This window comes from Lysinibacillus sp. DFXJR4 (assembly GCF_057196045.1).
Genome location: NZ_JBXUNW010000002.1, coordinates 280,898 through 338,568, shown reverse-complemented (window position 1 = coordinate 338,568; position 57,671 = coordinate 280,898). Strand labels below are relative to the sequence as shown.

At 36.2% G+C, this 57,671-nt stretch carries 56 protein-coding genes (2 of these 56 running past the window's edge); 6 read left to right on the top strand and 50 right to left on the bottom strand.

From position 1 onward, the window contains the following. From AC2CGN_RS09715 to ccpN, 7 genes are all read right to left on the bottom strand, one after another. Positions 1-648 carry the 5' portion of a tRNA (adenine(22)-N(1))-methyltransferase gene (locus AC2CGN_RS09715; RefSeq protein ID WP_286927332.1) on the bottom strand. 45 nt of this gene lie to the left of the window's left edge, so the window shows 648 of its 693 coding nt (coding positions 1-648); its start codon is at positions 646-648; its stop codon lies beyond the left edge, outside the window. Between the two features lie 165 nt (positions 649-813). Further along, on the bottom strand, positions 814-1,164 hold the full coding sequence (locus AC2CGN_RS09710; RefSeq protein ID WP_429982453.1) for a c-type cytochrome: 351 nt from the start codon (positions 1,162-1,164) through the stop codon (positions 814-816). A 469-nt stretch (positions 1,165-1,633) separates the two neighbouring features. Further along, on the bottom strand, positions 1,634-2,197 hold the full coding sequence (locus tag AC2CGN_RS09705) for a hypothetical protein (protein WP_484513573.1): 564 nt from the start codon (positions 2,195-2,197) through the stop codon (positions 1,634-1,636). Between the two features lie 318 nt (positions 2,198-2,515). After that, on the bottom strand, positions 2,516-3,643 hold the full coding sequence (gene rpoD, locus AC2CGN_RS09700; RefSeq protein WP_283868738.1) for an RNA polymerase sigma factor RpoD: 1,128 nt from the start codon (positions 3,641-3,643) through the stop codon (positions 2,516-2,518). Positions 3,644-3,675: 32 nt separating this feature from the next. Further along, positions 3,676-5,505: a DNA primase gene (dnaG, locus tag AC2CGN_RS09695; protein WP_286927335.1), complete on the bottom strand. Its 1,830-nt coding sequence runs from the start codon at positions 5,503-5,505 to the stop codon at positions 3,676-3,678. 209 nt (positions 5,506-5,714) lie between these two features. Then, the gene (locus AC2CGN_RS09690) at positions 5,715-6,527 is read right to left on the bottom strand and encodes a pyruvate, water dikinase regulatory protein (RefSeq protein WP_429987695.1); all 813 of its coding nucleotides are present in this window, start codon (positions 6,525-6,527) and stop codon (positions 5,715-5,717) included. A gap of 18 nt (positions 6,528-6,545) precedes the next feature. Further along, positions 6,546-7,178 carry a transcriptional regulator CcpN gene (ccpN, locus tag AC2CGN_RS09685; protein WP_054770938.1) on the bottom strand — a complete coding sequence of 211 codons (633 nt, stop codon included), beginning with the start codon at positions 7,176-7,178 and terminating at the stop codon, positions 6,546-6,548. A gap of 430 nt (positions 7,179-7,608) precedes the next feature. On the opposite strand from ccpN, the gene AC2CGN_RS09680 reads away from it, so the two are divergent. Further along, positions 7,609-8,994, top strand: a complete 1,386-nt coding sequence (locus tag AC2CGN_RS09680; protein WP_429982456.1) for a glycine--tRNA ligase — start codon at positions 7,609-7,611, stop codon at positions 8,992-8,994. Positions 8,995-9,077: 83 nt separating this feature from the next. Here the strand turns inward: AC2CGN_RS09680 and AC2CGN_RS09675 are convergent, their stop codons facing one another. After that, a complete protein-coding gene (locus AC2CGN_RS09675; RefSeq protein ID WP_429982457.1) occupies positions 9,078-10,808 on the bottom strand; it encodes an HD-GYP domain-containing protein in 1,731 nt (576 codons plus the stop codon). Between the two features lie 783 nt (positions 10,809-11,591). On the opposite strand from AC2CGN_RS09675, the gene AC2CGN_RS09670 reads away from it, so the two are divergent. Further along, entirely contained in the window at positions 11,592-13,004 is a 1,413-nt protein-coding gene (locus AC2CGN_RS09670; RefSeq protein WP_429989904.1) for an S-layer homology domain-containing protein, read from the top strand. Positions 13,005-13,029: 25 nt separating this feature from the next. Here the strand turns inward: AC2CGN_RS09670 and recO are convergent, their stop codons facing one another. The 13 genes from recO to rpsU form a co-directional block, all read right to left on the bottom strand. Continuing rightward, positions 13,030-13,824: a DNA repair protein RecO gene (gene recO, locus AC2CGN_RS09665; RefSeq protein ID WP_429989903.1), complete on the bottom strand. Its 795-nt coding sequence runs from the start codon at positions 13,822-13,824 to the stop codon at positions 13,030-13,032. 118 nt (positions 13,825-13,942) lie between these two features. Continuing rightward, positions 13,943-14,860: a GTPase Era gene (era, locus tag AC2CGN_RS09660; RefSeq protein WP_286927340.1), complete on the bottom strand. Its 918-nt coding sequence runs from the start codon at positions 14,858-14,860 to the stop codon at positions 13,943-13,945. Further along, the gene (locus AC2CGN_RS09655) at positions 14,847-15,260 is read right to left on the bottom strand and encodes a cytidine deaminase (protein WP_286927341.1); all 414 of its coding nucleotides are present in this window, start codon (positions 15,258-15,260) and stop codon (positions 14,847-14,849) included. The genes era and AC2CGN_RS09655 overlap by 14 nt, the downstream gene beginning before the upstream one ends. A gap of 75 nt (positions 15,261-15,335) precedes the next feature. Beyond that, positions 15,336-15,686 (bottom strand): diacylglycerol kinase family protein, encoded by a 351-nt coding sequence (locus AC2CGN_RS09650; protein ID WP_286927342.1) that lies wholly within the window; start codon positions 15,684-15,686, stop codon positions 15,336-15,338. After that, a complete protein-coding gene (gene ybeY, locus AC2CGN_RS09645; RefSeq protein ID WP_054771148.1) occupies positions 15,687-16,160 on the bottom strand; it encodes an rRNA maturation RNase YbeY in 474 nt (157 codons plus the stop codon). 8 nt (positions 16,161-16,168) lie between these two features. Next, the gene (locus AC2CGN_RS09640) at positions 16,169-18,289 is read right to left on the bottom strand and encodes an HD family phosphohydrolase (protein WP_313372980.1); all 2,121 of its coding nucleotides are present in this window, start codon (positions 18,287-18,289) and stop codon (positions 16,169-16,171) included. A gap of 299 nt (positions 18,290-18,588) precedes the next feature. Then, positions 18,589-19,545, bottom strand: coding sequence for a PhoH family protein (locus AC2CGN_RS09635; RefSeq protein WP_283868748.1), 957 nt, complete (start codon positions 19,543-19,545; stop codon positions 18,589-18,591). A gap of 2 nt (positions 19,546-19,547) precedes the next feature. Then, positions 19,548-20,660, bottom strand: coding sequence for a sporulation protein YqfD (locus AC2CGN_RS09630; protein ID WP_429982461.1), 1,113 nt, complete (start codon positions 20,658-20,660; stop codon positions 19,548-19,550). Next, positions 20,650-20,910: a hypothetical protein gene (locus AC2CGN_RS09625; protein ID WP_283868750.1), complete on the bottom strand. Its 261-nt coding sequence runs from the start codon at positions 20,908-20,910 to the stop codon at positions 20,650-20,652. Before AC2CGN_RS09625 ends, AC2CGN_RS09630 begins: the two co-directional genes overlap by 11 nt. A gap of 55 nt (positions 20,911-20,965) precedes the next feature. Further along, on the bottom strand, positions 20,966-21,457 hold the full coding sequence (locus tag AC2CGN_RS09620) for a hypothetical protein (protein ID WP_429982462.1): 492 nt from the start codon (positions 21,455-21,457) through the stop codon (positions 20,966-20,968). A gap of 27 nt (positions 21,458-21,484) precedes the next feature. Then, positions 21,485-22,489, bottom strand: a complete 1,005-nt coding sequence (gene floA, locus AC2CGN_RS09615) for a flotillin-like protein FloA (RefSeq protein WP_286927346.1) — start codon at positions 22,487-22,489, stop codon at positions 21,485-21,487. Between the two features lie 3 nt (positions 22,490-22,492). Continuing rightward, on the bottom strand, positions 22,493-23,821 hold the full coding sequence (locus AC2CGN_RS09610; RefSeq protein WP_484513564.1) for an NfeD family protein: 1,329 nt from the start codon (positions 23,819-23,821) through the stop codon (positions 22,493-22,495). Positions 23,822-24,135: 314 nt separating this feature from the next. Continuing rightward, a complete protein-coding gene (gene rpsU, locus AC2CGN_RS09605) occupies positions 24,136-24,309 on the bottom strand; it encodes a 30S ribosomal protein S21 (protein WP_004227078.1) in 174 nt (57 codons plus the stop codon). 220 nt (positions 24,310-24,529) lie between these two features. Between rpsU and AC2CGN_RS09600 the strand changes: the two genes are divergently transcribed. Both AC2CGN_RS09600 and AC2CGN_RS09595 read left to right on the top strand, forming a co-directional pair. Then, the gene (locus tag AC2CGN_RS09600; RefSeq protein ID WP_286927353.1) at positions 24,530-25,867 is read left to right on the top strand and encodes a TrkH family potassium uptake protein; all 1,338 of its coding nucleotides are present in this window, start codon (positions 24,530-24,532) and stop codon (positions 25,865-25,867) included. Between the two features lie 25 nt (positions 25,868-25,892). After that, complete coding sequence (locus AC2CGN_RS09595; protein WP_286927356.1) at positions 25,893-26,549, top strand: potassium channel family protein; 657 nt, start codon at positions 25,893-25,895, stop codon at positions 26,547-26,549. A 57-nt stretch (positions 26,550-26,606) separates the two neighbouring features. Here the strand turns inward: AC2CGN_RS09595 and AC2CGN_RS09590 are convergent, their stop codons facing one another. From AC2CGN_RS09590 to mtaB, 8 genes are all read right to left on the bottom strand, one after another. Further along, complete coding sequence (locus AC2CGN_RS09590) at positions 26,607-27,176, bottom strand: manganese catalase family protein (protein WP_286927358.1); 570 nt, start codon at positions 27,174-27,176, stop codon at positions 26,607-26,609. 26 nt (positions 27,177-27,202) lie between these two features. Next, on the bottom strand, positions 27,203-27,466 hold the full coding sequence (locus AC2CGN_RS09585) for a spore coat protein CotJB (RefSeq protein ID WP_283868756.1): 264 nt from the start codon (positions 27,464-27,466) through the stop codon (positions 27,203-27,205). Continuing rightward, positions 27,459-27,686, bottom strand: coding sequence for a spore coat associated protein CotJA (locus tag AC2CGN_RS09580; RefSeq protein WP_283868757.1), 228 nt, complete (start codon positions 27,684-27,686; stop codon positions 27,459-27,461). Before AC2CGN_RS09580 ends, AC2CGN_RS09585 begins: the two co-directional genes overlap by 8 nt. A 175-nt stretch (positions 27,687-27,861) precedes the next feature. Beyond that, entirely contained in the window at positions 27,862-29,046 is a 1,185-nt protein-coding gene (locus AC2CGN_RS09575; RefSeq protein WP_429985701.1) for an MFS transporter, read from the bottom strand. Between the two features lie 90 nt (positions 29,047-29,136). Continuing rightward, positions 29,137-29,685, bottom strand: a complete 549-nt coding sequence (locus tag AC2CGN_RS09570; protein WP_484513560.1) for a MarR family winged helix-turn-helix transcriptional regulator — start codon at positions 29,683-29,685, stop codon at positions 29,137-29,139. 299 nt (positions 29,686-29,984) lie between these two features. Further along, positions 29,985-31,490 carry an adenosylmethionine decarboxylase gene (speD, locus tag AC2CGN_RS09565; RefSeq protein ID WP_484513558.1) on the bottom strand — a complete coding sequence of 502 codons (1,506 nt, stop codon included), beginning with the start codon at positions 31,488-31,490 and terminating at the stop codon, positions 29,985-29,987. A gap of 368 nt (positions 31,491-31,858) precedes the next feature. Beyond that, positions 31,859-32,530, bottom strand: a complete 672-nt coding sequence (deoC, locus tag AC2CGN_RS09560) for a deoxyribose-phosphate aldolase (RefSeq protein ID WP_286927363.1) — start codon at positions 32,528-32,530, stop codon at positions 31,859-31,861. 1,100 nt (positions 32,531-33,630) lie between these two features. Next, a complete protein-coding gene (mtaB, locus tag AC2CGN_RS09555) occupies positions 33,631-34,980 on the bottom strand; it encodes a tRNA (N(6)-L-threonylcarbamoyladenosine(37)-C(2))-methylthiotransferase MtaB (RefSeq protein ID WP_484513556.1) in 1,350 nt (449 codons plus the stop codon). Between the two features lie 301 nt (positions 34,981-35,281). Here mtaB and AC2CGN_RS09550 point away from each other — a divergent pair, with 301 nt between their 5' ends. Beyond that, on the top strand, positions 35,282-35,824 hold the full coding sequence (locus tag AC2CGN_RS09550; protein WP_484513554.1) for a hypothetical protein: 543 nt from the start codon (positions 35,282-35,284) through the stop codon (positions 35,822-35,824). Positions 35,825-36,357: 533 nt separating this feature from the next. Here AC2CGN_RS09550 and AC2CGN_RS09545 read toward each other — a convergent pair. Together AC2CGN_RS09545 and AC2CGN_RS09540 are read right to left on the bottom strand one after the other, a co-directional pair. Beyond that, positions 36,358-37,293, bottom strand: coding sequence for a hypothetical protein (locus AC2CGN_RS09545; RefSeq protein ID WP_484513552.1), 936 nt, complete (start codon positions 37,291-37,293; stop codon positions 36,358-36,360). A gap of 81 nt (positions 37,294-37,374) precedes the next feature. Then, complete coding sequence (locus AC2CGN_RS09540) at positions 37,375-37,929, bottom strand: hypothetical protein (protein WP_484513550.1); 555 nt, start codon at positions 37,927-37,929, stop codon at positions 37,375-37,377. Between the two features lie 276 nt (positions 37,930-38,205). Here AC2CGN_RS09540 and AC2CGN_RS09535 point away from each other — a divergent pair, with 276 nt between their 5' ends. Next, entirely contained in the window at positions 38,206-38,580 is a 375-nt protein-coding gene (locus tag AC2CGN_RS09535) for a VOC family protein (protein ID WP_484513548.1), read from the top strand. Between the two features lie 47 nt (positions 38,581-38,627). Here AC2CGN_RS09535 and AC2CGN_RS09530 read toward each other — a convergent pair whose 3' ends face one another. The 19 genes from AC2CGN_RS09530 to AC2CGN_RS09440 form a co-directional block, all read right to left on the bottom strand. Next, on the bottom strand, positions 38,628-39,290 hold the full coding sequence (locus AC2CGN_RS09530) for a M15 family metallopeptidase (protein ID WP_484513546.1): 663 nt from the start codon (positions 39,288-39,290) through the stop codon (positions 38,628-38,630). Further along, the gene (locus AC2CGN_RS09525) at positions 39,287-39,547 is read right to left on the bottom strand and encodes a phage holin (protein ID WP_484513544.1); all 261 of its coding nucleotides are present in this window, start codon (positions 39,545-39,547) and stop codon (positions 39,287-39,289) included. The genes AC2CGN_RS09530 and AC2CGN_RS09525 overlap by 4 nt, the downstream gene beginning before the upstream one ends. Before the next feature lie 14 nt (positions 39,548-39,561). Further along, a complete protein-coding gene (locus AC2CGN_RS09520; RefSeq protein ID WP_286927371.1) occupies positions 39,562-39,807 on the bottom strand; it encodes a hemolysin XhlA family protein in 246 nt (81 codons plus the stop codon). A 150-nt stretch (positions 39,808-39,957) separates the two neighbouring features. Further along, the gene (locus tag AC2CGN_RS09515; RefSeq protein WP_484513541.1) at positions 39,958-41,145 is read right to left on the bottom strand and encodes a hypothetical protein; all 1,188 of its coding nucleotides are present in this window, start codon (positions 41,143-41,145) and stop codon (positions 39,958-39,960) included. 4 nt (positions 41,146-41,149) lie between these two features. Next, complete coding sequence (locus tag AC2CGN_RS09510; protein ID WP_484513540.1) at positions 41,150-43,591, bottom strand: hypothetical protein; 2,442 nt, start codon at positions 43,589-43,591, stop codon at positions 41,150-41,152. Beyond that, complete coding sequence (locus AC2CGN_RS09505; protein WP_484513538.1) at positions 43,584-45,884, bottom strand: phage tail spike protein; 2,301 nt, start codon at positions 45,882-45,884, stop codon at positions 43,584-43,586. Before AC2CGN_RS09505 ends, AC2CGN_RS09510 begins: the two co-directional genes overlap by 8 nt. Further along, a complete protein-coding gene (locus AC2CGN_RS09500) occupies positions 45,881-46,375 on the bottom strand; it encodes a distal tail protein Dit (protein ID WP_484513536.1) in 495 nt (164 codons plus the stop codon). The genes AC2CGN_RS09505 and AC2CGN_RS09500 overlap by 4 nt, the downstream gene beginning before the upstream one ends. Further along, a complete protein-coding gene (locus AC2CGN_RS09495; protein ID WP_484513534.1) occupies positions 46,278-50,738 on the bottom strand; it encodes a tape measure protein in 4,461 nt (1,486 codons plus the stop codon). Before AC2CGN_RS09495 ends, AC2CGN_RS09500 begins: the two co-directional genes overlap by 98 nt. A 174-nt stretch (positions 50,739-50,912) precedes the next feature. Continuing rightward, positions 50,913-51,431, bottom strand: coding sequence for a hypothetical protein (locus tag AC2CGN_RS09490; protein WP_484513532.1), 519 nt, complete (start codon positions 51,429-51,431; stop codon positions 50,913-50,915). Positions 51,432-51,490: 59 nt separating this feature from the next. Continuing rightward, positions 51,491-52,099 (bottom strand): phage tail protein, encoded by a 609-nt coding sequence (locus AC2CGN_RS09485; RefSeq protein WP_484513530.1) that lies wholly within the window; start codon positions 52,097-52,099, stop codon positions 51,491-51,493. Next, positions 52,099-52,500 (bottom strand): hypothetical protein, encoded by a 402-nt coding sequence (locus AC2CGN_RS09480; protein ID WP_484513528.1) that lies wholly within the window; start codon positions 52,498-52,500, stop codon positions 52,099-52,101. Before AC2CGN_RS09480 ends, AC2CGN_RS09485 begins: the two co-directional genes overlap by 1 nt. Before the next feature lie 5 nt (positions 52,501-52,505). Further along, positions 52,506-52,889, bottom strand: coding sequence for a hypothetical protein (locus AC2CGN_RS09475; protein ID WP_484513527.1), 384 nt, complete (start codon positions 52,887-52,889; stop codon positions 52,506-52,508). 11 nt (positions 52,890-52,900) lie between these two features. Next, the gene (locus AC2CGN_RS09470) at positions 52,901-53,257 is read right to left on the bottom strand and encodes a phage head closure protein (protein ID WP_484513525.1); all 357 of its coding nucleotides are present in this window, start codon (positions 53,255-53,257) and stop codon (positions 52,901-52,903) included. After that, positions 53,232-53,534, bottom strand: coding sequence for a phage head-tail connector protein (locus AC2CGN_RS09465; protein WP_484513523.1), 303 nt, complete (start codon positions 53,532-53,534; stop codon positions 53,232-53,234). Before AC2CGN_RS09465 ends, AC2CGN_RS09470 begins: the two co-directional genes overlap by 26 nt. A 2-nt stretch (positions 53,535-53,536) precedes the next feature. Then, positions 53,537-53,857: a hypothetical protein gene (locus AC2CGN_RS09460; RefSeq protein WP_484513521.1), complete on the bottom strand. Its 321-nt coding sequence runs from the start codon at positions 53,855-53,857 to the stop codon at positions 53,537-53,539. A gap of 16 nt (positions 53,858-53,873) precedes the next feature. Next, positions 53,874-55,052, bottom strand: coding sequence for a phage major capsid protein (locus AC2CGN_RS09455; RefSeq protein ID WP_484513519.1), 1,179 nt, complete (start codon positions 55,050-55,052; stop codon positions 53,874-53,876). Between the two features lie 40 nt (positions 55,053-55,092). After that, positions 55,093-55,839 (bottom strand): head maturation protease, ClpP-related, encoded by a 747-nt coding sequence (locus AC2CGN_RS09450; RefSeq protein WP_484513517.1) that lies wholly within the window; start codon positions 55,837-55,839, stop codon positions 55,093-55,095. Between the two features lie 4 nt (positions 55,840-55,843). Beyond that, positions 55,844-56,989: a phage portal protein gene (locus tag AC2CGN_RS09445; protein ID WP_484513515.1), complete on the bottom strand. Its 1,146-nt coding sequence runs from the start codon at positions 56,987-56,989 to the stop codon at positions 55,844-55,846. Positions 56,990-57,000: 11 nt separating this feature from the next. Then, positions 57,001-57,671, bottom strand: the 3' end of a protein-coding gene (locus tag AC2CGN_RS09440; RefSeq protein WP_484513514.1) for a terminase TerL endonuclease subunit. The gene runs 976 nt beyond the window's last position; the window shows 671 of its 1,647 coding nt (coding positions 977-1,647); its start codon lies off the right edge, out of view; its stop codon occupies positions 57,001-57,003.

Sequence of the window (57,671 nt, the reverse complement as noted above, 5' to 3'; positions counted from 1 at the left end):
ACGCTTTTCGTCGATTTCAGGCGTTTGATCTGCCCCTTCAATAGACTGTAATACACGCTGCCAATTTTCCTTTTCACGTGTCCATTTTTTTATAAAAGTTGCTGATTTTCGCTGCATTAATTTTGGACCAACTAAAATTTCCAGCTCCGTTAGCTCCATTTGACTTCTTTGCAAAACAAGTATTTCATAAATTTTATCATCTTCCTCTAAAATCTCTTCATCAAGAATTGCCCAATTATGTGCTAAAGCCCATTCCCGAATGACCTTTGCATGAATATTTGGTTGTAAAATAAGACGAGTAATTCCCTGCAGCTTTTCTGGATGTTTTTCCAAAATAGATACAATGAGAGGACCACCCATTCCTGCAATTGTGACAGTGTCAACATGATCTTCTTTTTCTACTGCCGCTAAGCCATTAGCAAGTCGTACTTTAACTTTTTCTGATAATCCTTCTTTTTGTACCTGTCCAACTGCTGATTCAAAGGGTCCTTTTACAACTTCTCCTGCTACGACATAAGAGGCTATTCCCTTATGAATTAAGTAGCATGGTAAATAGGCATGGTCACTGCCAATATCAGCAACAACCGCACCTGTTGGAACAAATTTCGCTACTGTTTCTAATCGTTTTGATAACTTTTGTGCATTCATGTTTTCCCGCCTACCTTAAATAGAGTCCTTTAATAGTATGTATGAAATCATGCAAAAAAACAAATGGAGTTGTCTCTATTATGAGCAACTCCATTGTTTATTAAAAGAAAATAAATATAGCTGTACCAATTACGTTAAACGCTTTCAGTACAGCTACTTTTCAAATTATTTTAGAGTTGAAATGTACTCAGCGATTGCTTTTGCTTCCGCTTCGTTTTTCATTCCAGGTGTCATTGGTGTACCTTCAATACCGTTCGTTAATACGTCTACGATACGTGCCTCATCTAAGCCATGTAGGTTTGGACCCACAGCACCAGTTAAGTCAGCTGCGTGACAGCCAATACAAGATTGTACTAATGCAGAACCATCATCAGTAGCCTCTGTAGCTTCGCCACCGCCTTCTTTTTCAGCAGCAATTTCTTTTTTGTTCTCTGCGCCTGTTAAAGACATGAAGAAAATAAGACCAATACCAAATGCCAAAATTAAGATGTAAGGAACGACTGGATTGTTTTTCATATGTTTCCCCTCCTCATTGTAAATCTACTTCTATTATAATATAGAATCAGTCAACATCTAATATTGTACTGCATTAACTAAGAAACGAAAAGCCCTATTCGCTAAGTTTTCCTTTGTTTGTAACAAATTCGACATTTCTGTATCTATTGGATAAAATATGTCTTGCTATCGCCAATTTTTGGTCTATTTAAAACCATTTAACAATGTTAATTTTGCTCTCCATTCTCGTAGTTAGCTTTCCACTATGTGCTCTTACCTATACTAAAAAAATATATTTTTCTTCAACGAACATTTCTTTATTTGTCCTAAAATTCATCAAAATGAATAAGCCATACTATTATCTTAATATATTTTAAATTCTCCTATTTTAAAAAAGTCATACTACTTTTTTAGAAATATCAACTACATCACTTATAAATCTACATAAAAAAAGAATCTATCGCTAAAAGCGTATAGATTCTTAAATAGTTTATAATAAATTTATGATATAATAACCAATCAATGCTAATAGTCCTAAAACTCCAGAGATTGTATAATACAGTAGCTTCATTTTAATGCCAGACCAAAGCCAAACTCCACAATTTGCTGCAATTAAGCAAAATAAAGCTATATTATTCCCATTGAAATATGTAGTGTAAATTCGAATAGACATACTAAATAATAAAATAGCTGCTAACAAGTGAAAAATGGGTGTTAATAAATTATTTTTTTGTGCCATTCGAAATGCCGTAATGAATAAGATAAGTGCAGCTATTCCTACAATAACCGATAAAACGAACGTTAAAGAGGAGATTGTAAAATAGATCGATAGAAGAGCAATTATGGCAATACATATACCCACTATTAAAAGATACATTTTTCTTTTTTCTGAGGGTAACACTGCTTGCTTATGATGTACAGGATCTAACTCCTCTACATCCGCTCCCTCTGCATAAAGAGCTGCTAAAAAGTCACAGTAATGCTCTGGTAATAGCTTATTCTGCTTCCAAAACAAAATCTCATTTAAGATTATTTTTTTCCGTGGATTTGTCATAGTATTTACTCCAAACATTGCTTAATAATGGTTGTTATTACAATTTTATCTCACAATTCTTGAAAACACATCTGTAGAAAGTAACAAAAATAGTTGATTTAACTCATGCTAATTATGTATTTTTAAACGCGCTCGATTTATCAATTTATTATTACTTTCATACAAGATTAAACCCCCCAGCGTAAAAGCTCCCCTTCCAAATCCATAACCTTCAGATAATTTGAAAAAACTCAAAAGTATTATGTACCTGCCGCTTCGCAAAATATAAAGAAGCTAGCCAAATAGTTATCACTAATCAGCTAGCTCCTTTTTTCAAGTTTATTCTAAGAAATCTTTTAAACGTTTACTGCGAGAAGGGTGGCGTAATTTTCTAAGCGCCTTTGCTTCAATTTGGCGAATACGTTCACGTGTTACACCAAATACTTTCCCTACTTCCTCTAATGTACGTGTGCGGCCATCATCTAAACCGAAACGTAAACGAAGTACATTTTCTTCACGATCAGTTAATGTATCCAACACATCCTCTAATTGCTCTTTTAATAATTCATATGCTGCATGGTCAGATGGAGATTGAGCTTCAGAATCCTCAATAAAGTCGCCTAAATGTGAATCATCTTCTTCTCCAATTGGTGTCTCAAGAGATACTGGTTCTTGTGCAATTTTTAAAATTTCACGTACTTTTTCAGGTGTTAAATCCATTTCTTCTCCAATTTCTTCTGGAGAGGGTTCACGACCTAAATCCTGTAATAATTGGCGTTGTACACGAATTAATTTATTAATTGTTTCTACCATATGCACTGGTATACGAATTGTACGTGCTTGGTCAGCAATTGCACGAGTGATTGCTTGACGAATCCACCATGTAGCATATGTGGAGAATTTAAAGCCTTTACGGTAGTCGAATTTCTCAACTGCCTTAATAAGACCCATATTCCCCTCCTGAATTAAGTCCAGAAATAGCATACCTCGGCCTACATAACGCTTTGCAATCGAAACAACAAGACGTAAGTTTGCTTCCGCCAGTCGTTTACGAGCTTCCTCGTCTCCTTGCTCAATACGTTCCGCTAATGCAATTTCTTGCTCTGCGGACAGTAAATCAACACGGCCAATTTCTTTTAAATACATTCGAACAGGGTCATTTATTTTTACACCTGGTGGTACGCTCAAATCATTTAAATCAAAAGTCTCTTCATTTGCTTCTTCTTTCATTAAGCTTTCTTCTTCAAATTCTTCTTTTCCAATAATTTGAATGTCTTTATGCTTTTCAAGATCTTCAGCAAAATGAAAAACCTCTTCATTTTCTAGTTCATACTGCGCTAACTTCTCTGAAATTTCTTTCATTGAAATTTCACCGTCTGTTTTTGCTTTTTCCTGTAGTAATTTTTTGGCTTCATCTAATGTGATTTCTACTTCTATCTCTTTTGAACGTTCTGACTTGTCCGCCATAAACCTTCCTCCTTCTAAACAACCGAATCGGGTTAAATCGCCGATAACGATTTTCTTAAATGAATAATCTGTTGGGCGATTTCAAGTGCACGTGCATACTCATGCATCTTCTCCGCTTCCTTTGACTCATGCATCTTTTGTTGAATTTCTTGCTCAATTCTATATTTTTGCAACTGGCGTATAGAGTCTGTAACCTCTGCGTCAGCTTGGTCTGGATCTCTCTCTACTAAAGCTGCTTCCATGACAATTTTGCGTAATTCAGCGTCATCTAGTATCTCAACAAACCGCTGATAATCGGGATGACCGTATTCCTCATAAAAGCCTACTAAGCGAACAAAAACAGCCATATAGGCATCTCGGACAAATGGCTCCTTTTGCTCACTGCGTAATAACCTGTCCACTACATCTATATTATGAAGCATATGAGCGAGTAATAAACGTTCGGCACGTTCGGCTGCGTCCATAGGCTTTTGCTGCTGCGTGACTGGCATTGAAGGTAGAACGGGCATTTCTACTTTTGCAGAACGTACCTGACTAGCCTCTAACTTTCGGAATTGCGCATATATCGCTTCTTCCGAGATATTTGTTTCAGTAGATAGCTGCCGTATATACAAATCTCGTTCAACTGGAGAGGATCTACCAATCAGTTGTTCAAGGACTTCTTGAATATATTGAAGCGTATCATTTTCAAATTGAAAGTTCTTATTTCGTCTAGCATGCATCATCATAAAAGCAATATACGCATGTGGGTTTTCCAAAATTTGTTCCTTAAATGCTTGTCCACCTAAACTACGAATGTATTCATCAGGATCTAGCTTATCTGGTAACACCGCAATATTTACTTTCATTCGTTCTGCCTGTAGTAACTGTGCCGCTCTTTTTGCTGCGTCAAAACCAGCATTATCACCGTCATAGCAAATCGTAATCTGCTCTACTAAGCGCTTTAGCTTTGTGATATGCTGATTCGTTAGCGAGGTACCCATTGTAGCTACGGCATTCGCTACACCAACAGAAGTTGCTGCTAAAACATCCATAAATCCTTCCATCAATACTACTTGACGATTTTTTCTGATTGAGGTTCGTGCTTTATCTAGGTTATATAGCACCTCGCTCTTTTGAAAAATTGGTGATTCTGGACTATTTAAATATTTTGCCTCCTCACCAGTCGATGAAAGTATTCGTCCTGAGAAGGCAATAATTTTACCGTTCTCATCTCGAATGGGAAACATAATACGTCCTCTAAATCGATCAAAATAGCGTTCCTCCCCTTCTCGCTTGATGACTAAACCACTTTCTGCGATTTCTTGTAAGTTATAACCTTTCCTTTCAAGCAATATCGTTAATGCATCAAAGCTTGGGAGAGACCATCCAATGCTATTAGATTCGATAAGTTCCCTTGTAAATCCTCTTTCTAGCAAATAATTTAAAGGTTCTTCACCATCTTCTGTGTTCAATAGTAAATGATGGAAAAAATCAGCTGCAAAAGCGTGTGCTTCTTTCATCCTTTCTTCCGCTTTAGATATCTTTTTTGTTACGTCAGGTAAGGTTGGTCCAACATCTAAATGTATGCCGGCACGTTCACCAAGTTTCACGACTGCGTCAGGGAACGAAATCCCTTCCATATCCATGATAAAGGTAATAGCATTACCACCTGCACCACAACCAAAGCAATGAAAAATTTGTTTGTCTGATGACACAGAAAAAGACGGTGTTTGTTCTCCATGAAAAGGACAGAGACCAAACCAATTGCGCCCACGTTTTGTAAGCTGCATGTATTCGCTTATGACATCAACAATATCCGATTGTGTACGAATCTGTTCAATCACTTCTTCTGGAATCTTCCCTGCCAAATTCATCACCATCTTTAATTTACGTTCTAAAACACAATTCGCTATCCGTTTTAAAAATCCTTTAATTCTCGACAAAAAAATAGGATTTTTCTCTTTTTAAATATTTTTACCACAATTTTATTATTATAAAACAAAAATTAGTTTTTATCTATACTATTTTCTAAAAGCGACTCAAAAAAACCGCCCCATACTACCGAGGTGGTTTTATCTAAGATCCATGCTTATTTACAGGTCGAGATATGTTCAATAATAACATTCGCTGTTTCTTCTACAGCCTTGTTCGTTACATCAATTACCTTACAGCCAATTTTCCCGACAATTTTTTCAAAATGCTGGATTTCTTCTAATATACGATTATGCTGTGCATAGATAGCATCATCATTCAAGCCAAGAGTCATTAATCTTTCTTTTCTAATCGAGTTTAATTTTTCAGGAGAAATAATTAAACCGAAACATCTTTTGGCATCAATTTGGAATAGTTCTTCAGGTGGTTCCACTTCTGGTACTAATGGAACATTCGCCACCTTATAGCGTTTATGTGCTAAATATTGTGATAAGGGTGTTTTAGAGGTACGTGAAACACCTACAAGTACAATATCCGCCTGTAATAATCCTCGTGGATCTCTGCCATCATCATATTTTACTGCAAATTCAATAGCCTCGATTTTTTTAAAATAATCATCATCCAACTGGTGAACTATCCCTGGTGCCTCTAACGGGAATTCTTCCATAAAGGTAGCCATTGTTTTTAATGCAGGTCCTAAAATATCAACAGCATGTATTTTTTCCTGCTCACACAGCTGCTGCATCAGTAAACGCATTTCCTGTCGAACTAGCGTGTAGACAATAAATGCCTGTTGCTTTGCTGCAAGACAAACAATTTTTTGGATAAGCTCCTCTGATTGAATATATGGAAAACGTCTAATAACTGTGTTCTCCAAACCAGGCCGAAACTGGCTAATAACTGCTTTCGCTACTTGATCACCAGTTTCACCGACTGAATCAGATACAACAAAAACGCGTAATCTTTTCATGCTGCACTCCTTCAAAATTTAGACATTCTGTGCGAGTGATAAGAAAGCACGTGTAATCGTCGTTTTTGTAAGACGGCCTACAATTGTTAAGCCACCTTCCTGTGGTTCTACTACAGGTAGCGAATCAACTTCTCGCTCAATTAACTTATTTGCCGCCACAACTAAAGAATCTGATCGCTGACAGTACGAAATATTAGGCATGCGCGTCATAATAATATGTACAGGAATTTTGTTTAGATCCTGCGTGCCAATACTTGTACGTAGTAAATCCTTACGCGATAGTACACCTGTCAGAAACTCATTCTTATCCACGACAAAGAGTGTACCAACATCCTCCGAAAACATAAAGCAAATCGCATCATAAACAGTCATTGTTTCCGGTACAACTACGGGTCCTGAATGAAAATCTTTCACTTTTAAATTGTTAATACTATCCGTTAATGTAACGGATGCTTTTTTTCCTGAATAGAAATAACCAACTCTTGGTCGTGCATCTAAAAAGCCCGCCATTGTGAGAATAGCCAAATCTGGTCTTAAAGTCGCTCTTGTCAGATTGAGACGCTCTGCAATATGTTCGCCTGTAATTGGCCCATTTTCTTTCACAATTTGTAAAATGTCTTCCTGACGCTTATTGAGTTCGATTGGACTCACCGCCTCAAATCTAATAGTGTTATACTTATGCTCAATTATTATATACTATTTTAATAATTATTGCGAATTAAAGAACTACATGCTACAATATTGACACATACGCTTGCTCTATATGTATTTTCGAGCATTATTGCGTTATATACAGGCGATGATGGGAAAAAAGTATCTGTTCCATTTAATAGCGAGTAGAAGATGGTGAAAGTCTACACAGCGACAGAGAAAAGGCACTCCCTGAGCTAACTTTTTAAAAAGAGGTTTTAAACAGTTTGTTTAAAACAATCAGGGTGGAACCGCGGGTATTAGCACTCGTCCCTGGGCATCTATTGTGCCCGGAGACGGGTGCTATTTTCATTTAGGCTTAGTCTAAATGAAAGAGACTTTGGCGTTTTACCGCAAAAGACAAAGTGAAAAATTTGAAGGAGGCTATATTATGGCTAACAAATCAATGGAAACAATCGTATCATTAGCAAAGCACCGGGGTTTTGTGTTCCCGGGGTCTGAAATCTACGGAGGCTTAGCTAACACTTGGGATTATGGTCCATTAGGTGTAGAACTAAAAAATAATATTAAAAAAGCATGGTGGCAAAAATTTGTTCAAGAATCTGAGCACAATGTCGGACTAGACGCTGCCATCTTAATGAATCCTAAAGCTTGGGTGGCTTCTGGTCATGTTGGTAACTTTAATGATCCTATGATAGATTGTAAAGCGTGTAAGGCACGTCATCGAGCAGATAAAATCATCGAGGACGCTGCGTTAGCAAAGGGCGATGAAATCATTGTTGATGGTATGACATTTGATCAAATGAAAGAAACAATGATTAAGTATGATGTGGTATGTCCTGATTGTGGAAAGGCTGATTTCACAGATATTCGTCAATTCAATTTAATGTTTAAAACATTCCAAGGTGTTACAGAGTCTTCTACAAACGAAATTTATTTACGCCCTGAAACGGCACAAGGTATTTTCGTGAACTTTAAAAATGTTCAACGCTCTATGCGTAAGCGCACTCCGTTTGGTATTGCACAAATCGGTAAATCATTCCGTAACGAAATTACTCCAGGTAACTTTACTTTCCGTACTCGTGAATTTGAGCAAATGGAGCTTGAGTTTTTCTGTAAGCCTGGCGAAGACCTTGAGTGGCACGCATACTGGAAAGAATTTTGTAAAAACTGGTTATTGAATTTAGGAATGAAAGAAGAGTCTATGCGCCTTCGCGATCATGAGGAAGATGAATTATCACACTATTCGAATGCTACTACAGATATTGAATTTAAATTCCCATTTGGTTGGGGTGAGCTTTGGGGTGTAGCTGATCGTACAGATTACGATTTAAAACAGCATATGGAGCACTCTGGTGAGGATTTTACTTACATTGATCCAGCCACAAACGAACGCTATGTTCCATACTGTATTGAACCTTCTTTAGGTGCTGACCGTGTGACATTAGCATTCCTATGTGATGCATATGACGAGGAGGAGCTTGAAGGTGACGATAAGCGTACCGTTTTACGCTTCCACCCTGCTCTTGCACCATTTAAAGCAGCTGTCCTTCCACTTTCTAAGAAGTTATCTGACGAGGCTACAAATATATGGGCAGAACTTCGTAAGGCATTCCCAGTTGACTTTGATGAATCCCAATCAATCGGTAAACGTTACCGTCGTCAGGACGAGATTGGTACACCATTCTGTATCACATATGACTTTGACTCACAAGAAGATGGTCAAGTAACAGTACGTCATCGCGATTCTATGTCTCAAGTTCGTATGCCAATTGCTGATGTGAAAGCATACATTGAAAAACAACTACAATTCTAATATCAATTTTTCCTTGGCGTAATAACGTCCGGATTTTGATAAAAGCCTTATAAAAGGGAGCTGAAATTTCAGCTCCCTTTTGGCTATGCCTTTAATTTAAAAAACAAGCGCTCCTGCATCTTCTCCTCAAAGGAGAACCGTTTCATGCTCATTCCCACCAAACTTACTAATAATTCCTCAATATCCGAAAGAGAATAATAAAGGAATGTACCCTCTCGCATAGGACGAACTCGTTTTTCTACCGTGAGTTCATCTTCAATAAAATAAGCTACATTTACATCACAATGTTCCATTAATTGCGTAATTCGCTGATCGTCCCCTGGATTTATGAAAAATGGAACGATTTTATCAATATACAAAATACTCTGTACAAGTTTTATGAAAAAGTTTTCACGAAGCGAGGTTTCTACAACTAAAATAGTTGTTTGCTCATGATGATAATCCATGTATAAAACATTTAATTGTTCTTCCAATAATTTTTTAAGAATACTAATAGAATTTTTATATTTTGTCATATCCGTCTGAATTTCTCTAGTCAATAAACGTAGAATTCGAAAGGCAGGTAAGAAGATTTTTAAGACTATCTCTTTTGGATGTAAGTGATCAATTAGTTTTTTGAAGTGTATTCTTAAGTTAGTCTCGTCACAGCGGATTAATTGCTCAACAAATAAATTAAATATTTCCTCAAAGCTATCTGCACGATAATCAATCATTTTCACAATTTTCACACTATAATTTAAAGGTAGATTCATAGATGTTTGTTCATCCAATAATTTAACTTTCGGCAATGTGGGGAATAAATCATAGACGAGCTCAACTTGAGCACTTCGATTATCTGATAATAAGACTACTGAGTTAACAGGATAGATCCCTAAACATTCCACGAATTTATGCATGAACTTTTCGTTATATAATTGCCGATCGCGATATAAAACGGCTAATGCATCCGTTGCTGCATACCCTGTATGATAAACACGTTTTGATGTCATTGCTGAATATACGTCAATGATTTGCAATAATTGAACCCCTTCACTCATTTCATCTGCGCATAGTTTATTTGGATAGCCTTTACCAGCAAAGCGCTCATGGTGATCTCGTGCCAGATAGGCAATCTCTTCTTCTCCATTTTCAACAAGTAATTCATACCCTTTAGTTGTGTGTGTTTTAACAACCTCAAATTCATCTTCTGATAACTTTCTTTTCAGATTTAGAATTTCTTGAGGAATAAAGACTTTGCCAATATCATGGAACAAATACCCCCGTGCTAATGTTTCGATATCTGCTAACCCTAGATATCGTGCAAAGATAGTGCCTAAAACAAATACATCAAATGAATGGACAAAGGAATACTCATCCCATTCTCTTAATCGCATAAGTAAATCGTAGCGATGTTTCTCTTCTAAAATTTTTTCAAAAACACCCCGTACATAAGCAGTGTCCTGCATGCTTTTTAAAATTTGACCATAGCGTAATTCATGGACAACATTCTCCAATGTCGTCATAAATAGCGTACTTACTTTTTCTTTATACTCATCTACTTCATTTTCTTTAGCCATTAGTGGGGCAAAGACATCCTCATACTCCCTTGTTCGCTGAACACTTAGATCATGGACAATCCGAACTGAATTTGATGGTAAATAGACAGCTAATTCATCTACTTTTCTAAGTTTAAGTAAAGCAATAATCCGATCCGTTAAAACTAACTCTTTTTTAGCTAATAATTGATACTCAGAAAAAATATCCTCAGCCAAAATATCATTTGCTTCAACTTCATCAATACTTAATGTTACTTTTCTTAGCATATTTTTTGCCACATACGCAATGTTCTAGCATTATGTGACTCCCTCCTTCTTCCATAGGACTGCGTTGTTCTAAAAAACATCTTTGCTGATAGAGGCATGTTTTACATTTTATATGCATGTCAGATCTATATGAATTGGACTAGTTTTATATGGATATTAAATGTATAAATTATACCGAAATAGTTTTAATGTCATAACCTATATTTATTACAATATCATAGGTTAAAATGCCTTTTCAACTAGTATATGGGTCTTGAATGATTAGTTAATACTATGACTATATTAAAAACGATTCAAAAAATAAATCTTTAAACCTAATACCTCCATCTAATATCTGCTATTAATGACATAATTATAAGGCTAAAAGAACTATAAAAATCGAATTGTAAATATATTTATATAAAGTTTAAATAAAAATATCTCAAAAATTTTATTTCTTAAAAAAACTAAATTTTTGTTTTTTTATGCTATTTAAGTTAGCATATTACTCAATTTATCCTACTATTTTCTGTCAAATATTTCATATGACAAAATAATTACAAATTATCCTCTTTTATAAGTGATTGAGTATTCACTTAAAGGATAACATTTCCTCTATTCTCACTACATACATTTTGATATAAATAAAGTATTATAGTTAATCTTAATTGTTAATGAACAAGAATTTAACATTGCACGATCATTCCAGCTTAAAAATATTCACTCGTCCGGAAGTTTGAATTTATAATGGAAGGATTTTCAAAAAATAAGATAATACTATAAAAATTTTATTTTCACTATTTTGGAGGAAATCACTTGAAGACCCATCGTTTCTATCAAATTGCAATGGCCTCAGCATTAGCCACAAGTGCCATTGTCATTACACCCTCAGTAAATGCTGCGACTATTTTCCCTGACATCAATGCTTCAACAGAAGAAGGCCAAGCCATCATCAATTTAGCACAGCGTGGCATTATTTCAGGTTACCCAGACGGCACTTTCAAACCTGCCAACCCAATCACACGTACTCAAGCCGCAAAAATTTTAGCTGGTATGCTAATGCTAGACACCGTCCATGTAAAAAATCCTCATTTTAAGGATATCAAACCTGGTGATGAGAATTATGGTGCCATTGCAGCTTTAGCTAATGCAGGCATCATTAGTGGCTCGAATGGTTATTTTCACCCAGCGCATAATATTACACGCGGGCAAATGTCAAAAATGATTGTAAAGGGCTTCAATCTACCCATCACTGATGACATTGACATTCCATTTTCCGATGTAAAGACAGGCAGTGAATATGAACCGTTTATCAAAACGCTTTTTGCCAATAGCATCACAAAAGGTACAACGCCTACTACCTTTAGTCCACAAAGCCATGTGAAACGCTCCCAATTAGCATCGTTTGTAGTTCGTGCAGAACATGTACAAGGGAACGCAACTGTTTTTGCTAGTCAATACAGTCAGGACTATATCTTTGCTTCTTACGGCGGTATTGAGCCTGCAGAGGATATTTTTACATGGGATGAAGAAGAGGACATGACGGAATCCATCACTATAAAACCGTTAAAAGAGGGAACAGGAAAATTAGTCATAACAGGCTTTAATGAAAAAACAGAGGAATTTATAGATATTTTTTACATTGTGCATGTGAACAATGTAAATGGAAAACTACAAACAACTTTACAAGAAGTAGAGGAAGAAGATTATGTAGAGAGCTTACCACTTAACTTAATGGAAAGCGATTTGAATTTTATCCCTACTGAAGTTAGTATTCAAACTACAGATGGACAAGCTTTATCACCAGCAGCCTATGAATTCAAAACAAACAACCAATCGGCCTCCCTTTCCATCTTTAAAAATGGGCAATATTTATTAACATTTTCCAACGGCACTCAACAACAAGTGATGGCAGCTGAAGTTACTACGTATGATTTTGTACGAAGTATCGATTTATATCAAATGGCAGATGAATTAGTTTTTTCAAGCGAACAACTATCGTTTGAGCCAAAAAATGTTGCTTTAGAAAAGTTAGATTTAGAGTCTGCAGCAGTAAAAGCGACCGTAGAGGATAATCAAGTAAAGGTTACACCATTAGCTGAAGGCACCGCTATTTTACATATTACAGGTAAAAACGGTGAAACAGTCTACCTCTATATAGAATTTACCAAAATTGCTGATAAATGGGCAACCTATTATGAGTTCAATCATGATGAAGAAGAAATTTAATATATAAAAATGCCACAAGATCCAATTATGGGTCTTCTGGCATTTTTTCTGCATCCACATTAGTTCTCAATTGCAATTCTGGCGTTCTTTCAAGCTGCTCGATAAATTTTTTAGTCTTAAAGCGAATACCTGTTTGTTCCTCATAAATGGTAGTAATAATTTTTTTGATAAAATATTTTGTTTCCTTTTTTAAGTCTAGCTTCCCAATCTGATCAATAGATACAGTGTAGAACATACGAATGAGCTTCAATTGTGTTGGTGTTAGACGAATAATGTAAGGATCATGCTGATAACATCGATGACATAAAAAGCCCCCCTGTGCAAAGGAAAAAGCAAATTCTCCATCTACTGCCCCACAAGTAGAGCAAGCATGTAAGATAGGCTGTACACCTGTATACGGTAACATTTTCCATTCAACGAACAATGTAATAGCTTCAGGATCATAGCCTTCCTCAATTGCTTGCAATGCTTGTAAAAGGACATCAAATGCATATGGTTCAGCCTTTCCTTCTTCCACTACTCGCTCAACAAGCTCCATGATATAACTTGCATAGGCTGTTGCCATGATATCTTCACGTATATGTCGCATTGAATTGAGATGCTCACCTTGTTGCAATGTTCCCATACCTGTATGATGCTGAACCATAAACATACCGTATGTAAACGGCTGTGTCACAGATGCCAGTCTACTCGAAGGCTTTTTGGCACCTCTTGCCATTGTTGCCACCTTACCTGCTTCTCTTGTTAGTAAAGTTACAATTTTATTGGATTCTCCGTAAGCACGTACCTTTAAAACAATTCCTTCCCATTTATGTAGCACCAGCCTTCCTCCTTTCAACAAATTTCCCATGAAAATAGAGCTCTCCAAAAACTTTTTTGGACAGCTCCATTCAAACGATCAATGGGTTATATTGTTATTTCGCTAACAAGCATAACCTTTAATATTCATCATCACGGAAACCAAAATCACGTAAATGCGTGGATTTGTTTCGCCAATCCTTTTGTACCTTTACCCAAAGCTCTAAATACACTTTCGAACCAAGAAGCATCTCAATATCTTTTCGTGCACGTATGCCTACTTCTTTTAATAGTGCCCCTCGTTTACCGATCACAATGCCTTTTTGAGAATCTCTTTCCACGATAATTGTAGCTGCAACATGAATTTTATCTTCATTTTCCTCATCTCGGCGAATTTTATCAATAACGACTGCAATAGAATGTGGCACTTCTTCGCGTGTTAAATGTAATACTTTTTCACGAATTAACTCTGAAATAATAAATCGTTCAGGATGGTCTGTTACTTGGTCTGCTGGATAGTACTGTGGACCTTCTGGTAAATATTTCGTTAATGTTGCCAGCAGATTTTCTACATTATTTCCTTGTAATGCTGAAATTGGTACAATCTCTGCAAAGTTATAGCGTTCTTTGTAGCTCTCAATGATTCCTATTAATTCATCAGGATGGACTTGATCAATTTTATTGATGACTAGAAAGACAGGTGTTGGATTCCCTGCTAACATTTCAAGGATGAATTCATCACCTTTTCCTAGTTTCTGCTCTGCATTGACCATGAACATAATAACATCCACTTCTCGCAATGTATTTTTAGAAACTTTAAGCATGAAATCACCAAGTTTATGCTTTGGTTTGTGGATTCCCGGTGTATCAATAAAAATCATTTGGCTATCATTAGTTGTTAGTACACCTTGTACTTTATTTCGTGTTGTTTGTGGCTTATCACTCATAATCGCAATTTTTTGACCAATAACACGGTTTAAGAATGTTGATTTCCCAACATTTGGTCGACCGATAATGGAGATAAAGCCTGACTTATAGCCAGTATTAGTTTCCAGCATTCTCTAAATCCTCCGTTGTAAATGCAAATGGTAGTAATTCGCCAACTGACGTTACCGTTACATCACCTTTTAAGTTTGTTAAATAGACAGGCATGGAAGGCTCGCAAAACTCTATCATCACTTGACGACACGCTCCACACGGCGCACATGGACCGTCTGTATCAGCAACAATAGCAATTGCCTGAAAGTCATAAATTCCTTCTGACACGGCCTTGAAAAATGCTGTTCGTTCAGCACAATTAGTCATACTATAGCCAGCATTTTCAATATTACAACCATGGATAACCTCGCCGTTTTTTGTTAAAAGGGCTGCACCTACTTTAAATTTTGAATAAGGGACATATGCCTTTTCGCGCGCCTTTTTTGATTCTTCTAGTAATGCATGCATATCAATTGTCATCAAAGTTCTCCTTTTGCTAAATAAATCATAATACTTCAGCTTGCTAATCCTGTATGGTCGAAAAAATGAGTAAAGCTAAAACCATTTCGGCATAAAGATGAGTAATCCGATTATAGCACTGAATATCGCAAATACAAGTACTGCGCCCGCCGCAAGATCTTTCGCTTGCTTTGCTAGTGGATGAATATTCGGTGATGCCAAATCCACAACACGTTCAATTGCAGTGTTCACCATTTCAAGCGCAAACATAAGTGCTATTAGCAAAAGTACAATATACCATTCCATACGTGATAGCCCCGTAAAATAGCCAGCAATCAATACAGCACCTGCACTAAGCAAATGTGACTTAAAGTTTTGCTCTACACAAGCCGTCTTTATCCCCGTAAACGCATAGCTAAAAGAGCGTACATATTTGCGAACATTCATTTAATCCCGTCCTAAGCCAAAAGATTGTAAAATCTCGTCCTGCTTACCAAACATAATCTTTTCATCTTCAGGCACCATGTGATCGTATCCTAATAAATGTAAAAATCCATGGACCGCTAAAAATCCTAATTCCCTTTCAAATGAATGACCATATTCCTGTGCTTGTTCTTTTGTACGATCCGTTGAAATAATGATATCTCCCAAAATACGAGGCATTCCTTCAAAGGTAACTTCTATTTCACCTTCGCCTAATTCCTCTAGAGCAAATGAAATTACATCTGTTGGTTGATCCTTATCACGGTATTCTCGATTTATTTCTTGAATCGCTTCATTTGTAACAAAGGTCACCGACACCTCTGTTTCGGGCTCAATATTTTCTATCTTTGCAGCCTGCTGTAACAGCTGCTCAACAAGCTCCATATGCTCTTTTGCCACTTCATTTGTTTCATCTGTAAAATCAATTGTTAAAATCATAGATCCTCCTACTTATCTGCCTTTGGATATTCAATACGCGAGTGGAAAATTCCATTCAGCGTTTCACAAAGTACTCGCTCTATACATTTTAACTCTTTTATTGAAATATCGCATTCATCAAACTGATGATCCTGTACGCGGTCATCAATAATAGCTCGTACAAGCTTATGAATTTTTTCTGCATTAGGTTCCTTCATTGAGCGCACTGCCGCTTCAACACTATCCGCTACACTAATCACAGCAGCTTCCTTTGTTTGAGGTTTTGGACCAGGATAGCGGAACTTTGCTTCATCAAAATCTTTTCCTTCTTCCTTTGCTTTGTATAAGAAGAATTTTAACAAACTTGTTCCGTGGTGCTGCAAGGCAATATCAATGATTTCCTGAGGCATTTTATAGCGTTTTAACATTTCAGCACCATCAGTGGTATGTGCAATAATAATTTCTGCACTCGTCTCTGGTGGCAACGAATCATGTGGATTATTCCCTGACATCTGATTTTCAATAAAAAATGCTGGACGCTTTGTTTTCCCAATATCATGATAATAACACCCAACTCGTGCTAATAAACCGTCTGCCCCAATTTCCTCACATGCTGCTTCTGCTAAATTTGCAACCATTACACTATGATGATATGTTCCTGGTGCTTCCATTAATAACTTTTTCAACAACGGATGGTTAGGATTAGAAAGCTCAATTAAACGCAATGATGATAATAGACCAAATGCTGATTCAAAGAATGGTAAAAGACCCATTGTCAGAGCTCCTGAAAGTAAGGCTGATAACATGGCTGCGATAAAATAAAATAGCAACTCAGACAAACCATAGGATGATTGTGTCATCAGTAAATAGAAAGCAATAAATGCTATATTGACTAAACCAATGACACCTACAGCATGTAAAATATGCGAACGTTTTTCCACACTACGCATAAAGAAGATGCTCGCAAAGCCTCCAAAAATAATATATAGTGTAATTTCCATCTGCATAACAGATGAATACCCTTCTTGAAAAATCACTCCTGCTGATGCAGCCGTCATGACTGTAATCAAAACTGCGGCACGCTCATTCGCTAATAATCTGACCAGCATTGTCGCCAAGGCTGTTGGAAATAGAAATGCAACAGTAACGTCAAAGCCTCCTGAGACTAGGCTAATAAATTTCATCAACACGACAGAGAGGGTATACACAATACCTGTTACCAATAAGGCATTCCTTTTTTTATGCTCGTCTGCCTCCCAGCGTTCAAACAGAATAAACATAAACATCATTTGCAGGAAGATTAAAATCATAAGACCCGCAATCGGTTTTAGGGATGCCTTATTACTCACCATACCTAAAAGCTCTAATTGACGAAACGCCTCGTTATCTATGATTTGACCTTCCTGTACAATAATTTGGCCTTGAAGAATTCGAGTTGGCTCAATCGATTCTTTTGCCTGCTCCTTACGAATTTTCGTTTGTTCCTCATTAATTGTTTCATTTTCGATAATACTTGTACGCCCAATTAAAACGACAGTATTGTAAATTCTATCTGGATAGCCTCGCTGTCCACGAATTTTCGTTTCAAAATCATTTTGTGCTGCGTATACATTTTCTGCACGAATGGATTTCTGTAAATATTCTTGGACTAGCTTAGAAAGTTGAGTACTTGTTCTTGTTAAATCTGCCTCACTTTGTATGAGCAACCCTTCTAGCTGTGAATCCGTAAAGATGATAGGCATTTGATCTGAATCAATGGATTCAAATTTTTTGCGAAGCTGTGCCACTTGGTCCACATTCGGAACCGGTTCTTTGCTTTTCTCAACATCTTTCTTCACTTCAAGTACATAGTCAAATAAAGATGTAACAATGGCAGCACGTTGCTTTGCGACATCCTCTGAAAATTGATAGACTGGCGCAACTGCATTGGCTGCTTTCTCTCGTTCTTGCTGTGTTTTATAAGTGTCTTCAATCGTTTTTGTTGATCGTACTGTTTCAGGCGCTAATTGTAGTGGCTTGAAATCATATGTAACACCTTTAACATTGCCATACATAAAGGCAAATTGCAGGGACCCTGTTAAGATGAGAACGACAATTAAAAAATAGCGAAAACCAATTAGTTCAGTAAGTTTTCGAAGTTGTTTCTCCATTCGGCACCTCCTCTATCTACTTACTATCATACCAATTCAAAAAACATTTTTCTCGAAAAATGTATAAGAAAGCAAAAAACAGCTATACAATTTAGTATAGCTGTCACATTATTTCCCATTTTACAACCAAATTCGCGCTAAAACCATAAATTCGTGTCTATTTTTTTAAGCATGAGCATTTCTAATACTACATGACACACGTAGAATTTGGGGCATCATCTGTCGTTTCATTTGCCTGCCGTTACGTTTCTCTTCACTTTCGATGCTTCTTTAGAATGGTCGCTTAAAAAGAGACCATTCTAGAGCTGCTGATCTTCGTAAGCTTGGATGATTTTTGCAACGACTGGATGACGTACTACATCACCTTGCTCTAGTATTTGGAAATGAATTGGTTTAACATATTTTAATGTACGTTCTGCTACAATCAATCCAGATTCTGTATTTTTAGGTAGGTCAATTTGCGTTTTATCGCCAGTAATGACCATTTTCGAGCCAAAGCCCAAACGCGTTAAAAACATTTTCATTTGCGGGTGTGTCGTATTTTGAGCTTCGTCTAAAATGACAAAGGCATCATCTAATGTTCGCCCACGCATATAAGCTAATGGTGCAATTTCGATTGTGCCTCGTTCAATTAGACGCTGTGTTTGCTCTGCTCCATAGATATCATTTAAAGCGTCATAGAGTGGTCGTAAATATGGATCCACCTTTTCCTTCAAATCTCCTGGAAGAAAGCCTAAGGACTCTCCTGCTTCTACTGCAGGACGTGTTAAAATAATACGTTTTACGTGTCCATTTTTTAGTGCTTGTGTTGCCATGACTACCGCTAAATACGTTTTCCCAGTACCGGCAGGACCAATACCGAAAACAACGTCTTTATGACGGATTGCTTGTATGTATTCTCGTTGACCAATTGTTTTTGCGCGAATCGGTTTTCCCTTTGTTGTACGTGCTATTTCTTCATCATAAAGTTCTGCAAAATATTCGATTGTTCCTTTTTGTGTCATTTCAATAGCTGTTGCAACATCACGTTGATCAATATTAATTCCCTTGCGGATGACTTTTAAAAGTGCATGTAAAAGAAATGTCGCTTGTTCCTTTGCATCCTCTTCACCAGCTAGCTGAATTTGCTCTCCACGTGTAATAATATGAACTTGAAGGGCTTCTTCGATTAATTTCATATTGGCATCGGAAATTCCAAGTAGCATTACCGCTTCATTAGGATTATCCACTTGTAAAACAGTTAAATGTTCTGACATAATCATTCTCCTTGTTGGCCTTGTATTGGATTTGCAATGTTTTCATTGACTAAAAATAGAACTTTCCCTTCAACTGTACCATTCCCCCACTTTACCTGTAAAAGGTTTTCTTTTTTAATGACCGTTTTCGCAGGTAATGAACGGATAACCTTTTCATGTAATAATGGTAAAAGTAATGAATCAACTTTGGATTTATCAAGCTCCACCTGCATTTTTTTAGTATTCTGCTCTTCCACAATTGAAACATATGGATCAAGCCAGTTCGGTAAATCCTTCTTTTGCACATAGTCAATTTTTTCTTGATGGATGCCCTTCACTAATACACGCCATTGCTTCTGTTGCAGTGTTTCTAATGTTATTTTTGTTGGAATTTTAAAAGAACACTCCAGCCAATAATCAGCATAGACTTCACCTTTTGCACCCACAAACACTTGATCAGTACCACTTTCAATTACACCACTTACAAGAACGTCACCTTCGTAGGCAGTATCATTCACTGAAATTTTCCGTTCACCATTTTGAATATTAAAATGTGTAATAACACCACTTTTCGTTGCAACTAAATGTGAGGCAAGCTTTTCATTCGTTATTTTTGTTTGTTTAGGTGATTCCTGAGGTCGTAAAATAACACGTCCTCCATGCTTTTCAATGTGCACCCATGATAGATCTCGATGCGTTTCTAGTAGCTTCTGACGAATAACAGCATCAGATGGTAAAATTTTTTTTGACATAGGCGTTTCTAATTGAAAGGTTTCTTGAAAGGTGTTGCCAATACGTTGCTCTAATTCTGGTGACGCTGCTTCAATGTCAACACGCCAAATAACTTGTGCACATAGCAATGGAATGGCAATCATCATTGCCAAACCAAGTAAGGTCCAAAGCTGTGCCCGAAAAACTTGAAGCTCATCCGCATAATAGACAGCCATCTTCAGTCGGAAATGCCTACGTACACGACGAATCTTTGGCAAATAATGCATCGTCGTTTCAAAGGTAACCTCTTGCTCGCGAAAAACAACACGCTTTAATGGCACATGCTGTACGTGCAATGCTTGAATAAAAGGATGAACATTTTCATGGCGCTTTATACGTATGATAATTGGTCGGTTATTCCACATTATCCCTCACACCCATATCCTTTGTCATTTTCACATGAAGTTCTTGTAAATCCTCTACAGAAAGATGAAGCATTTCTTCCTTAAGAGCATGAATGTCCAATGATTTTCCTCGCACCATTATATGAAAGTCAGCATAAATAAAGGAGCATGATGAAGCGTCTGCATGAAGAAAACGATATGGGCCAATAATTTTTAATGTTTCATATTGGGATAATTCAAGCAGCGGCGTCAACTGAAATAATTTTTTCATAAAAAAATGCCTCCTTCTTCGGCAATATATGCTTCGAAAAAGGAGGACATGCTAGTTATTTTCTTTTTGCTTTGGGAGGACCTAAAACCTCTGCCATGACAACCGCTTGCATCAAAGAATTTTTTGAATTCGGTAATTGAAAAGCAGATTGCGAGTGAGCCCCTGCTTTATTATTTTTCCCAGCTTCTAAGCGACCATTACTTTGTCGATTTGAGGAACGACTCACTGACTCACTTGGCACGATTGGTGGTGCCACGTAGCTAGGCACTTCCTCCTTGCCTTTTTCTTCGACAATGTTCTTCGTCCGTTCTGCCTTAGGCTCATTGTTCTTCCACTCGCCTAAAAACTCGCGTGCAAAATCCTCAAAGTTTTGTGGTTTAACAACAGGTCGTTGGGAAGGAACCTCTTCAGCTTTTGCCAAAGTGGTTGGATCAACATGGGAATCCTTATTAAAAGGTGGCATTTGCTTGTGTTCTTTTTTTGTTTTTGATTTACCGAAAATAGAGCTGACTATGGCAATTATCGCAAATATAATTAATTGTTCCATATATTAGTACCGCTCCTTTCCGTTTTTTTAGACGTTAGGTTCATTTGTTTCTGGTTTATCTGAGCTCACTTTAGAAATTGAGTCTCGCATAGCTGTATCTGCTTGAATATTACGATAGTTCATGTAATCCATTATACCAAGATTTCCTGAACGAAGTGCCTCTGCCATCGCTTGTGGTACCTCAGCCTCTGCTTCTACTACTTTGGCTTTCATCTCTTGAACACGGGCAATCATTTCCTGCTCATTTGCGACCGCCATAGCACGACGTTCCTCAGCCTTCGCTTGAGCAATATTTTTATCTGCCTGAGCTTGTTCAATTTGTAATTCTGCACCGATATTTTTACCGATATCAACATCCGCAATATCAATCGATAAGATTTCAAATGCTGTACCAGAATCTAAGCCCTTAGAAAGAACTGTTTGAGAAATCATATCTGGATTTTCCAGAACTGTTGTATGACTAGAAGCACTACCGATTGTTGAAACGATCCCCTCACCTACACGGGCAATAACTGTTTCTTCACCAGCACCACCTACTAAACGTTCGATGTTTGCACGTACAGTAATACGTGCCTTCGCTTTTACTTCAATCCCGTTCATCGCAACACCTGCGATAAATGGTGTTTCAATTACTTTAGGGTTTACAGACATTTGCACAGCTTCTAAAACGTCACGTCCTGCTAAATCAATAGCTGCACAGCGTTCAAATGTTAACTCGATATTTGCACGATGGGCTGCGATTAACGCATTGACAACTCTGTCAACATTACCACCTGCTAAGTAGTGACTCTCAAGTTGATTAATTGTTACAGGTAAACCTGCTTTATGCGCCTTAATTAAAGGATTCACAATTCGTGATGGAATTACTCGACGTAAACGCATTCCGATTAAAGTGAAAATACTAACACGGACACCTGCCGCAAGTGCAGAAATCCACAGTGCTACTGGTACAAAGGTAAAGAATACCGCAACCACAATAAATAATAAGACTAGCCCGACAATTGGACCTATTAAGGCTAAATCAAATCCCATTTATTATTCCTCCATCTCTTTTTCTGATGGTCTCACAACAATACGTGAGCCCTCTACTTTAATAATTTCTACATGTTTCCCAGCATCAACATAGCCACCTTCTGATACCACATCAATGCGCTCATTTCCAAATAGTATCGTACCTGCAGGACGTAGGGGGGTAATCGTTTTTCCTACTTTTCCAAGCAACTCCGTGCGGTTAATATTAGACACATAGCCCTCTTCCGTCGTCGTCGCATCCATCAACACTAATTTGTTTAAGACATGCAATTTTTTACCGAAAAATTTCATCAGGATCACCATTCCTATTATAGCAACAACAAGCGCAATGAAAATCGCTATAATCATTTGCATTATGCTTGCACCTGCCAGTATGAGACTTAGTAATATTAGCACGCCACCTAAAATACCAACAATACCACCGGGGACAAAAAACTCTGCAATGACAAGCGCTAAGCCTAAAACGAATAACAGTAAAGATTCATAACCAGCTAAGCCTGCCACCATATGCCCAAAGAAAAATAATCCAAGTGCTGACAATCCCATTATACCCGGAACGCCGAAACCTGGCGAATATAGCTCCATCACAAGTCCTAAGCTAGCAATTGACAATAAAATTGGTACAATAATTGGATTTGTTATAAATCGAGCAAGCTTTTCAGAAAAAGTAGGTTCGATCGATACGATTTCACTACCCTTTAACTTTGTTTTTTCTAATAGCTCCTGGAAATTCGAAGCCGTTCCTTCAGAATATTTAACTTTTTCTGCTTCTGAAGCTGATAACGTTAATAAATTTCCCTTCCCTGCTCGAAATTCTGATAAATCCTCAGATACATCTGCCATTGCTCGCGCATATAATGGGTCTCGATTTTTCGCCTCTGCAGCTGCTTCCATTTGAGCAACCCATGCACTATGAGCCTTTAAATCCGCGGCCTTTCCTGCTGAGTCAATCACCGCAGCCGCACCGATTGTTCCATTTGGGACCATGTAGATTTCATCTGCATGTAAGGCTAAAAAGGCACCTGCTGAATGGGCATCTTTGTTAATAAACGCAATTTTTTTTATAGGCGTCGCATCCATTAACATAGCGATATCCCCTGCTGCATTCACGAAACCACCTGGCGTATGAATGTCTAAAATAATTGCCTCAGCATGGTTTTCCTCCGCCTCTTTAAAAGCTCGTTCTAAAAATGCGTGAAGTCCTCGTTCTACTTCATTATGAATCGGTATGTGATAGACCTTACTACTTGCAAAAGCAGATGTTAGTGGAAACGCTAACAAAAAAGTCATCCAAATAACCATAAGATAGCTGAGGATTCTCCATCTTCGCATCTTTTTCCCTCCCTTCTTACATGCTTCTCTCTTGTATATACGACTGACCTTGTAAAAAGTTTCACATGTTTTTAATATACAGCGAATAAATCCTTTGTATGGCATAATCTTTAGTATTTCATCATCATTATATGTGTAAAAAGCCGAATAAATCTGAAAGATTACATTCGGCCTTTTATATGTACGCAAATTTGAGCACAATGTAAAATACCTGAAATTAATCAAAAAAGATTAACTTCAGGTATATTTTTGTCTGCTCAGTGAATCATACAATTGCGTGTTATGAACGTAGGGATTTTTAATGGGAAATTAAATTACCACTTACGTTTACGTGCAGCTTCTGATTTCTTTTTACGTTTTACGCTAGGTTTTTCGTAGAACTCGCGCTTTCTAACTTCTTGAATTGTACCACTTTTTGATACAGTACGTTTGAAGCGGCGAAGAGCATCTTCAAGCGATTCGTTTTTGCGAACGACAGTTTTTGACATCTCTCTTTCCCTCCCTCCGAACACACGTCAATACACAAATAGGCAAATAACCAACAGTTGTGTACTAAAGAATTATACCGTATTGTCTAATAATGGTCAATAGAAAGTGTACGAATAATTTAGGCGAATTTTTGGTTCAATTCCCTTAAGAATTTTACAGTTATTTTTGGACAACATTATAAATAGATAAATACCATACAGTTGAGGAGAACATTATGAAATGAAATTCCTTAAAAATAAATTAAATCCTCCAAAAATTCTCGTGATTGGCTTTGCCATTATTATTTTGTTTGGATCTTTTTTGTTGACACTACCCATAGCAACGAAAGATGGCATAGGACTGGCGCTGATTGACGCTTTATTTACAGCCACATCCGCTACCTGTGTAACAGGATTGATAGTTGTAGATACCGGTGACACCTTTTCACTGTTCGGTCAATTAGTTATTTTATTTCTAATTCAAATTGGCGGACTGGGCTTTATGACCTTTGCCACTTTATTATTTTTGCTAGTGGGAAAAAAAATATCTTTAAAAGAAAGGCTTTTATTAAAAGAGGCTTTTAATAATCTAACAATGGCTGGGCTAGTAAAATTCGTGAGGAGAATTCTGCTATTTACAGCATGTATTGAAATAATAGGTGGTATTATTTTATCCATTCGCTTTTCATTTGATATGCCAGTAGGTAAAGCTGTTTACTTTGGTTTTTTTCATGCCATATCAAATTTCAATAACGCTGGCTTTGATATTATGGGAGACTTTCAGAGCTTAACAGGCTATGTAGATGACCCTTTCGTTGTATTAACAATATGTGCTCTTATTACAATTGGAGGTTTAGGGTTTATAGTGCTGAACGAACTGTTTGAATACCGAAATACCAAACGCCTTTCTGTTCATTCAAAAATTGTATTATCAACAACATTTATTTTAACAATAGGTTCAACAATTCTTATTTTTTTATTTGAATACGGAAATAGTAAAACCCTTGGACCATTGTCAGATTGGGGGAAAATTCTAGGTTCAATCTATCAGGCTGTGACGCCCAGAACTGCTGGCTCAAATACTCTCCCTATCGGTGATTTAACGCACTCAACGCTCTTTTTAATGATTTGGCTCATGTTTATTGGAGGAGGCTCTGGTTCCACTGCTGGAGGAATCAAAATCACAACGTTCGCGGTTTTAACGGCTACGATGTGGTCTCAATTAAAAGGGAAAACAGATGTTGTGTTATTCAGTCGCAGAATGGTGCATGAAACAATTCTAAAAGCTTTAACGGTCACCATGTGTGGCATGCTTATTGTTGTGTCTGTGACTATTATTTTGAGCATCATCGAACATCGGCATCCATTTATGATGTATTTTTTTGAGGCTACTTCTGCATTTGGCACAACTGGACTTTCGATGGGGCTTACGCCTGAGCTATCCGTTGGAGGGCGTATACTGATCATATTGACAATGTTTGCAGGTAGATTAGGTCCATTAACGATTGCTTTTGCCATTACTAGACGTCGCCAACAGGAGTCTTACCACCATCCTAAGGGAAATATTATGATTGGATAGCAATAATAAAGGAGCATCGCGTAAAATGACTATCAAACAATATGCTGTTATTGGTCTAGGCAGATTTGGGGTAAGCGTAGCCCGCCGATTAAACGAAGCTGGACACGAAGTCTTAGGGATCGATATTAACGAGGAACGAGTTGAAGATGCAGAGTCCTATGTAACACATGCTGTCATTGCGGATACAACCGAAGTAAAGGCGCTTACCTCAATAGGAATCACAAATTTTGATTGTGTGATTGTCGCAATAGGTATTGATATGCAGTCTAGCATTCTAACCGTCTCTTTATTAAAGGAGCTTGGAATAAAAAAGATAATAGCAAAAGCACTTGGTAAAAGACACGGTCAAGTATTAGATAAGGTTGGGGCAGATTGGATTATTTATCCTGAGAGAGATATGGGTGAACGAGTAGCCAATCAACTCCTCTCCCCAAATATGCTGAATTATATTGAGCTATCAAAAGAGTACAGTATTGAGGAAATGATGATTCCATCGAAAATGGCAGGGCAAAATCTTCGAGATTTAGATATCCGTGCCAAATATAATGTCAGTGTCATCGCCATTGTTCGAGATGGCAATATAACCATTTCACCCTCACCTGAGCAAATAATTGAAGATAAAGACATCCTAGTAATGATTGGTCATCGAAAGGATCTAACTTTATTTTCAAATATAGAATAATGAGCAATAGGCTGTGACAAAAGGAACCTATCTTTTGAAACAGCCACTAAGTATTTATTAAAAGACTTTTTTTCGATCCTTATCGTCCTTAAGAATTTCTACAGCTTCTCTAAAGCGTTGAGAATGAACAATTTCCCGTTCCCGTAAAAATTTCAGACTATCATTTAAATCCGTGTCATCCGATAAATCAATAATCCACTGGTATGTGGCACGAGCTTTTTCTTCAGCCGCAATATCCTCATAAAGGTCAGCAATTGGGTCGCCTTTCGCCTGGATATAGGTTGCCGTAAACGGTGCCCCAGCGGCATTCTGATAAAATAGGGCTTTGTCATGATTCACATAATGGTCGCCTAATCCAGCTTCCTTTAGCATCTCTGGTGTCGCATCTTTTGTTAGCTTGTAAATCATCGTGGCAATCATTTCTAAATGTGAAAATTCCTCTGTCGCTATATCCGTTAATAACCCTACCACTTTATCTGGAATTGTGTAGCGCTGGTTCATATAACGAAGGGCAGCTGCTAATTCACCATCTGCACCTCCATACTGCTCAATTAAAAATTTTGCCAGCATGGGGTTACATGTACTCACTCTGACAGGATATTGGAGTTTCTTTTCATAATACCACAAAAATAAATTCCTCCTAATCACTCATGTTAGACTTGCCATGGCCACGGTGTATCAATCCAATTAAACGGATAATTAGAATAGCTTCTTCCAAAATTCATAAGGGGACCAAACTTCTTTTCAAAATCTCTTTTTAGCTTCATACTGATTTCAGTTTTTTCATTAAATTGTTGAATGGCATCATAATCATGAGGATGGGTATCTAAATAAAGATTTAACTCCACAATGACAAAATCAATGGCTTGAATTTCTTCAAGTAATGTATAAAATTCGGGCGGCATCTCTTTATTCATTTTTTACCCCTCCTTTTTCAGGATTTGGATAGGGACTGAATAATTGCGGCCATAATGTTCCAGCCATAAGAGCTTCTCTTGGCGATTGAAATTGAGGTAATCCAGGTGGTTGAAATCCCATATACAATTGTGGGGGTGTGGCAAAGCTTTTCACTCTAATAGGCGGACATGGATCAAATGGGCTAATATAAGGCTTCCAATACTTATATTGCGTAAACATTGCTTCCTCCCTTCTGTATTCAATTACATCAGTGGAGTATATGAGGTAGAAAAAATTTTTATTCTGAATAAAAGTCGAAGGGAAATTAGTCGTTCAATGCAAATGGGCAAGAAAACTCCTCATTGGACAAACGGACTTATTAATCCATGTAGCCAAAGTGGAGCTAACGTACATGCTATTTTCTTTCGATTCTAATCATCATAGCAGAAATTAATCCAATGCAAAGTGTTGTAGCAAGAAGGATAAATGCAAATGTAAAGCTACCAGTTTTCATAAAATAAACAGATATCATAGGCGCAATACTTGTTCCAGCAAATAAAATGACAGTATACATAGATACTGCAATCCCTCCCATGTTCCAACCTAATTGACCCACAAGAGACACTAATGAAGGTACCGCAAGTGCAATTCCACTAACAAATAGAATACTAATTAAGGATAAACCAACGATGTTAGAGATAAAGCCCATCATTAATAAGGAGATAATAGAAAGAGTCAATGCTCCTTTTAGTACTGACAGGACATTCAAACGCTTTGATAATTTCCCCGCAATAGGGGACAGGATCATTCCAAATACACCAATAGATCGAATATAAATCAACTTTTGACTACTCATTCCAAAAGATTTACTTGTAAGGTACTCCCCCAAAATAATATACATACTTACAAAGGACAATAATAGAACGAAAGCAATCAAATAACTAAATATCAAATTTCCATTGGTAAAAATAATACCTATCCTTTTCATTGGCTCCCATATATTCTTTGCTTTATTAACAGCTCCACCTTTTGGTAATAACCAAAACACTAGCAAGGCAGTAGCAAGATAAACTAATGACAGAACATAAAAAGTGACATGCCAAGAAGTATGTTCACTCACATACCCACTAAATACCTGACCCACAATACCGGCTAAGAGAAAACCTGTGCTTATAAAACCTACTGCTCCCACTTTTTTATCGTTTGGAAATACTTCAAGCGTATAAGCAAGTGCCACTGGTGAAAATGTAGCCGCTGCAAGTCCCTGTAATCCTCTTAGTAATAAAATGACAGAATAATCATTAGTCAAACCTAATAGCAACGTTATACAGCTTAATGAAAAAAGACCCGTAACAATTACATTTTTTCGTCCATATTTTTCTGATATTGCTCCATAGAAAAAGCATCCTATAGCAAATCCAAGTGAAAAAACACTTGAACTGAGGCCTGCCTTAGACAACGAAATATCAAAATATTCACTGAATAGACTGAGAAGCGGTATTGTCAAATACAAACTAGACATAACTACCATCCCTGTCCAAGATAAAATAAAGGTCATCAGAGAATAATTTGCTTGGTTTTCTATACTTGCTTTATTCATAAAATAAATCCCCTTTTTAATTTGAATAGCTTATAGTTAGACAATCTAATTATATGTTTAAAAATTAAACTGTATCAACCTAGCTACAGTTTAACGTTCCACCTTTAGTTTTCTCTGCATAGATTTTAATAGTTTATTCACCAACTTTTCAAATACCTTTCGTTCTTCGGGCTCCAAATCGACCATACTAGAAGCACACGAAGACCAATAAGTTGGCAAAATGTTAGCCACGAAAGCACGGCCTTCATCTGTTAAACTCACATAAATTTTTCTGCGATCTTCTTTGCTATGATTGCGTATAACAAGATTTCTCTTTTCTAACCAATCAATCATTGAAGTTGCTGATGCCCTCGTAATCCCCAAACGTTCAGCTATTGCAGATGGAGTCGCTCTTCTCACATCATGCAGTGTCAACAATAATAGTAGATCTAATTTACTTTCCGTAATTCCAAAAGGAGCCAGTTCAATATCCATTGCATCTAAAACGTAGTCACTTAACCATAACAACATTAATCCTAATTTTGCTTGTTCTTGATCTAAATTACTTGAAGAAGATGCTTGAATCAGCTCAATATATGGATCTAAACCTAATACTGGCAAATCATCTTCATGCGTAAACATTTTTTTAGATTTTGTCATTTCATCACCTTTTAATTAGATTATCTAACTATTTAACATTCTAACTATAGTCAAAGATAAATGCAAGTAGTTTTCTTGAACCCCTATGCCAAATAAATGGAATGATTATTTAAAAAAGAAAGGGCTAGTTCATAACGAACAGCCCTGTAATCCTTGCTATAAAAATTTTTTTCATTAGGCTTAATTAATATTATTTATTCCCTTAACAAATGTTAGCACTTTTTAACAATGGAGCTATTTAAGGAGCTGTCAGAAACGCCCCCTGTTTCATTTTAAGGATGACTTCTAGGACAGCCCATCTATTTGCCCCGATACTGGTAGTACTGCGTGACATTTCCAGCATTAAATTGCTCAGTAATATATTGAACAGCCTCTTGTAGAGATAATTTACTGCTACAAGTAAAAACATCTATTGCCGCATATCCGTATTCTGGCCAAGTATGAATCGTTAAATGTGATTCTTGAATAATAACTACACCACTAACCCCATAAGGTGAAAAATGATGGAAATGTTCAGTCACAATCGTTGCTTTTGCTATTAGGGCGGCTTGACACATAATCTTTTTAATTTGTTGAATGTCATTCAGTAATGCACCGTCACACTCATGCAATTCTAATAAAATATGATGGCCTAATGCATGTTGGGATTGTTTTTTCTTTACTGTTCTCTTAATTTGTGAAAACTTTTTATTTTTGCAACTCGGACAACCACTGGATTGAAGCTGATTAATTGTAACATATTGATTGCCAGTACCAACTGTAAGTGCATGTTGACAATGCATACACTGATAAACAACAGATTTCGGCTCAATGTCACCTGTATAAATTGGTCTTGTAAATTTACGGTGATTAGGGATATTGGGATTCATTTGCTCTGTTGTTTGTAATACAAATAATTGACTTGTAGCCCCTAATATCTGCGCACCTTCATAGGTATTAATATCATATTGAATACTGTTAATCACAAAGCCCATGGCATGTAAGCCTTGCTGCAATTGCCACTGCTTCCGGTAACTACGTTTCGCGTAGGAAAAAAACACATGCCGCATTGCTTCTGGTTTTAGAGCATTAATTGCACGTGATAAAAAAAGCTGGGCGCCAATTAAAGTATATGGTGTATCTGTGTATACACAATCAAACTGATGGGCATATCGATTTGGCAAGGGCTCCTGAACATTATAATAATCTGTTCTAATCGGAAGCTCATAATCTTTAGCTATTTTGCTAATTATGCTCAAAACCCGCCTATCAATATCTAACACAACAATTTTAGTTGTAGAATGTGGAGCAATTTTCTTAAGTAAAAACGCTAGAGCAATACTGATGAAATCGTCATCACCTAAACACAAAATACGCTTATTGAATAGCATCGAATAATCTAATGCAAGCAATGCCCGTTTTAATGCTGTCTCAACTGTACATTTGGCTTGATCAATTGCCACATCAGCTGTAGGTCTAGCATCATAAATATAGCTTAATTCACTTGTATTTTGTGTAATCCATTCTATTCGAAATGCATCATCTGTCGTTAATTGAAGGTAGAGATCCGTATCGGCACCTGAAAGTTGAAAATATTGCGAAATGGCTAGCTGGCCCTTTTTCGTTAAGCTGTGTTTCCCCCAGCCCTTTTTAGCAAATTCATTTTTCATTGCTGAAACGATAGGTATCGGTAAGTCTGTCATATAAGCTAAAGATTTAGTTGTACAATTATTATGGAAATATAAAGCAAGCAAAGCTTTCTCTAATGTGTGATAGTGTTCTTCAAGCTGCATGTCAGCTGTAATTTGTTGTAATTGTTTTTGCATTGTAGATTCGTCCTCTCAATTTTAATAAGAAATAAAGATTAAAATTGTCTAAATCAACGAATAGAAAAACGCGACTAAAATTAGTCGCGTTAAATGTTTATACAAAGCTAACTAATTCTAATCTTGCTTTTTTTGCACAACAAATAACACCCAAGATGGGCGATTTATTCGACAAAATTAAGCTATTACGTTGATTCAGATTAGAATTCTACAATTAACAAAAAGTTCACCCTTTAATGAAATAGTACTTCTATTATAGAATAAGGAAAAAAAATTCTCAACCCTATTGGAAGGGCAAAATAAATGCAAGCAGGGCTAGTTTAAAGAACAGCCCCGTATCCCTGACTATATAAGGATTTTCATTAGTATTAATAATTAGAATCTGAAATTAAGCCATTCATAATTGCTACACCCGAGCTTGCTCCAATACGAGTAGCCCCTGCCTCAATCATCTTTTTCATATCCTCTAAGCTTCTTACACCACCAGAAGCTTTTACACCTAGCTCTGGACCTACTGTTTTACGCATTAAAGCAATATCCTCTGCTGTTGCGCCACCAGTAGAAAAACCTGTTGACGTTTTCACATAATCTGCACCTGCTGCTACTGATAATTCACATGCCTTCACTTTCTCTTCCTCTGTTAGTAAGCATGCTTCAATAATAACCTTCACAAGTGCACTACCCTTTGCCGCTTCCACCACTGCTGCAATATCAGCTTGTACTACATCATATTTTTTATCCTTTAACGCACCGATATTAATGACCATATCCACTTCTTTTGCACCATTCGCAATTGCATCTTTTACCTCAAATGCTTTGACCGCTGATGTACTAGCACCCAGCGGGAAACCAATAACTGTACATACTAAAACGTCAGATCCTTGTAATAATTCACTGCTGTACTTAACCCATGTCGGATTTACACATACTGAAGCAAAGCTAAATTGTTTTGCCTCAGCACAAAGTTTTTCAATTTGTTCTTGCGTAGCCTCAGCCTTTAATAAAGTATGATCAATCATACGTGCAAAATTTTGTCCCATTTTAAAACTCTCCTTCGCATTCCAAGTTGTACGTACCTCTTGGAATCATATCATTTTTTAACGATAACGTCTAATTTCTTTTATTTAATCAATGGTTAGACTTGCTTACATTCATTCTAAATAGAGATTCTTACTTTAACTCTGCTTCTTTTGATCAATTGGCTCTGCTTTATTCCATTTTTGATCAGCCTGTTCCGATTTTCGCTCTGCTTAATTCCTTTTTTGATCTGCCTGCTCTCATTTCCGCTCTGCTTAATTCCTTTTTTGATCAGTTTGCTCTCATTTTCGCTCTGCTTCATTTCTTTTTGATCAGCTTGCTCCCATTTCTGCTCTGCTTCATACTTTTTTGATCAGCTTGTTTCGATTTTCGCTACGCTTCATTTCTTTTTGATCAGCTTGCTCTCATTTCCGCTCTGCTTCATTCCCTTTTCGATCAGCTTGCTCTCATTTTTGCTCCGCTTCATTTCTTTTCGATCAGCTTGCTCTCATTTTTGCTCCGCTTCATTTCTTTTTGATCAGCTAGCTCCCATTTCCGCTCTGCTTTATACCTTTTTTGATCAGCTTGTTCCGATTTCTGCTCTGCTTCATACTTTTTTGATCAGCCTGCTCTCATCTCCGCTTTGCTTCATTCGCTTTTCGATCAACTTACTGTAATTCTCGCTCTGCTTTATACCTTTTTTGATCAGCTTGTTCCGATTTTCGCTCCGCTTCATTTCTTTTTGATCAGCTGTCTCCCATTTCCGCTCTGCTTCATTCCCTTTTCGATCAGCTTGCTCCGATTTCTGCTCTACTTCATACTTTTTTGATCAGCCTGCTCTCATTTCCGCTCTGCTTCATTCCCTTTTCGATCAGCTTGCTCCCATTTCCGCTCCGCTTCATTTCTTTTTGATCAGCTAGCTCCCATTTCCGCTCTGCTTCATACTTTTTTGATCAGCCTGCTCTCATTTTCGCTCTGCTTCATTCGCTTTTCGATCAGCTTACTGTAATTCTCGCTCTGCTTTATATCTTTTTTGATCAGCTTGTTCCGATTCTCGCTCTGTGCTTTTTCCCCTTCACAAAACAAAAAGGATTGCCCTATCAAAAAAAGGCAATCCTTTTATTTATTTAACTGCTTCTAACACACGCACAAATTGTCCTTTAGAATGAGGGTATCCTGCTTGTGTAATTTTCACCTTCACAAGCTGTCCAATTAGACTCTCAGGGCCTTCAAAGACTACTTTTAAGTAATTATCTGTATAACCTGTTAATAGTCCTTCTTCCTCACTACCATCATGAACAAACTCTTCTGGAATAACCTCCAAAACTTGATCTTCAAAGCGAGAGGCATATTCCTTCGCCAATTGGTCATTTAATGCAATTAAGCGGTGAACACGTTCGTTTTTAATTTCCTCATCAATTTGATCCTCCATACGTGCAGCTGGTGTTCCTGTACGAGGAGAGAATGGAAATACATGCAGCTCAGAAAATTTATGATCCCGGATAAAGTTATACGTTTCCATAAATTCTTCTTCCGTCTCACCTGGGAAACCTACAATGACGTCAGATGTAACAGCTAAGTCTGGCAATGCCTCATGTAATTTTGTTAAGCGCTCACCAAAGAATTCCATTGTATATTTACGACGCATGCGTTTTAAAACTGTGTCTGAGCCTGATTGGATTGGAATGTGTAAGTGATTAACAACAATATTTGACTCACGTAAAACTTCAATGACTTCGTCTGTTAATTGACTAGCCTCAATTGAAGAAATACGTAAGCGTTTTAAGCCTTTCACATTCGCTTCTACATCACGTAATAACTGCGCTAAGTTATAATCTTTTAAGTCTTGTCCATAGCCACCTGTATGAATGCCTGTTAGTACAATTTCAAGATAGCCTGCGTCCACTAATTGTTGTGCTTGGTGCAATACTTCCTTAGGATCTCGGGAACGCATTAACCCACGAGCCCATGGAATAATACAAAAAGTACAGAAGTTATTACAGCCCTCTTGAATTTTTAAAGAAGCACGTGTACGGTCTGTAAATGCAGGTACATCTAATTCCTCATAGACACGATTTTTCATAATGTTGCGTACAGCATTAATTGGTTGTCGTTCAGTACGATATTGATCGATATAGCCAAGTAACTTTGTACGATCCTGTGTTCCTACAACAATATCTACACCAGGAATCGCCATTATTTCTGCTGGAGACGTTTGAGCGTAGCAACCTGTAACACAAATGACAGCATCAGGATTTTGACGAATAGCTCGACGAATTACCTGACGTGATTTTTTATCTCCAGTATTTGTTACGGTACATGTATTTATGACATAAACGTCTGCTTGGTGATCAAATTCAGTACGCTCATAGCCTTGTTCCTTAAACAGCTGCCAAATAGCTTCTGTTTCATAATGGTTTACTTTACAACCTAGAGTATATAGAGATACGGTTTTCGGAAGCTCGTAGCTCATATTATATATCATCCTTTCAATATCACATTACACTGTGTTTCTAACTTTTTCATTTCTAATGTACTTAATTTAGATACGTGAACTATAATAACACAAACCTTTTGAAATCAATACTTTTAAGATTTTATTTATAAGACCATTTTTATTATGATCTTATAATCTTTATTGAACAGGGTACTTTTTAATAGCATGTCTGAGATGTTTTAATCACTACGCAGATAACTAATAAAGGTATCTATTTTTTATTATGTACTTTTAAACTTGTAAACATTTAGTATAAATGTAAAGGAGTGAAGTATAAATGGATGATAAAGTAAAAAAGGGTTGTGGGTTTGGCTGTCTTGGTCTTATTTTGATGTTTGTTTTGTTAATTATTGTTATGGTGAGTTGTCAAGACAAAAAAGAAAAAGAATTCACTTTTACAGTTGATGAATTTGAAAAGAAATTCAAGGGCAATATTAACAAATATAAGGGAAATTCGTTTATCGAATTGCAAGATAGAAAATTAGTTGATGGTAAATATCACATAAATACAATGGATGCAATTACAGTTGTTGTCGAAGTCAATAATACTGATAAAGTTACTGCTGTTTACGGTGTAGCCAAAACGAATGCTTTCTTAACATATAATGAAGAATTGCAAACAACATATAAAGCAATCATAGCAAGTGTGGACGATACTTTAGGGTTAGTGCAACAATTTTCTATAATGGAGAATTTAGGTATGACATGGGATAGCAAAATGTTAGATAAAAATAACGTATATACTTTTAATGACATAATGTATGGTTATCGTGGAAGTACTAAAGATGAAAGTGTAATACTTAAGGCTGAGCCTAAATAAAGTCACTCAAAATGAGTGGCTTTTTTCGTGAAAATAATTGACAAATTACAAGGTGAATAAATACACAAAGACCAGGCACTCATCTAATGTTAGTCCTGGTCATTTGTTTGAAGTTAGGTTTAAGTAAAGATATGAAAACTTTACATTGGATAAGATAACACAACAATCTATACAAAAACTGAACAATAATACTTATGTAGAAATTATTTTAGCAAATTGCGCAAGTTTAGCTGCCTTTATTTTTTCCACAGCTGCTTGTGCTGCCATGCCAGTAAATGTACCTTTTTTAACACGTTATTTTTTATTGAATTGTTTAATATAAGCTAACCATCCAAAAGTAAATTTAGATAAAAAAACTGCACCCCCAATTGTTAGTTGGTATGTCTAACAATTGGGGCGCAGTTCATGTTAATTGAGTACCTGGTTTTTATATATTTTTTATGGCTACAAAGAGTTATTCCCCAATTTATATTATATACTTGATTTATCATCTCAATGAAGCGAATCTATAAACGATTAGTTAATGCTAAGCATTATTTAACTAAAAAACGTTTTGATTTTTGAATTATTCTAGCTGGCAGTAGGACATTAATATCCTCTGTTGGTTTCCCTACTAATATAAACCTAATACTTTCAACATCTGTAATTTCATTAAGATCGACAGGTAAGATAACTTCAGAATTCTCTGGTACGATTATTTTATTTAGCTCCTCTGCTTTATAGTCAGCAATTAATTTCAAATGCGATTCTAGTTTATAATCACTCGAATTATTAATAGATAAAAAGTAGTTTTTTTTCTCAATAGAATTAACTTCAGTTGTTAGATTTAAATCTTCATATAATTTTAAAGTCAGCCTTCCCACTTCTTTTGAAATTCCTACTTTATCAACTTCTTTATAATTCAAATCAACTATCGAAGGTTTAACATCACTATTCAAAACCTCTAGAGAAAAATAATTATGTGATAATACTTCTTGTGTTTGCTTTATTTCTAACTCTTCTTCGATATCTTTATCAAGATACTTTTCGCCAAATAAATAAATAATATGCTCCCCCGCTGGTAATCCAGTTAAAGTTAAATCAATTTTTTTCTCCCCGTTTTTCGGAACATCAATTTCGTGATACCGAGCCTTTTTACCATTAATGTTAATAATTATAGGAGTGTTATCATTTTCTAAAAAGGAATAAATTATTATTTTTTCGTCTTTCTGAGTGCTGTGAGTAAGTAAATAAGATGCTTGTATTTCTCCCGTACTATCTGTTTTAAAAGCTAACTTATTTCTATCAATTACAAATTGTTTTTCAAAATCAAGCTCAACTCGCCTTCTCTCTACAATTTTCTCAATAGTTTCTTTTTTTGATGAATCTACTCTATCCTCATCTGTGTCTTTCATAAGTATTATTATTAACAACAACATGACAATTAGTATTGAACAAATATATATTATTGTCTTTATTTCCTTTCCCATTTCAAATCCCCTAGCATTGCAATTTTTTTATTTAATCACAAAACAACCACAAAGAATTACACTTTGCGGTTGAATAAAATTTTATTTTACTTCTTTTTTCTCAGTTGTTACCTTAGTATCATTTACTAATCCCAAATTAACATAATGAATACCTTCAGCAATCATTGTAGACCCAACTACCCCAGTTTTACCAGTAGTTTGAGAAACAACCATCCCTTTAGAAAAATAAGCAATTTCAGAGTCAGTATCTAATTCCACTAGTTTAGTTGACCCTTTATCTTGTCTGTATAATACCCCATGAACTGAATAACTAGCCGCAACTTCATCAAGTGTTGTGGCACTAGTTCCATCCCAATACAAACCATCTTTATTTAAATAAGTATGTCCTGCCCCTCCTACAATAGGCTTAGTATCCCTCGTATTAAAATCTTGATCATCAAAAAATGTTACTTGAGAGGGTGGTAAATTTTCTAAATCGGGGTTATTAGGATCAATTCTCCCAGGTACTGACAACAACCATTCTGGCGTATTTACTTCTGAATTACTTACATTTAGATTTTCTGCAAAACTATTAGTTGAAAAATAAGTTGTTACAGTGATTAATATTGTTGCAAGTAATATAACAATTTTTTTCATTTTTATCCTCTTTTCATATTTTATAATGAGCCATGGCAATTCACTTACCCTCGAGTTAACATAATAATACCACTAAAGGAAAAAAATTCAATATTTTTTTAATATATTAGTAGTTAATCCGCAATTGTAAAAAAAAGCCAAGTCTCAAATTAATTGAGTACCTGAGCTTTGCGTTACTAAATAAATTTGTCATAGGACATTTAAGCAAGTCTTTTTTATGTACTTGGTTTTTAACTCCATATAAACTATACATAATAATACAAAAGGAGAATATTGATGGAATTTCGATTAGAATTATTCGTTAAAGATTTACAAAAGTCTATTAGTTTTTATGAGGAAATAATAGGTATTAAATTTCATAATAAGACCGAAGTTAGTGCAATTATTAAAATTAAGAATTTTGCTTTATTATTAACATCTGATAACGTTCTTAATGAAAATCATTATTTTAAAAAAGGCGGTTTAAGACCTAAGGGAAAAGGTGTTGAAGTAGTGATACTACTAGATAATATCGAACAAACATATCAACGTGTTCTAGATAAACATTATCCAGTTGAATCAAGTCTTGTGTTACAATCATGGGGAATGAAAGATTTTCGCATTATTGACCCTGATGGCTATTATCTGAGATTAACTTCGTATAAAGATTAGGGAAGAGACCAAGACAGCAACTTTAAGCTTCTTGGTCTCACTATCACTTATTTACTTCTACGCTGTTGAATCGTAATATACAAGCCCATTAAACGATCAGTTGTCATGGTACCATTCTGTAAATCCTTCAAATGAGATTCCTGAATAATTCCATCTTTAACCGCCTGTGCAATAAAATTCTCGGTTTCAGTTTTCATAGCTGGTGAACCAGGGTTCCATGTTTGAGTCACTTTTGTTTCCTCCTTTTTATCCTCTACGATTAATTGAACTTGCATTTTACTATTGCTTGGAACAATTACTTGTCCTAATTTATAGCCCGCTGGCATCTTCCAATACGCTTTAACCTCAAAATGAGGACGGTCAATGCTACCAACCCAATCACCACCCCATGTAATACCAAGCTTTCGTGCAATAGCACCTACTCGAGTAAGTGTTGTTACATCATATAAAGAATGAGGAGGACCAACAGCAATATCCCAAGCTAGGCGTGATTTGTGATTGCTGTCCAATGTCCAGGTAACAATTTGCCCAGGTCTAGTGCGCCCCTGAACATAAAGGTATTTTTGGCGTTCCTGTGAGCGATATGTTTCGGTGATAAAAATATTTTTAATGCCAGCCTTGTAACATTCCTGAAATAGCAATCGACAGGCAGTTTGTGCAGCTGGAAATAGCTCGGCAAGATCTCGACATGTTGTTGTTACGCTAGTCATTGTTTATCACCTTTTGGCTTGTCATAATTCATGGCTTGTTCACTGTCTGAAGCTCCTTTTGTGGTTGGGTCGATAATAATACCAAGCAAGCCTAAAATGCTTAATACAGTCTCTGAAATGGCTGTAATTTGAGCATTGTAAATCGTAATATCGACATTAAAAATGCCCGCTGTTTGATTAGCGAGCACTAGTAATAATGCAATTAATGACACCCAAAATTGTTTGTGTTGTAAACGTACTTTCCAATTAATTTTCATTGTGATTTTTCCTCCTAATTTGTTTTAATAACAAGTGCTAATAATGCTAAAATGACAGCCCCAATAATTGTTGTAGATGCCCACCAAACAATTTTATCGATTTTATTTAATCGATGGTGTGCGCTTTTTGTGCTTGCTAAAGCTTCATCAGCTTTGTCTTCTGCACGGTTCGCTGTATCACGAATATGGTTAATGCCATCTAATTTTTCACCAATAGCACCTAAACGTTCATAAACGTCTCTTACTAAATCATCACCCATAAGACACCTTCCTTTTTTTGCATAATAAAATCCCTCCACAATTCCACTATAGAAGGATTAGAAAATCATGTTATTGATTGGTATACCTAAGTTAATTTTAATAGAATTGTGTCACTGTATAGACTTATGCTAAGTCTATATTTTCACCTCTTATAAGGTATTATTATTACCTATTAATTTCACATGTAAAGTATAGCCGTGCCACATTGCTTTGTCATGTTCAAATGTTAACGGTGTGGCAACATACACCTTTAATATCTTATTATTACCACCATAAATTGGTGGCATATAGTATTGCATAAACTGGGGCATATCAATACCATTATAGAACTGCATTACATCATATATTTTAGCCTTATCGAAGTCATTAGCATTTGCATCAGTCATATTATCATATATAGCAAATCTGACTGTTACATTATAACCACTTGAATAAGTGTCACTCATAGCAAGATGGAATGTACATTCAAAATATGCTAATCCTTTGAATGCCAATGTATGCGGTGGTGTTAACGTCTCTGGATTTCCTGATATGTTGGACCATGTACTGCTTGGGCTAAATGCACCAAATACATTTGAAACAGTTCCGAATAAAAATTCCTTAAATTCATACGCTACTTTTGAAGGCTGCCTCATTGTCATCTCACTATCAAATTGATAAGTGCCATTAGGATTATAATAAGTATAGCTAGGTGGCGGATATATGTTAGTAAAACCATTCCATACATTATTTCCGTTTTGGGCACGTGATGAGCGTACTTTATACAGTTGCAGGGTACCTACTGTCTGTGTAGCCGCAGTATAACCGTGCGTATAAATTTCCTGTATAGACATACCCTCTAATCTAGTAGTAATAACAATTATTATTGAATTTGAACTAGCACTTATGCCTTGGCGCCATGCAGCGAAATGACTTTCAGATACACGCATAATGGAAACGCCCATAGGAAAAGTATTTGCATAATCAGTATACTCTTTAGAAGGGATTTCCACCGCACCTTTCAATGAGGCAAGCCATTCAATTTCTGTACCTATAAATCCGTTATCAATAGCTAACTGATATGCGGATTTTCCATCTTCTCCGGGTGGTCCTTGTTCACCTCCTCCACCTCCACCATTAGAAGTGTTGGGTATAAATTTATTTTGTGTTACATCAAAATATTGTGGTATGACACTACCCAAAGCATCACGAATTAATTTTATTTTTGTAAAATCAACACTAGTTGCATCACCAGTACCGTTTGTCATAGGCACAAAAATACCCTGTTCCTCGTTGTAAATTTGAGGAATAGGGCTACCCATTGCATCACGTATTAATTTTTTATTTTTTATGCTCATGTGCTTATTTCCTCCTAAAGTTAAATAGTGGCATACGTTTACATAGTTTGATTGCACGCTTTGCTAAAGATTTAAACTTCGGATAACTATCTGGATCAAGCACCCACACGTTTTCAAAATCAAAATTTGTAAATGTAGATTTATTTTTCATTTGAGCTGTTGTTTTGAGCATTTCAGGTGCTTGACCTTGTACTAAACTATTTATGTCAGCATCAATAAAAATGTCTGTCATTGCTGGCAAAACACTCATGCTATTATATCCCCAAAACACACCTATAGCTCGATCTTCGTCTGTTGTTAATTCTGTATTTGTCGCTATATAACCTTTACTGATTGTCATTTCTATGGCATTTTCTTGCATCCAAATGGCTGTGATACCTCCAAAACCACTGTCAACTACTGAATTTTCTACAACCGTATCCGTGTACCAATTTTCCAAGCGTGCTACTTCTTGATAATCAACTTGCCCAAACAATCCACCAAAGCCAAAATTGATTGGCGTTGCATTTTTTAATATTGTATTTGCTCCAACTTTTTGTAGAATTGCATTACGGAAATTAGCTTGACCAAACAGCCCCCCAATTAAGTCACCGCCTGTATTGTTAAAATCAAATACTGTATACACTTCCACATCAGTGGCAATACTTAACAATTTATCATCTTCAATGCGAATTAATCCTGCTACACCACCAATTAAAATACCATCATTCAAATCAAATTCGATATTGTGAGATTTTAGGGATTCAATTGCCGTGTAATCTGTTATATCCAAGGAATTAAAGGCATCTGATTGAGTTATTACTGATCCAATAAATGTCCCTAGTTGGTCTATACGATTGGCAAATGCTAATGTACTATCTTTGACAACACAATTATGCAAACGCATTAATCTATTTTTTTCTGGCTGATATTTATCTAAAATTCTTTGTTCCATTTTTCCAACTATAAAACCAGATGGATTGTAAAATACACCAGCCTCATCTGTAATTGTGCTATTTTCTATCACAATATTTTTAACAGTGGCATTTACAGTATTACCTAAAAGACCATAGCCCTCTCCCCTATATTCTTCCGATTTCTTTATGGTGAGGTTTTTCAATATATTATTATTCCCATCAAAATCACCCAAAAAAGGCACATCAAACGGAATTTTATACTCAAATCCTTCAAAATCAATATCATTCATGACAATATATTTTCCGAATTCATCTTTCATGGAAATGAAATCTTGGGGCGTATACAAGTAATGCGTCTGTTGATTCGCAAAATCATACAGTTGTGCAGAAATGATAATTTGTGCATCACTATTAACTGTTTCAGTTTTATCAACCTTTTCAAAACCTAACTTTCCACTTATTCGTGTGTTTATTTCACATGTTGTTTCACATGGCAAATAAATGATTATTTTTCCAAGAGAAGTCACTTCTTGATAATCGCAACTATATAAATTTATACCGTTTGCGAAAATATTGTGCTCCCAAAACCATCTATCAACAATACCACCAATTGAGTTACGATAAAGTAATTCTATGTTTGTTATTCTTGAAAATCGAGGATAGTCTACTCCTTCTTTAATCGACCAAAACCTCTTATTTTTATTGTCAAACATCCAGTTTGTGAAAGTTGCTCGTTGTCGCATTTCTGCTAGTGATTTCGGTGTACCATAGCCATTACTTTCCATAGTATTATCATAGTAGCTATCTACAACAGATAAGTTACTAGCTGCTACTTCACTATCTTTACTACCAATAATTCTGCCATTAACAACATAACACTTCTCTATTGTTTTTAAATTGTTTAATTCCACATACCCTGCCAAGTTCAAGCTGTTACCGTTGGAGATACTATAGCAGTTTTTTATAGTTATCTTCCCACTGACCGTGCCTACAATTCCGCCAATTGAATTATTTGCTACATCTCCGATTAATTGACCTTCAAATGAACATTTTTCTATATTAATATTTCTTAATATTGCCGCTATTCCACCCACACTTTTTTTTCTGTTAACTTTGATTTTCCCGGTAACGTGGCAGTTAGTTATTCGTGAACTTGCAAATACAAAATTTCCTTGTCCTAGCGTCAACCCAGCCCAATTATCATCAAAACCTGCGTTTCCAGTAGCAGTACATTCTAAATCTATATCTTCCAGTGTGATATTCTCCAATGTTCCTGCTAAATAGCCAAATAATGCAAAGTAAACTTCTGTACCTACATGTTTAAATCCTGTAATCTTTTTATTGTTCCCTTTATAGATGCCTGTGAAATGTGCATAAGTAGCATTAGCAATTGGTTGCCAATTTGGATAATTTGATAAATCAATATCTTGTGTTTGTAGAAAATAGTCATCCCCCGGTTTATTCCGCACAGCATTTAAATCTTCCGCATCTTCAACTAAAAATGGATTGTTAATGGTTCCATCCCCTCCACCGAATAAACCATTAGCCATCTACCTCACTCTCCTCCTCATCTAGTCCCATTTGACACACCACTTGTACACTGACGTTGACCTCACCCGACAGTAGTCCTTTTATATCAACTAATATTCCAGTCACGCCCTCTTCACCTTCAATCGCTTCCCATTCGGCTGTTACAGGCTCCGTTTGTTCTGTTTTACCAACACCCAAAGTTACACTAATAACTTTCGTGTATGTTTCTGTAAAATCAAAACGAGCACCCCCTGTGGATGCTTTTACTGTTTCTGATTCTAGATAAAATTGTGGCGCTAGTGGGTCTACTACTTCGCTATTCTGCTCCGTAAATTTAATCGCATACCAAGCTTGTCTGTGTTTACTTGAATCAAATTCACCGGGCGGCTTCTCTAAAACACTAATAACCATATACATCGCACTTTTTCGTGGGAACGTCCACTCTGAAATGCTTGTATAGTCTCTATCAGTACTCTTCCCCTTGTTATCATAGGTGCGAACACCAATGTAATAAGAACGATATTCACGCAATAAAGTTAATCGTAAACCATTATGTTCATTTAGTTCTTTATAAAAAACTTCTGCTTGGATAGTATTTAATGCTGGACTAGACGATACGGTCACACCGTTCAATTGCAAACAATTTATTTCGCCTACACGGAACTCATAAAGGGGCAAAAATGGTACTTTTTCAAATTTGATACCATACATGACTGACTTATGGATGGTTGGATCAAATACTCCACTACTTGGTACTTCTGTTATGCTCACAAGCAAATATTCAGCATCCTCGCGTGGCAATTTCCATGTTGGTAATTGGTTTTTTATAGCATTGTAATCGTGCATGAATGGAATCCCATCGGCACTAAATGTCATGATTATTACCTTGTAATTTTGGAATTCTCTACGTAATGAAATTTTGACACCCTCATATTCTTGCATTAAGTGATAGTCTAATTTAGCCGAAAAATCATCTAATTCAATATTTTCGCCATTTGTATCAATCAACAGTCCGTTTAAGCCCAATACATTCTTTTTACCAATTCTAAATTCTCGTAATGGATCAATATAGACTTTGTTAAACTTAATACCATAATCCCTCACTTGATGGATTTCTGGATTTAACTCTTCGATGGGCACTTCACTAACTGTAATACTAATAGCTTGCATTTTCGGCTTCGGAAAATTCCATGTACCAATAACATTCGCAACATTCTCAAGCTTGTATTCTTCATACCGATTATCCTCATACCATTCACCAATGTAGACATGATAATTACGGTATTGTGATTTAACCACCAATGTCATTCCTTTGTGCTCACCATCATTGTAATAATCTACCGATGTGGATATACTACCCGGCAATACACTTTCAGCATCTAACTCAATGCCTGATAGTGACATACAGTTGATTTGACCAATTTGCCATGTTTGCAAAAAGTAGTTAGCAGACGGATTATCTTCTTGTTTTTCTTGCTCTTTATCATCATTGATAACATTGATAATATCCCTCGCAACTTGACCAACTTCTAATTTTGGCACTTGTTTAAATAAAGGGTTATAGCGCCTTGCCACAATACGCTCAGTAGCATCTATCGCTAAATCAGTATCAATAATCCGAACAGTATCACCAAGCTCTGCTGTAAATATTGCTTGTTGCTGTGAACCTGTCATTTTACCAAAATCAATAATGTCAACTTCATGGGCATATTCAACAAAAAAATTTTCATTCAATTCTATCTTTTGTGAAACCGAACGGATATTATCACCTGTTCGTAGTATTAATCCTTTATTCTCTCCTCGCCTATCTCGAACTGTAATTGTAAATTTGTTATACACGACTTCAAAACCATTTTGTCTTGCAAATTCCTGAATACGGCTGCGCCCACCTTTAGCGCTCGGACGGTAATAATAATAACCATCAGCCCCAACAACTTGAATTGTATATTCAGACATACCTCCCCAAATGTTGGCGATAATTTCTTCAATAGACCCTTCGTAAAATTCTTCTGTGTCATCACTTGTTAAAGGTACAAGAGAAGGATTATTAAGCATGTAACTAACATGATCTAAAGATAATCGGATAGATTTACTGTTATCTCTTTGTTTATCTATATTTGAAATTATGAAATAATCATTGTCTATTTCTAATATGTTTGGATATTGTAAGAAGGATGGATAAACATTTTCAGCAATAGTCAAGTCAGCCGTATATTGGTTGTTAATGACCTCATAAATTTCAACATCTTTTATATTTTTTAAAGTACCAACTTCGGTTAATGATGGATTTAAAACTTTTATACTATAACTCATGTAACCACCACCATGTCAGGGGAACAACGAAATGTAGTCCAAAACAAACCTTCATCTACAATTTGTTCAATTACATCCGATGAAACGAATTTCGCCATATATGCATATTGCGGATCATTATCAAAAATTAGTTGTTCTTTGTATTCAGATTTAAAGTAAGATCGAATATTTCTTAATGCATCAAAATAAGATTGACCCGGTAAAGGTGTAAGCAAAAATTGAATACGTATTTCAATATCAGATTCACTATTATCTGAGATAACAATATCGCCACTGACTTTTGGTAATTTAATAAATTCATCTCCAAATTCACCAAAAAGAGGGCGTTCGGTGTCCATCACCTCAAGCCCCACTGTAGAACAATGTATACCTTTAAAAGTTATTTCCACTCGATTAACGCCCCTTTCTATCGCGTTGTTGTTTTCTATACAAAGCCTCTGCAACCCTATCAATATCAGCTTCCTCACGTACAATAAAGGTTGCTCCCTCATTCATACGTTCATAGTTATAAATATTAGTTTGTGCCTCTCCTCGATTACCTCCAGAAGCATTAAATATAGCTTGACCAATTGCACCTAACACACGCTCATTTAGTGGAAGCGCCGCTTCTGGTCCAGCTTCACCAATACCTTGTAACTTACCGCCTGACATGCCGAATATAGTCGGTTTTGTAAAAACAGCACCTTTAGCTCGCCATTCTACGTCAATTTTTGGAAACCCTTGATCAAACCAATCGAGAGGATTGATTGAACCTTTGATACTAAATTTAGGTACTTTTAGCTTTGGCCAAGAAAATTCAAAATTGAAAAATCCTTTGATTGCTTCAATAGCTTCTTTAACTGCTTTTTTAGCTTTATCAATTGGTGATGTAATTGCTTCTTTGATTTTTTCCCATTTGTCTTTTACAAATGTCGACACACTGTCAAATACGTTTGTAGTAACATTTTTAATGGTATCCCAATTATCCCTTACAAATTTCACAGCTATTCCAATAGGTCCCGTGATTGCTGCTAAAATCCATTCCCAATGTTTTTTCACAAAATCCCAGATTGCTTTTATTGTTGTCGTAAAAATGTCAGTTACTGTTTTCCAAATCCCACTGAAGAAACCTGATATTTTATCCCAATTTGCAATAATCAATGGTACAGCAGCAATTAGTAGTTTTATAGCAATGCCAATAGGTCCCCCTGAAAACAGTGCTGAAAAGGCTAATTTTAAAGCTGGCAAAGCTTTAGTGGTAATACCTGATATTGCTGATACTACTTTACCAAGTACACCTGTAAGCCCCGCTCCTCCAGCTCCAGTACCAAATAGTGTGGTGACGGTGTAAACGGCTGGACTTATAGCAGCAAATGCCCCAACCAAAGTTCCAATTCCAGCAACAATAGTTGCTATAAAAGCCACTATTCCCGGATTATCTTTTGCAAATTCTGCAATTGCACTAATTACTTTTGCTATTACTTCTAACACAGGATGTAAAGCCTGTACTAATTCGGCATACGCTTGTTTAAGTTGAGTCATAGGGTCTTGGTTATATTGTTCAGTCATATTATTAATTTCTTGTTGACCATCAACAACACTTTTTTGACCACTTGCTACATCTTTTAAAACATTTGTGATAGCTTCTCCTTGGTCTTCATACATGGTACCAAAAAGCTCTACACCTATTGTTTCACGTAAAGTAGCATCCTCAATTTCTGAAAGCCATTGTGCCATGTCTGCAAACGCTTTTGAGCCTTCTTCTCCGCCTTTAGCAACAGCTTTTCCCCAACCCTCTAATTGAGAAAATAAGGCTTGTACAGCAGCACTATCAGGAGGGTTTTTAGCTAACTCTAGCTTTTCAGCATTCATCTCTTTAAAGGAATCTAATTCAGCTTTGTGAGCTTCTCGAACAGCTTCCATTTCGTCACTTAATCTTTCGTTAAGCGCTTCTTTACGATTATTCTGATCTTCCTTTAAAGCTGAAAGTTTTGCTTGATTCACTTCTTTTAATGCATCAACCTGTGCTTTGTTTGATTCACTTAATGCTTTTAATTCTTCCTGTTTACGATGCTGAAAAGCTTCTTTTTCAGTATTTTGGCGTTCTTGTAAAGCTGCTTTCTCTGCTGCTTGTACTTCTTTTAATTCATTTTTACGTTGTTCAAATCCACTTTTTAAGGCTTCTTTTTCATTAGCAATTTGTTCCGAAAGTTGCTCTTTTCTATCATCTGTCTCAGTTTTTAGTGCATCCTTTTTCGCATCAGATGCTTCTTTAACAGCATCTTTTTGACCCTTTAAGGAATCTATTTGTTCTTTTCGTTCTTCACGCACTTTTTCTAGACGTAGTTTTTCATCGAAACTTTGTAACTCTCGTATAGCATTTTGACGATCCGCACTTGTTTTAGCATTACTAACTTTTAGAGATAACTCAGCACGTTTCTGAGCGTTTTCTTGCTCTTTGATTGCCTTATCTTCTGCTTCTGTTTTAGCATTTATCGCATTGATTTGATCGTCTAATGCTTTTAACTGATTGTATTTTTCTTCATCGATGAGCTTCAAACGCTCTTTGTACTCATTGTCAATAAGCTTAATTTTTTCTTGTGAATTTTTCTCGAAGATTTTTAACTCTTCTTGTTGAGCCTTTTCTAAGTCACGTAATTGTTCTTGTTGATTTTTACTTAACGTCTCAGTTTCAGCAGTTAATCTTTTTTCTAATTCTTTTTGTTTTTGTTCATAGACCTTAACTGTAGCATCATAATCAGCACTCAGCTTTTTTTCGAGTGCTTTTTGTTGTTGGTCATAACTTTTAGAAACAGCATCATATTCATTTTGCAACTGCTTATCTAAAGATTTTTGTTGTTGGGAATGGCTTTTAGAGATGGCTTTTTCACGATTACTTAATGATTTTGAAAGAGCATCTTCTTGTTTTGCGAAACCTTGTTGCATGGTTGCTATTTGTTCATCGGTTATTTCTTCTGTGTCATCTACAACATCCCGGATAGCTTCTTTCATACCTTCGCTTAATCCGCGTCCCATTTCAACAGCTCGGATACGTCCCTCTTTTAGTCCATCAAGGAGGTTGTCAATGTTCCATGACTTTTCTTGAGCTGCTCTTGCCATGATATTTTCTATTTCTTGAGCTTCAAATCCAGCACGTTTTAATTGCGTCCCATACTCAGATATAATATCTAGTTGCTCAGGCGGAAACCCTACTTTTAACAATCTAGCAATTAGATTAGTAGCTTCGATGTTTGAAATACCAAGAGCTTTTGCAACCTCGTTATTTTCTTGAATCAATTCAGTGAAATCAATATCACTGTATGCTTTACTAATTGCAGCAGCTCCATCTACTACTTCTTGATTCGCTTCATCTGTTGCGTCTTTATTTAAAGCCCACTGTCTACGTACTCCTTCTAATGCAGCTTCTTCATCACCTATCAAGGCTGTTACTTCTCTTACAGACTTGCGTACTGTTTCTTTTGATTCTTCCGGCACATCAAAAGTTACATTTATGGCTGTATCTAAACTAGCACTTTCTAAAGCTGTTGAAACCGCTGAACCTATACCAATACCTGCTGCCGCTGCTCCTGCTAATGCCTCACCTAAACCTTTTACGCTTTGTTCTGCTTGGTCAGATTCTTGACGTAGACGTTCTAAATCTTGTCGTATTTCTTCAATGTTAGAACCGTTCAATCTGGATAATGACTGTCTTAGTTCCTCGATATTAGTTGATGATCCTTGCGTTGCTCTTGCTATTTGTTCAAATGCTCGGTCTAAATCTTGGGCACTCGCTCTACCTTGATTAATTGCATTAACCATATCGCTACCAATGACATTTGCAAAATCATTTATAGACTGCCCTGTAACATTCATTAAAGCTCGTAATTGTGAGAAAGAGTTTTCTTGTGTCTCTATAGCTTGTCGTGTTTCTACAATACTGTTAGCCATTTGCTGTTGAGCAAGACGTGTTTGTTGCAATTGCGCCTCTAACTGTTGGACTTCTCTAGAATTTTCTCCATAAGCAGAATTTGCAGCTTGTAATTTTTGGGCTGTTTCCTGTGTCTCACGTTGCATAGCATCATAAATCGCTTCTAAACTACTTAATTTAGCGCTTAACTTATCAGATTCCGAAGCTGTATGCTTCATTGCCTCCTGTTCTAAGCGCATAGATTGTTGGAGTTGTTTAATTTCATCTGCTGTTGTACGTGACACGCTATTTAATGCCTGTAAGCTACTTTGGACGCTATCTATACTTGCGCCTGTATCTAATTGAGCCAAAGCCTGCCGTACATGATTCACATTTGTAGAAGCCCCTTGTGTTGCTCTAGCAATCTGATTAAATGCTTGATCTAGTTGATTAGCATTCGCTGTCCCGTTTTGGATGGCTCTTGTTAAATCCCGACCCAATAAATCAGAAAAGTCACTGACCGATTGTCCAGTGACTGTAAATAAATTCTGTAAATGTCGTAATGATTCTGCTTGATCTTGTTGAGCTTGTTTTGCACGTTCCAAAGCTTTTTGAGTTTCTGTTATCGCGTTTGCTGCCCTTTGCTCTGCGATTTGGTTACTCTGTAATTGGCGTTCAAGTTTCTTTGCCTCTTCGGAATTTTCTCCCCAAAGTGCTCTAGCTGCTTCCAATTGTCTAGCTGTAGCTTCTGTTTTTTTACGGGTTGACTCATAAATGGCTTCTAAACTACCTAGCTTTGCCTCCAGTTTTTCAGTTTCCGTAGCACTATTTTTCATCTGTTCTTGCTGCAATTTCATCTGTTGACGTAATGCTGTAGTTTCTTTACCAATCTCGGTCATGGCTTTATTAAATTCCGAATTAAATGCTTTAAAGGTTATACGTACTTCATTGTTGTCATTTCCTGCCATGCTATCATCCTCCTACAAGGCTGTTTTGCCAACTATCAAAAGCAAGTTTATTGGCATAAATTCTTTCAACACTTGCAATTTGATCGTGCCAAAACGTCTTGCAATCAATGCCTGCAACGAGTACATACAAGGTATATAAATCTTCAACGTGTTCTATTTTTAATCTTGGTGCTTTCACTGTTGATGTTTTTTGTGTTTTCGATGTTTTTTTTTATTTTCTTTTGCTTGTTGTTGTAATTCTTTTGCGAAATTATTTGATTTATTACTAACTAATCCAGCAATTAGCTTTCCGTATATCTCAACTGTTTCTGGTAGTTCATAGTGATACAATTCCAAAAATTCATCAAATGACTTGTTTAAATTTTTATTTGCACCTAATACCCCTAGATAAATAACAGCTATTAATTTTTGTTCATTTAGAGCAGCTAGTAATTCAGTGCCATCTTTCAGTTCATCTGAATCAGTTTTTGGTTTCGTATTTTCTTTTTGATTTGAAATGATTATGTCTAAGTCTTTCAGTTTTAATAAATCTTCAAATAAGCTAGATTCCAACAAACCCATATCAAAGCCTTTTTTGACGGATGCGTTTGTTAAAAAAGCTGGATATTTTTTCTCCTCGCTATAACATCTTTGAAATTCTCCTTCAATTTCTACAATTCGCATTTCCTTTAGTTCTACCGTTTGAATTTTCAAAACACTACACTCCTTTTTTCACAAAAATAAAAACATCTCCAAAAAGGAGATGCTTCAAATTAAGGTGTTTCTGTGACTTCACCAGTACCACTTGCAGCCTCTACTAGTTCACGTTTAAATTGTGTATGCCATTGTTCTTCTACTGTCTCATCTTCCAGTTCGACTGTAATTGCTTCATAGTAAAATCTTCCCTTTGCATCCGCAACAGCACTAAAAGATAGTTCTAGCATTGCTAATTCTTCCTGTCCTGCATCTACGTTAATTGTAAATCCACTTGAATTAGATGCCTTTGGAAACGCTACTAGTTTTGTAATATCCTCAAAATCATCAACAATATCAGCCGTCCATACAAAATCATCTCCTAGAGAGTTAGAACCATAACTGTATACACCTGACTTTAACCCCTCATTAGATAATCCGAAATATTGACGTGCTACCGTCACTGGAATGTGTGCACTTACTGTTACATTTAATTTCAATGTTTTTGTTTTTTCGCCAATCGTTTCACGACCACATTTTTTTGATAATACCGTTGTTTCTGGTTCTACTGCAAGTGTTCCTACACATCCGAATTTTGTACCCGGTTGTTGTATCCCGCCTTTTATAAATTGAATTGATGCATTTCTAATACTCCATGAATCAAAATTTTCAATTACTTGTGCTGGCATTATAAGCCCTCCCTTAATAGTTCGTTTAATCCTTCATGTAATTCTTGTAAAACTTTTGGCGTTGCTCGCTGTGATGCTCTGTTACTAAATCGTTGCTCCCAAGGATTGTTTGGTCCTCGCCCTTCATCAGGAAATACTAGATAACCAAAGCTTCCCTTTTTATTTGCTGCACCTCCACGAGACTTGACAACAAATTTCAAATTTTCTGTTTCATACGCATACCATTTCGAGTTTTTAGCATGTTTTTTATTAACCCTTGAAACAGGCAAAAGGCTTGTCATTTCGCGTGTTGCGATTTCCAAACCTTTTGTGTGTAAAATTTTATTTATTTGTTTTTCAGCTCTATTTGGTAATGCCCGTATTTTGTCATAAAGACTTGTAAGGTCATCGAACTCAATCATCGCTCTCATTTCAATACACATCCAGTTATTTTAATTAGGCGATTATATAACAATACAATTTGATCTACATATTCATCAGTGTTCTTTTTACGCAAACGGTTTTTTTGAGTACGCTCAAACTTGAATGCTGGAATGTTTGATAGAGCCTTGATGATATTAGTTGTTTGTTCATCTAAATCATCACGATTCTCTGAAAAATAAAAAATAGCAATGTCTTGTCCGATAGTTGCACGATCATCATTTTTAAACATATCGCCTGTTTGATAGATAAAGAAGTGATAACCCGCTTCTTTAAACTGCGCTTCTTCATCTTCTGCAAGGTCATTTTCAAAAATCGGTATACCAAAGCTTGCTAACCCTTCTAACATTGCATTAATTTGTTCTTGCATTTTTTCCTGACTCACTCTCGTTCACCAACTTCCTGTAAATAAAAATAGAGGTACATTTTTTCACGGTCCGTATCAACTTTGATAGCATCGTAGGTTGTACCATCTAAAACAATTTTTAATTTATTCTTGTTAACATTTCGTAAATTCGGTGGGTAAAGAGTGCGAATTTTTAAATCAAGTGATGAACTCATTGCTTCCGCAAGCTTATAGTCCTCATCTCGACAGGACATTTCTTGGTAAGCTAAACGACCAAATTTTTTATATGCACTACCTATTCTTGTTCCCTTTGCTGAACGCTCTGTTTCATTTGTGCCATATTCAATATACCCATCATTGAGTACATCACGGATTTTCTTGTTGTTCGCCATTTTCAGCCCTCTTTTCCAAGGCAACGTTCAGTATGAGTCGTTTTAACTCATTCGCAAAATTCTTTTCGAATTCATCTGTTGCATTGTTATAGACGTATCGACAACGTTCTAACAATAATTCCGTTACTCCTTCATTCAATTCATAAGAAAAAGCCTTACTTGTTAAATCCTTAAAGTAAGACTTTCCGCGATCAATAATCTTTTGTAGTTCCGCATCCTCATCATCCCAAGTAACGCGTAGCCGATATTTTAATTCATTCAATAATTCTGCTGGCATAATCAATCACCATGCTTTAATGCATTCTCTGCCTTAATAGACTCTTCCTTGCCTTTTATCTTTTCCCCATTGGATAACTCATAATAGCCGCCTCCTAGGTGTTTAGGGAATTCTGAGGATTTCTCCTCTAGTTGCTCAGTTTCATGAAGTGTTACTTCTGCAAGATAGATTTTTTTATACTTCGGATGGACACCTGTTAAAAAATAAACACGCTCTTCATCTGCTGTAAATCCTTCGGCTGGATAAATGTCACCAGCTTTATACCTATGTCCATCATGTTCAAGCGCTTTAAATGGATTAACTACTTTAGCTGTAATTGTCATTATTATATTCCTCCTATTAAGGTGTATCAGTTCTTCTTTCAGATTGGTCACTATCAATAGATGTATTTGTAATATCAAACACAGTAAAAGCATCGTTGTCTAAAGGCTGACCATTGATTAATTGACGAGTCAAATATAAGCGTTGGTCTTGAATCATACGGACATGATCCGATGATTCTAATGTTGCTTTACCCGCCCCTAGCCAATAGTCTTTTGGTTTACCACTTACCATTTTATTTAATGGTACTGCTGGCGATTTAATGATCTCTAGTTCCGGCACAGGGAATTTCCCAAACATCCATACACCATCATCACGTTGCTTTGCACCATACGCAAACAGCTTGTCGTAGTAATCAAATGGATTAATCATTAGCACAACCCCTTGTGCATCACGCTTACCTCCACGTGTGGAAGGTGCAAGGATTTTCTTCCCAATTTCTAAAGGTGTAAATGCAAATAATTCCACTGCTGTTTTCGGTGCATATACACCGCCTACAACAGGTGCATCCATGTCTCTCATCATGCCAATAGGTTGTTTATTACCTGTCCCGTTTACAATAACATTCTCCAATTCTGTTGCTACTACTTCTGCAATGATTGCACGAACATAGCGATCAAGCCATTCAGGACCTAGTTCAAACATAGCCTTACAAACAACTAAAAATCCACTTAATTTATAAGCTTTGGCTTCTATTGTACGGAAACCACTCTCGACCATTTCTTGAATCTCATCGCAAACATCACCCCAATATGCTGTTGTTGCACCTTCTTTTCGTAAAACCCACTGCGTAGTTGCACCAAGAGGCGAGAAGTTAATGCGAGACAGTAACACATGGTCCTGAGCTAAATCTTCAAATACACGCTCGTAAACTGTTGGCGGCATTAACTTTAATACTTCATCAAAGCTTTCTACTTCAATTGCTTGATTATAAAATGTACGTTCCTCATTCGTTAATTTGCGAACACCGCGTGAAGCTAAAACAGATTCATCCCATTGCATTTCAGCCGCGCGCTTCGCTTCACGAATTGTAGTATTCATCAAATCTTCATAATGCACTATATTGTTTGTATATTGTTCCACTATTCTCTGAGCTACTTCTGTTGCATCTCCATTTTCAAATGCTAATTTTAATCCAGCGATTTGTTCTTCCACATTAATTTTTTGTGGTTCTTTATCTAAATTTTTAATTGTCATAAAAATGACCTCCCTATTTTTTCAAAATAAAAAACGCTACTCAATTTGAGCCGCGATTAAATTTGTTGAAGAAATTATTTGATTGTTGTTGTTCTAGCTCATGTTTCATAAATCTAGCTAAAACATTATTTTTGTATTTCTCTGAATCAACTTTATTATCTTTTTGTTGAGATAACTGTACTTCTGATAATTCTGTTGCAAAGCCTATTGCAAGTGCTTCACGTGCTGTAAACCACGTTTCGTTTTTTACCATTGTTTCTAATTCTTCTCGTTTAACTTTTGCTTTTAACATATAAATGTCAATTGCACCTTCCGTCATTTTTGCTAAAACTTTAGCTTCTTTTAATAATGCCGCTTCATCTCCATATACGAATGTAGAAACGGGATGTATCATCACCATTGAACCTACACCCATTATGGTATTATCGGAAACTATAGGTATTAACGATCCCGCTGAACAAGCAAAACCATCTACATACGTTGTAACGTTACCTTTATATTGTAGTAGCCTGTTTGCTATTGCTATACCTTCTGCAACGTCTCCTCCCGGACTATTAAGGTGAATGATTATGTCATTCCCTTCCGCTTCATCAAGCGCTTGTGCTACTTGTTTGGCTGAAATTGTATCACTCCATATCGACGAAGCAAAAATACCATACATTGTTATTTCAGTAACCTTTTTTTCTGTATCATGATTTGCTTCGAAGCGATATTCAATTTCCTCTAGTTTTTTTGCATATACTTCATTCTGATAATTTAAGAAAAGTTTCGATAAAGCATTATTCATTGTCTCATTCACCCCCTTTCAAAGCTTGCTCTACTGTTTGATAGTTTTTTGTTATATGTCTGATATTAGCGATAGGATCATCCACTTTTTCACGTCCCATTTCCTCAAAGATTTCATTTAATGTAAACCCGATGGCGAACATTTTATCTAATGCTGTTGCTAATTCGGTAATATCTGAGATTTTAATTTTTGATGTATCAATTTTTAAATACGTCCTTTTTAAATACTCATCTTTTGAATATGCTTTACGGTTAAATTCATCTTCTATCATTTCTGCATTAGGATTTAATGCAAACATAATAAAGCTTTTCACTTGCCCCTCCAGTTCTGCTAAATCACCTTTTAACAGTCCTCGCGGCACATGAAAAGCCATAGCGACATAATTAATAATGTCATCAATTAAATTACTGATATCTCTACTATCAATTGTTAAACCAGCCTTCGAATCAGACAGATCATTAAACTCATACCCACTTTGTAATTGAAAAGCAACACTTTTTTTGTCTGGGTCAAACCAATTTTTCAATTGTTCTTCAAACATGTCGTCTATTTCTTTTTGAATTTCATCGTCTTGCGCCCTCAAAAAATCGCCAGTTATTAATACGCGTTTATTATTTTTTAATTTATAGTAGCTTTTTGCTGCTGCAATCATTTTTCCATGCGAATCATACAAATCATTTATTATTCCTAATATTTTTTCGTCTGTTAATTTTAAACGTATGACTTCGGATTCAATATATTTTCTTTCTAACATGAGATCGCCAATTTTCACATTGGAATACACATTTTCATATAAAGCATACTCTTGAACATTAAAACTATCCGCTAAATAAAACTCGTCATCTTTCATAACAATCAAACATTCTTTTTCATAAATTAATTTCCTAATTGCTTTATGAAAAAATGCTGTTGCATTTTGGTTTTTGTTTGGTTGAACATTCAATGCATAGTACATATTTCCATGAAATAACTTTCCGTCCTTATAAGTTTTAATTTCACATCTACTTAAAGCATTTGCTATTAGATTCACACATGTTTCAACGGCTAGTTTTTTATAGTAATATTCCGCAGTCAATTCAACTGCACAATCCTTCAAACTTTTCAATTCGCCATCTTTAAAAAAGTTTTTTATCCAGCGCCATAACCCCACTTCAACACCTCCTAATAGCTATACGTCTTAATAGCTCGTTTTACATTTTCCTTGGTAATGACAGTCTTCTCACTTAAATCATTATCATGCTGCAATGCATGTAGTAAAGCGTAGAATCCATCTGTTTTACGTAGTTCTGGTTCTATTTTTTCATATGTTATATTCCCTTTTCCATCACGTTTAACATATGTATTCCACGTATACCAACGCATCATTAAATCATTGCCCCATAATATTTTTTCTCGCGAGAACATTTCTTCAATCATTGGCTCTAATTGAGTATGTGTTATTGTACCTTTTCTCGACTTCACCAATTCAAGCCCATAGTCTTTGAAAGTTTCTTCTAAGTGATTAAATTTCACTTGGTCAGCTCCAACTTTCAATATTCGATATTTTTTTGATTGTGCCGCAAACCAATCTGCAATTAATTGTGGGCTATTGGTTTCTTCATAAACAATTGTTACTAGCCCCAAACGTTGAGCTAGTTCAATATCGACTTTAAAGTTATATAATTTAAGACTACGATGATTAATAAATGTATGATGTAGCCAATACCGTTTTCCATCTTTTTTAAATAACAAACCTACCCCTACAAAGTCGCGAACATCCGCAAAATCAATGCCACCGATACATTCTAAACCCGTTAATTCTGGTAAGTCTTTCGAAGCCGCTTGAAGTTTAT

What these genes read in the sequence shown, in the direction of transcription:
- AC2CGN_RS09710 (WP_429982453.1), bottom strand. Translation starts at nt 1,164, where the DNA reads ATGAAAAACAATCCAGTCGTTCCTTACATCTTAATTTTGGCATTTGGT.
- AC2CGN_RS09705 (WP_484513573.1), bottom strand. Translation starts at nt 2,197, where the DNA reads ATGACAAATCCACGGAAAAAAATAATCTTAAATGAGATTTTGTTTTGG.
- rpoD (WP_283868738.1), bottom strand. Translation starts at nt 3,643, where the DNA reads ATGGCGGACAAGTCAGAACGTTCAAAAGAGATAGAAGTAGAAATCACA.
- dnaG (WP_286927335.1), bottom strand. Translation starts at nt 5,505, where the DNA reads ATGGTGATGAATTTGGCAGGGAAGATTCCAGAAGAAGTGATTGAACAG.
- AC2CGN_RS09690 (WP_429987695.1), bottom strand. Translation starts at nt 6,527, where the DNA reads ATGAAAAGATTACGCGTTTTTGTTGTATCTGATTCAGTCGGTGAAACT.
- AC2CGN_RS09680 (WP_429982456.1), top strand. Translation starts at nt 7,609, where the DNA reads ATGGCTAACAAATCAATGGAAACAATCGTATCATTAGCAAAGCACCGG.
- era (WP_286927340.1), bottom strand. Translation starts at nt 14,860, where the DNA reads ATGCTGGAAACTAATACTGGCTATAAGTCAGGCTTTATCTCCATTATC.
- AC2CGN_RS09655 (WP_286927341.1), bottom strand. Translation starts at nt 15,260, where the DNA reads ATGACAATTGATATGCATGCATTACTAGAAGAATCAAAAAAGGCGCGC.
- AC2CGN_RS09650 (WP_286927342.1), bottom strand. Translation starts at nt 15,686, where the DNA reads ATGAATGTTCGCAAATATGTACGCTCTTTTAGCTATGCGTTTACGGGG.
- ybeY (WP_054771148.1), bottom strand. Translation starts at nt 16,160, where the DNA reads ATGATTTTAACAATTGATTTTACAGATGAAACAAATGAAGTGGCAAAA.
- AC2CGN_RS09640 (WP_313372980.1), bottom strand. Translation starts at nt 18,289, where the DNA reads ATGGAGAAACAACTTCGAAAACTTACTGAACTAATTGGTTTTCGCTAT.
- AC2CGN_RS09635 (WP_283868748.1), bottom strand. Translation starts at nt 19,545, where the DNA reads ATGTCAGAACATTTAACTGTTTTACAAGTGGATAATCCTAATGAAGCG.
- AC2CGN_RS09630 (WP_429982461.1), bottom strand. Translation starts at nt 20,660, where the DNA reads ATGTGGAATAACCGACCAATTATCATACGTATAAAGCGCCATGAAAAT.
- AC2CGN_RS09625 (WP_283868750.1), bottom strand. Translation starts at nt 20,910, where the DNA reads ATGAAAAAATTATTTCAGTTGACGCCGCTGCTTGAATTATCCCAATAT.
- AC2CGN_RS09620 (WP_429982462.1), bottom strand. Translation starts at nt 21,457, where the DNA reads ATGGAACAATTAATTATATTTGCGATAATTGCCATAGTCAGCTCTATT.
- floA (WP_286927346.1), bottom strand. Translation starts at nt 22,489, where the DNA reads ATGGGATTTGATTTAGCCTTAATAGGTCCAATTGTCGGGCTAGTCTTA.
- AC2CGN_RS09610 (WP_484513564.1), bottom strand. Translation starts at nt 23,821, where the DNA reads ATGCGAAGATGGAGAATCCTCAGCTATCTTATGGTTATTTGGATGACT.
- rpsU (WP_004227078.1), bottom strand. Translation starts at nt 24,309, where the DNA reads ATGTCAAAAACTGTCGTTCGCAAAAACGAATCGCTTGAAGATGCTCTT.
- AC2CGN_RS09600 (WP_286927353.1), top strand. Translation starts at nt 24,530, where the DNA reads ATGAAATTCCTTAAAAATAAATTAAATCCTCCAAAAATTCTCGTGATT.
- AC2CGN_RS09595 (WP_286927356.1), top strand. Translation starts at nt 25,893, where the DNA reads ATGACTATCAAACAATATGCTGTTATTGGTCTAGGCAGATTTGGGGTA.
- AC2CGN_RS09585 (WP_283868756.1), bottom strand. Translation starts at nt 27,466, where the DNA reads ATGAATAAAGAGATGCCGCCCGAATTTTATACATTACTTGAAGAAATT.
- AC2CGN_RS09580 (WP_283868757.1), bottom strand. Translation starts at nt 27,686, where the DNA reads ATGTTTACGCAATATAAGTATTGGAAGCCTTATATTAGCCCATTTGAT.
- AC2CGN_RS09575 (WP_429985701.1), bottom strand. Translation starts at nt 29,046, where the DNA reads ATGAATAAAGCAAGTATAGAAAACCAAGCAAATTATTCTCTGATGACC.
- AC2CGN_RS09570 (WP_484513560.1), bottom strand. Translation starts at nt 29,685, where the DNA reads ATGACAAAATCTAAAAAAATGTTTACGCATGAAGATGATTTGCCAGTA.
- speD (WP_484513558.1), bottom strand. Translation starts at nt 31,490, where the DNA reads ATGCAAAAACAATTACAACAAATTACAGCTGACATGCAGCTTGAAGAA.
- deoC (WP_286927363.1), bottom strand. Translation starts at nt 32,530, where the DNA reads ATGGGACAAAATTTTGCACGTATGATTGATCATACTTTATTAAAGGCT.
- mtaB (WP_484513556.1), bottom strand. Translation starts at nt 34,980, where the DNA reads ATGAGCTACGAGCTTCCGAAAACCGTATCTCTATATACTCTAGGTTGT.
- AC2CGN_RS09550 (WP_484513554.1), top strand. Translation starts at nt 35,282, where the DNA reads ATGGATGATAAAGTAAAAAAGGGTTGTGGGTTTGGCTGTCTTGGTCTT.
- AC2CGN_RS09545 (WP_484513552.1), bottom strand. Translation starts at nt 37,293, where the DNA reads ATGGGAAAGGAAATAAAGACAATAATATATATTTGTTCAATACTAATT.
- AC2CGN_RS09540 (WP_484513550.1), bottom strand. Translation starts at nt 37,929, where the DNA reads ATGAAAAAAATTGTTATATTACTTGCAACAATATTAATCACTGTAACA.
- AC2CGN_RS09535 (WP_484513548.1), top strand. Translation starts at nt 38,206, where the DNA reads ATGGAATTTCGATTAGAATTATTCGTTAAAGATTTACAAAAGTCTATT.
- AC2CGN_RS09530 (WP_484513546.1), bottom strand. Translation starts at nt 39,290, where the DNA reads ATGACTAGCGTAACAACAACATGTCGAGATCTTGCCGAGCTATTTCCA.
- AC2CGN_RS09525 (WP_484513544.1), bottom strand. Translation starts at nt 39,547, where the DNA reads ATGAAAATTAATTGGAAAGTACGTTTACAACACAAACAATTTTGGGTG.
- AC2CGN_RS09520 (WP_286927371.1), bottom strand. Translation starts at nt 39,807, where the DNA reads ATGGGTGATGATTTAGTAAGAGACGTTTATGAACGTTTAGGTGCTATT.
- AC2CGN_RS09515 (WP_484513541.1), bottom strand. Translation starts at nt 41,145, where the DNA reads ATGAGCATAAAAAATAAAAAATTAATACGTGATGCAATGGGTAGCCCT.
- AC2CGN_RS09510 (WP_484513540.1), bottom strand. Translation starts at nt 43,591, where the DNA reads ATGGCTAATGGTTTATTCGGTGGAGGGGATGGAACCATTAACAATCCA.
- AC2CGN_RS09505 (WP_484513538.1), bottom strand. Translation starts at nt 45,884, where the DNA reads ATGAGTTATAGTATAAAAGTTTTAAATCCATCATTAACCGAAGTTGGT.
- AC2CGN_RS09500 (WP_484513536.1), bottom strand. Translation starts at nt 46,375, where the DNA reads ATGAGGGAGCAACCTTTATTGTACGTGAGGAAGCTGATATTGATAGGG.
- AC2CGN_RS09495 (WP_484513534.1), bottom strand. Translation starts at nt 50,738, where the DNA reads ATGGCAGGAAATGACAACAATGAAGTACGTATAACCTTTAAAGCATTT.
- AC2CGN_RS09485 (WP_484513530.1), bottom strand. Translation starts at nt 52,099, where the DNA reads ATGCCAGCACAAGTAATTGAAAATTTTGATTCATGGAGTATTAGAAAT.
- AC2CGN_RS09480 (WP_484513528.1), bottom strand. Translation starts at nt 52,500, where the DNA reads ATGATTGAGTTCGATGACCTTACAAGTCTTTATGACAAAATACGGGCA.
- AC2CGN_RS09475 (WP_484513527.1), bottom strand. Translation starts at nt 52,889, where the DNA reads ATGCAAGAACAAATTAATGCAATGTTAGAAGGGTTAGCAAGCTTTGGT.
- AC2CGN_RS09470 (WP_484513525.1), bottom strand. Translation starts at nt 53,257, where the DNA reads ATGGCGAACAACAAGAAAATCCGTGATGTACTCAATGATGGGTATATT.
- AC2CGN_RS09465 (WP_484513523.1), bottom strand. Translation starts at nt 53,534, where the DNA reads ATGCCAGCAGAATTATTGAATGAATTAAAATATCGGCTACGCGTTACT.
- AC2CGN_RS09460 (WP_484513521.1), bottom strand. Translation starts at nt 53,857, where the DNA reads ATGACAATTACAGCTAAAGTAGTTAATCCATTTAAAGCGCTTGAACAT.
- AC2CGN_RS09455 (WP_484513519.1), bottom strand. Translation starts at nt 55,052, where the DNA reads ATGACAATTAAAAATTTAGATAAAGAACCACAAAAAATTAATGTGGAA.
- AC2CGN_RS09450 (WP_484513517.1), bottom strand. Translation starts at nt 55,839, where the DNA reads ATGAATAATGCTTTATCGAAACTTTTCTTAAATTATCAGAATGAAGTA.